Here is a 56928-nt window from a genome sequence, read left to right as displayed (position 1 = left end):
CACCGGATGAAGGACGGCGCCGGCCGGCGCCGGCGCTTCCCGACCGCCCCTGCGAAGCCGGCGGCGCAGAGCACGCTCCCCACCCTCTCCCCCATGCTCGCCGAGAACGGCACTCCGGCCCTCGCCCGAGGCCTCGGCACTCCGCCCTGGGTGGAGGTGAAATGGGACGGCATCCGCGCGCTCGGCACCTGGTCGGACGGACGGATGCTGCTGCACGCACGCAGCGGCACGGACATCACATCCCGCTATCCGGAGCTCACGGCGGACGGCGCCCCGCACCTGCCGGTGGCGGATGCCGTCGTCGACGGGGAGATCGTCGCCTTCGACGCCCAGGGGCGGCCGAGCTTCTCGCTGCTGCAGAACAGGATGCACCTCACCCGGCAGCGGGAGATCGAGCGCGAGGTGGTGCGCACCCCGATCGTGTACCTCGTCTTCGATCTGCTGCGCCTGGACGGGCACGACCTCACGTCGATGCCGCTGTCGCAGCGCCGCACGCTCCTGGAGGATGTGGTCTCCGACCTCGACGCGCCGATGCAGGTGCCGCCCGTCTTCGACGACGTCGACGCCGCCCTCGCCGCAAGCCGTGAGTTCGGGCTCGAGGGCGTCGTCGTGAAGGACGCCGGATCCCGGTACCGCCCCGGCCAGCGCTCCCCGTCGTGGCTGAAGCTCAAGAACACGCTCATGCAGGAGGTCGTGATCGTCGGCATCCGCCCCGGCAAGGGCGACCGCGACGGCACGATCGGCTCGCTGCTGCTCGCCGTGATGGACGGCGGCCGTCTCCGCTACGTCGGCAGGGTCGGCACAGGCTTCACCGACCGCACCCTGCGCGACCTGCTCGCGCGACTCGAGCCCCTGCGCATCGACCGGCCGCCGCTCGACGGCGTGCCGGCGCTCGACGCCTCCGATGCCCTGTGGGTGCGCGCGGAGCTCGTCGGCGAGGTCGAGTTCGGGAACTGGACGCCCGACGGCATCCTGCGTCACGCGCGCTGGCGCGGCCTTCGGCCCGACAAGCGGCCCGAAGAGGTCGTGCGCGAGAGCTGACGCTCAGGCGTGGTGCGGCTCGCAGTCGGACTGCTCCGCCGGCTCGATCTGGAACGTCGAGTGCTCGACGTCGAAGTGATCGGCGAGGCAGGTCTGCAGATCGCTGAGCAGCTTCGCCGACCGGCCGTCGGCGAGCAGAGCGGGGACGACGCTGACGTGGGCGGTGAACACCGGGGCGCCCCGGGTGAGCTGCCAGACGTGCACGTCGTGCACCCCGACGACACCCTCATAGTCCAGGAGATGCCGGCGGATCTCGCTGACCGCGGTGCCCTTCGGCGCGGATTCGGCGAGCACGGAGAACACCTCCCGCAGCAGCGAGATCGCCCGCGGGACGATCATGACCGCGATGAACAGCGAGGCGATGGCATCCGCCGGCATCCATCCCGTGGTGACGATGACCACGGCCGCGACGATCACCATCGCCGAGCCGATGAGGTCGCCCATGACCTCGAGATAGGCGCCGCGCACGTTGATGTTCGTGCGCTGCGCACGGCTCAGCAGCCACATCGAGATCGCGTTCGCGATGAGGCCGACGACGGCGACGACGAGCATCAGCCCTCCTGCGACCTCCACCTCGCCCGGGTCGATGAGCCGGCCGACCGCCTCCACGCCGACCCAGCCCGCCAGGACGATGAGGATGACGGCGTTGACGAGCGCCCCGAAGACCTCGGCCCGCTGGTACCCGAAGGTGCGGCGGTCGTCGGCGGGGCGCGCGGCCACCGCGGCCGCGATCAGCGCGATCACGAGCGCCGAGGCATCGGTGAACATGTGCGCGGCATCCGCCAGCAGCGCGAGGGAGCCGGTCAGCACGGCACCGACGACCTGCACGACCATGATCGTCGCGGTGAGGCTCAGCGAGATCGCCAGGAGGCGGCGATGACTCGCCGAGCGGATGCCGGCGGCGGGGGCGTGATCGTGCATGTCCCCAGGCTAGACCGGGATTCCGGGCCTCCGGGGCCATTCCGGCTAGTCGGGAATGATGCTGATTCTCACTTCCCCCCGAGGTCCGCCTTCGCGTAGCTGAGCACCGCGCAGCCGTTGTCGAAGGTCCGCACGTCCTCGAGGGCGAACCGCCGCGGCGAAAACCCGTGCGCCGTCATCGGGACGCCGCTCCCGGCGAGCACCGGGTACTTCTTCACGATGAGACGGTCGATCTCGTCGAAGAGCTCCCCCGCCAGCCCTGCACCGCCCGCGAGATAGATCCCGAGGCCCTCCTCGGCCTTGAGCTCGCGGATCCGCGCCACCGGGTCCGTGCCGACGATCTCCACGTTCGGCTCGCCTCGGTCCTCCAGCGTCGTGCTGAAGACCACGGTGCGCAGGTGCGCGTACGGGTCGGTGATGCCGTACTGCAGCGCCGGCTCGTAGGTGCGCCGGCCCATCACGACCGTGTCGAACCGCGTGAGCGGGGCCTCCGCGGCGCCCCGGGCGGCGCGGACGTGCGCCGGCTGGAGATCGGCCAGCTCGGTGCCCATGAAGTCCTCGAACTGCGGCGTCAGCGGATAGAAGTCGACCTCGTCCTCGGGGCCGGCGATGAAGCCGTCGAGGGTCACGCCGACGTAGTAGGTGAGTTCTCGCATGCACTCACTTAACCACTACTCCTGAAGTACGTCAAGAGTAGTGGTTGGGTCGCCCGCTCTCAGAGTCCCGCGAGCAGCGGCATCAGCTCCGCGAACGCACGGGCCCGATGCGACTGCACCTGCTTCTCCTCGTCGGTGAGCTCGCCCACCGTCCGCTCGGCCTCCGCCGGCTGTCCGTCGGGGATGAAGACGGGGTCGTAGCCGAAGCCTCCGTCGCCGGCCGGCGACGTGGCGAGACGGCCCGGCCAGATGCCGGTGACGACGTGCTCGTGCCCGTCGGGCGTCACCAGCGCGATGGTCGAGTTGAAGTGCGCGGTGCGGTGCGGGTCGGCGATGTCGCGCAGCTGATCGAGCAGCAGCTCGAGGTTCGCCGCGGCATCCTTCTTCTGCCCCGCCCAGTAGGCGGAGAACACGCCGGGAGATCCGCCGAGGACGTCGACGCAGATGCCGGAGTCGTCGGCGAGCGCGGGAAGCCCCGTGTGCGCGCATGCCGCGCGCGCCTTGATCAGCGCGTTCTGCGCGAACGTCACGCCGTCCTCGACCGGCTCCGGCCCGTCGTAGGCGACGACCTCGAGGTCCGGGCGCGTCTGTGCCACGATCTGCTGGAACTCCGCGACCTTGTGCGCGTTGTGGGTGGCGAGGACGACCTTCACGCCGGTGTCCCGGCGTCCGCCGCAGGCGCCAGCGCGCCCAGCTGGAGCACCTTGAGGTCGGCGCACCCGGCGACGCCGAGGTCGAGCAGGGCGTCCAGCTCTCGCTTGTCGAAGGGCGCGCCCTCGGCGGTGCCCTGCACCTCGACGAACAGGCCGCGGCCGGTGACGACGACGTTCATGTCGGTCTCCGCCCTGACATCCTCGACATATGCGAGATCGAGCATGGGCTCGCCGTCGATGATGCCGACGGAGACGGCGGCGACCGTGTCGAGCAGCGGCTTCGCGTTCCTGCCGATGAACTTCTTCTCCCGGCCCCACTCGATCGCGTCCGCGAGCGCGACGTAGGCGCCCGTGATCGCGGCCGTACGGGTGCCGCCGTCGGCCTGCAGCACGTCGCAGTCGATCACGATCGTGTTCTCGCCCAGCGCCTTGGTGTCGACGACGGCGCGCAGCGCGCGGCCGATGAGGCGGGAGATCTCGTGGGTGCGACCGCCGATGCGGCCCTTCACGCTCTCCCGGTCGTTGCGGCTGTTGGTGGCCCGCGGCAGCATCGCGTACTCGGCGGTGACCCACCCCTTGCCCTTCCCGGTGAGCCAGCGCGGCACGCCGTTGGTGAACGAGGCGGTGCAGAGCACCTTGGTGCCGCCGAAGCTGATCAGCGCGGACCCTTCGGCGTGCGCGCTCCAGCCGCGCTCGATCGTGATCTCGCGGAGCTGGTCGGGGGCGCGGCCGTCGGCGCGGACGATGCTGGACATGGACTTCCTTCGGTCGGGGATTTCGGGCCGGTCAGAGCGACGGGGAGACGGATGCCGGCAGGTCGATGACTCCGGTCTGCACGAGCTGCACATCGCGGACCTCGCGCCCCATCAGGCGGTTCGCGAGCGCCGTGAACTCGGCGGTGGAGGCGCCGGTCGCCTCGTAGACATAGGTGGCGTTGGCGTCCGGAGAGGCGAGGAGGTCGCCGCGGACGAGCTGGCGGTACACGTCCCCGGCAGTCTCGTCGTCACTGGAGACGAGCGTCACGCCCTCCCCCATCACGTAGCTGATCGCGCCGCGCAGGAACGGGTAGTGCGTGCAGCCGAGCACGAGCGTGTCCACATCGGCCTCGCGCAGCGGCGCGAGGTACTCCTCCGCCACCGCGAGGACCTCGGGGGTTCCGGTGATGCCGGCCTCGACGAACTCCACGAAACGCGGGCAGGCGGCCGTGAAGACCTCGAGCCGCTCGTCCACCTCGAGCATGTCCTGGTACGCCCGCGAGCCGATGGTGCCGACGGTGCCGATCACGCCGACGCGACCGTTCCGCGTGGTCGAGACGGCCCGGCGCACCGCGGGGCCGATCACCTCGACGACGGGGATGTCATAGCGCTCCCTGGCGTCCCTGAGCATGGCGGAGGATGCCGTGTTGCAGGCGATCACGAGCATCTTGACGCCCTGGTCGACGAGGGTGTCGAGGACCTCGAGGCCGTAGCGGCGCACGTCGGCGATGGGCTTCGGACCGTACGGGGAGTGCGCGGTGTCGCCGATGTACACGAACGATTCGCGGGGCAGCTGGGCGCGGATGGCCCTGGCCACCGTCAGCCCGCCGACACCGGAGTCGAAGATTCCGATCGGGGCGTCGTTCATGACTCCCCAGCCTACCCTTCGGCTGCGGGCGAGGTTCCGCCGCTCACTAAGCTGAGCGCATGACGACGTCCACGGCGCTTCTCACCGACCGCTACGAGCTGACGATGCTCGCCGCAGCCCTCCGCGACGGCACCGCGTCCCGCCCGAGCGTGTTCGAGCTCTTCTCCCGCCGGCTGTCCGGCGGGCGCCGGTTCGGCGTCGTCGCAGGCACCGGACGACTGCTCGCGCTGCTGCGCGAGTTCCGGTTCGGCGAGGACGAGCTGCGATTCCTGCGCGATGAGCGCGTGGTCGACGCGGCCTCGCTGAAGTACCTCGAGGACTACCGGTTCGCCGGCTCCATCCGCGGCTACCGCGAGGGCGAGCTCTATTTCCCCGGCTCACCGATCCTCACCGTCGAAGGCACGTTCGCCGACGCCGTCGTGCTGGAGACCCTCGCGCTGAGCGTGCTCAACCACGACTCGGCCGTCGCCACGGCGGCCTCGCGCATGAGCATCGCGGCCGGCGAGCGCCCGCTCGCCGAGATGGGCTCCCGTCGCGCAGCGGAGCAGTCGGCGGTGGCAGCCGCCCGGGCGGCGTACATCGCCGGTTTCGGGGCGACGAGCAACCTGGAGGCGGGGCGCACCTGGGGCATCCCCACGATGGGCACGGCCGCGCATTCATGGACCCTCCTGCACGACAGCGAGGAGGACGCCTTCCGCGCGCAGATCGAGAGCCTCGGGACGGACACCACGCTGCTCGTGGACACCTACGACATCCGCACCGGCGTGGAGACCGCGATCCGCGTGGCCGGCACCGGTCTCGGCGGGGTCCGCATCGACTCGGGTGACCTCCCGATCGTCGCCGCCGAGGTCAGGGCGCAGCTCGACGAGCTCGGCGCGACCGGCACGCGGATCACGGTGACCAGCGACCTCGACGAGTACGCCATCGCCGCCCTCGCCGCCTCCCCCGTCGACGCCTACGGCGTGGGCACATCCGTCGTCACCGGCTCCGGCTACCCCACGGCGAGCATGGTCTACAAGCTGGTCGCCAGGCAGGATGCCGACGGCGCCTGGATCGGCGTGGCGAAGGCCTCCACCGACAAGGCGTCGCACGGAGGCCGCAAGGCGGCGTTCCGCACCCTCCGCGACGGCGTCGCCGTCGCGGAGACCGTCGTCGTCTCCGACGGCTTCGAGGAACTGGACACCCCTGCAGAGCACGCCGACGGGCGCCCTCTGCAGGTCGCCTTCGTCGAGGCGGGCGACATCGACGCCTCCTACGAGGGTGCCGCGGGCACGGCATCCGCTCGCGCGCACCACCTGCGCGTGCGCGAGGAGCTGCCCGTGCGGGCGCTCGCGCTCAGCAAGTCCGACCCGGCGATCCCGACGGAGTTCGTGGAGGCGCAGTAGACCCCTCGGGCCCCTGAGCCGGCCGAGGGGTCAGCCCACCATGGATTCGTAGATCTCCTTGCACGTGGGGCAGATCGGGAACTTCTCCGGGTCACGGCCCGGGGTCCACTTCTTGCCGCACAGCGCGCGGACCGGCTTGCCGGTGATCGCCGACTCGAGGATCTTGTCCTTCTTCACGTAATGCGAGAAGCGCTCATGGTCGCCCGGTTCGAGGTTCTCCTCGCGGAGGAGCTCTTCCAGTTCGCGATCAAGCGTTGCCACGCCGCCCTGATCGGGGCTGTCCAGCGGAGTACTCATCCCGTGATTCTAGTCGCGTGAGACCCCTGCCGGGGCGGCGGTCACGCGGTCTCGACGAACTCCATCAGCCGCTCGCCGCCGCGTTCGAAGATGCGCCCGCCGATCGCGATCCCGAGGGCCGCGATGCCGAACCCGGTGGCGAGGCCCGCCCAGAGCGTGGCCGGAGCGTACTCCGAGCCCTCGAGGGCGGTCAGCACGAACAGCCAGACGGTCGGGATGCTGACGACGATCGCGCCGAGGAAGGCGGCAGCGGGGCCGTAGACGCCCCGCGCCGTCGGGCGCTGCGGCTGCTGGAACGGGCTGTCGCCCGGCCTCGACACGGCGTACGGGGCCACGACCGAGACGATGCTGGACAGTCCCAGCGCCGACAGCAGGAGGCTCGCGGCCACTCCCGTGAGAGGCAGGAGCAGCCGCCAGTCGTCGATCCACAGCAGCGTGAGCGGCACGGCGACGGCGAGCACCGGAACCGCCACGAGCACGACGGGGACGAGGCGACCGAGCCGATCCGGAACGCCGCGCACCCCGCTCGCGACGTGCGTCCAGAGCGCCGTCGAGTCGTAGGCGACGTCGTTGTGCGGGAGCCACCCGAAGAAGAGCGCCATCACCGGCACGGGGACGAGCGCGGCGATCTCCAGCGGGACGCCCGCGACGAGCAGCGGGAGCACCGTCAGGGCGCCGGCCACGGGGACGACGATGAGGTTCATGATGTAGCGGCGGTCGCGCAGCCAGTAGACCAGGCTGCGCGCGGCGATGGCCCCGAAGGCGCTGGACGGCATCAGTCCGAACCAGCCGAGGCCGGTGCGCTCGCGCGAGGCGACAGGGCGCTCTGTCGTGGTGAGCAGCCGCTGCACCAGCCAGCTCCACACCGCCCAGAGCGCGGCCGCGGTGAGCACGGCGATGATGCCGCTGATCCAGGCGCCGGCGACGTCGTCCGCAGCCAGCGAGAACAGGAAGCCAGGACCGGCCGCGAGCGGCGTGAACCCCACGGTCGCCGTGATCGAGGCGACGGCCGCCGGGACGTGCCCGTCCCACTTGAGCGAGGCGAGGAACACCGCGACGGGGAACGCGATGACGATCAGGGCCAGCGCGAACAGCGCGGTGAGCTCGCGGGAGCGGCGCTCGGGGAGCAGCAGCGCGTTGACGGCCATGCCGATGCGCGCCGTGAGGATCGTGCAGACGAGGGTGAGGAAGCTCATCGGCACGGCGAGCGGCCAGGGAGCCCCGAGCCGGATCGCCACGATGCACACGCTCGCGTTCATGGCGAGCAGCGCCAGGCTCGGCACGCTGACGAAGGCGGCGAGCGTGAGGATCCACGGCATCTGCCGTTCATCGACCCCGAAGACGGCGAACCGGCGCGGGTCGAGCTGGTCGACGGATCCGACGAGGATCGGACCGACGACGAAGCCGATCAGCACGGCGGCGCTGCCGAGGACCGTCACGGTGCGGGCGACGGCGACGGGAGCGTCGTCGAGGCTGAGGATGGCCGCGCAGACGACCCCGGTGAGCGCGACGACCACGCCGAGCAGGATGAGCGTGCGCACCCGTCGTTCGCCGCGCAGCGATCCGATCAGGAGCGCCGCCCTCAGTCGGAGAACGTGTGCAGCCACTCGAGCCCCTCCACCTCGCCGATGGATCCTGCGAGCTCCACGAAACGCGCCTCGAGGGTCTGGCCCGCCCGCACCTCGTCGATCGTGCCCTCGGCGAGGACCTCGCCGCCGACGATGATCGCCACGCGGGAGCACACTCGCTCGACGAGGTCCATGCCGTGGCTGGACAGGATGACGGTGCCGCCGTGCGCCACGTAGGCGCGGAGGATGTCGAGGATCACCGCCGAGGACACCGGGTCGACGGACTCGAACGGCTCGTCGAGGACCAGCACGCGCGGCGAGTGGATGAGCGCCCCGGCGAGCATGATCTTCTTCGTCATGCCGGCCGAGTAATCGGAGACCACGCGGCTCAGTGCGTCGCCGAGATCGAAGGCGCGCGCGAGGTCTCCGACGCGCTTCTCGATCACGTCGGAGGCGAGCCCGCGGAGCAGACCGTAGTAGAAGAGGAGCTGCCGGCCGGTGAGCCGGTCGAAGGTGCGCAGCCGGTCGGGCAGCACTCCCATCAGCCGCTTGGCCGACAGCGGCTTCGCCCGCTGATCCACTCCGCAGATCACGACGCTGCCGGCGTCGGCCCGCAGGAGACCCGCGACGATCGAGAGCGTCGTCGTCTTTCCTGCGCCGTTCGGCCCCACGATGCCGTAGAAGGAGCCAGCGGGCACCGAGAGGTCGATCCCGTTCACCGCCGCGTTGTCGCCGAACGACTTCACGAGCCCCCGGACGCGGATCGCCTCTGCGGCGGAGGCCGCCGGCACGTCCGCGACCACCTCCCCGGTCGCGGCGGCGTCGGTGGGCAGCACGATCGGCGCCTCCTCCGCAGCGGACGTCTCGGGGCTCGGCGCCTCGTCGACGTGCTCGGACGGAGCCTCGACGGCTGCCTCCTCAGGCACATCCTCGACGGGCGCATCAGAAGCCGGCGCATCCTCGACCGGAGCATCGGGAACCGGCGCATCCTCAGCCGGATCAGCAGCTGCAGTGGAGGGCTCCTCCGCGACGGCGGAGTCGGGCAGAGCGCCCGGGGCGACGAGCTCGAAGATCTCCTCGGATGCCGGCGCCTCGACCGCCTCCTCCTTCTCCGCCTTCGCACGCGCCTTCGCTGCCGCGGCCTTGGTCGCGGCAGCCTTGGCCGCAGCGGCCTTCGCCGAGTTCGAGCGGGCCGCCGCCGTGCGGGCCTGCGTCTTCGCCGCAGCGGACTTCTCGGCCGCCGCCTTCGCGGCCGTGGTCTTCGCCGCGGAGCTGCGTGCGCCGGTCGTCCGGCCGGTGCTCTTCGTCGCGGCTGTCCTCGCCGCGGAGTTCCGTGCCGCCGCCGTGCGTGCGGCGGTCGTGGTGCGCTTGGGCGCCGCGGCGGCATCCGCCTTCGACTGGGGCTCGGCGACCGTCTCGGCCGTCGCCGCCGCCTTCTCCGCAGCCGCCTTCGACGGCGTGCGCTTCGCCGCCGGCTTGGCCGCGGGGCTCTTCGCCGCCGGCTTGGCCGCGGGGCTCTTCGCCGCCGGCTTGGCCGCGGGGCTCTTCGCCACCGGCTTGGCCGCGGGGCTCTTGGCCGCCGGCTTCTCCGCGGCCGCCTGGGAAGGGGCCTTCCTGGCCGCAGGGGACTTGGCCGCCCCCGTCGTCGACGAGACCTTCTTGGCCGGGGTCCTCTTCGCCGGACGGTCCGCCGTCGGCGCCTTCGTCACCGGCGTCTTCCTCGCGGGCGCGATCGGGGCGTCAGCCGCCTCTTCGGTGCGGTCGTCGGGGGAAGCAGTCACCGTCCTAAGGTATCAACGGCCCCGACGAACACCGGCCCCATACCGATGTTTCGGACTATATTCATGACGAAGACGGGGGCGCCGGCGAATCTGAGTGTTCGGTGTGTACTCGATCACGAAATGACAACGGGCCCCGGAACCCCCGGGGGTTCCCAGACTCGATCGCTACCATGAATCTCGGCACGACGAAGTGTCTGGTTGGTGAACCGACCGTGAACACAACTTCCTTTAGGAGCTCTCGTGACTCTTCAGACCGTCATCCTCGCAGCCGGAATGGGCTCGCGCCTGGGCCGCGCCCTGCCGAAGCCCCTCACCGAGCTGAGCGACGGCCGCACCATCATGCAGCAGCAGCATGACAACATCCGCGCCGCCTTCGGCTCCGACGCCCGCATCACCACCGTGGTGGGCTACCGTGCGGAGACCATCATCGAGGCGTTCCCGAACGTCAACTACGTGCACAACGAGCGCTACGACGAGACCAACACGTCGAAGAGCCTGCTGCGCGCCCTCGGCGCGACCGGCAGGTCCGGCGTGCTGTGGATGAACGGCGACGTCGTCTTCGATCCGATGATCCTCGGCCGCGCGCTCGAGTACATCGAGCGCGACCAGTCGTTCGTCACCGTCAACACCTCCAAGGTCAGCGACGAAGAGGTGAAGTACACCGTCACCGCCGAGGGCTACATCAAGGAGCTGTCGAAGACGGTCAAGGGCGGTCTCGGAGAGGCCGTCGGCATCAACTACATCTCCTCCGCGAACAAGAAGGCGTTCATGCGCCAGCTGCAGCGCGTCGAGGACCAGGACTACTTCGAGCGCGGTCTCGAGCTCGCGATCGCCGAGGACGGCCTGCTGCTCGAGCCGATGGACGTCTCCGACCTCTACGCGGTCGAGATCGACTTCGCCGAGGACCTCGAGCGGGCGAACCAGTTCGTCTGATCGACCACCGGACTCGGAAGCCCGGCCTCCTCATCGAGGAGCCGGGCTTTCGGCGTTTTCGCGGCATCCGTTCCTAGGATCTGAGTCATGGGCCAGAAGGTGCACAAGATCCACTCCCTCCCGGACGACGCTCCGTGGGACAGGGGCGTGCCCCCGGTGGGTTCCGACGAGCATCCGATCGTCGTGAGGGGACTCGACCGGGTGCTGTCGATCCAGCGCCCGCTGGTGCTCGCGCACATCCGCAGCATCCGCCTCCGCAACCCGCAGGCGACCCCGGCGGAGATCATCCGCATCCTGGAGCGCCGCTATCTCGCCGCAGTGACCACCGGCGGGGCCGCCGTCGGCGCCACCGCGGTGGTCCCCGGCATCGGTACCGGCGTCACCCTGGCGCTGTCGGGGGTCGAGACGCTCGGGTTCGTGGAGTCCACCGCCCTGTTCGCCCAGTCGGTCGCCGAGGTGCACGGCATCGCCGTCGCCAATCCTGACCGGGCACGCGCACTGGTGATGACCCTCATGCTCGGCAAGGAGGGGGTCGACCTGGTCAGCCAGCTCGCCGGCCAGGTCACCGGCCGCGGCGGCAGCCGCTCCTCCTACTGGGGCGAGCTCGTCACGAAGTCGCTCCCGCGGGCCGCCGTCGGCCCGATGGTCGATCAGCTCAAGAGCATGTTCGTGAAGCAGTTCGCCGCGCGCGGCGGCGCATCCTTCCTCGGGAAGGCGCTGCCGTTCGGCGTCGGTGCCGCGATCGGCGGTGCGGGGAACCACATCCTCGGCCGCCGGGTGCTCACGACCTCGCATCGCGCCTTCGGCGCCGCCCCGATCGATCTGCCCCTCGAGCTGGAGCCCGTCGCGGGTGCCGAGAGGCTGGAGCGGCGGATGCTGCACGGCGCGCAGTTCCTCGGGGGCGCCGTCGCCGGTGCCGCCGGCACGGCCGCCCGCGGTGTCGGTTGGGCCGGTCGCCGCGTCGCATCGCTGGGTCGCCGGGGGAGGGAGGCTGCCGCACTCGAAGCCGCCGGCGGCCACGATCTCCCCGATGAGATCGGCTCGGACTCCTCCTCCACGCCCCCCCTCGGCTGAGGGGATCTCCCCAGCCGTCCGGGGAGCGGCACGGAACGGGTCCCCGGCGTCGGTCGCTGTTCCTAACGTGACCGGCATGCTCCGCCCCGTCGACCCCGCCGAGACCCCTCCGCCCCTCGCCTACCGCGTGCCCTGGCACGTGCTGCGCGACGACCCCGCCCACCCCGTGGTCATGAACCACGGCTCCGAGAGCGCCGACTTCGTCCGCGTGTTCCGCGAGGACGCCGATGGCCACGAGCGCACCCAGCTCTGGGGCCAGGTGCTCCCCGCCGAGCGGATCGAGCTCTGCCTGTGCTCAGCCGATCTCGACGAGGTGGTCGTGTCCATCGCCTGGTTCCGGCAGGCGGACGGGCTGGAGTACGTGTGGCGGTTCGTGGTGTGAGGCGGCGGCCCTGCACCTCCGGTTTTGTCAGCATCCTTCCCAGTTGACACGGATGAGCCGGCAGGGCCATTCTCGCCACACAGGCCACTTCAGGCACACCGGCCACAGGAAGGCAGCGCAAGGATGCACGCACTCACCGAGACACCGAGGCTGACGCGGCTCGCGCTGCTCGTCGGCGTCGCCGCCGCGACCGTCGGCGTCATCTACGGCTACGACTCGTCGAACATCGGCGGCGCCCTTCTCTACCTCCGCGAGGACTTCTCGCTCGATCCGGCGGCGGAGGGCTGGGTCACCAGCACCGTCGTCTTCGGCGAGATCGCCGGCGCCCTGTTCGGCGGGGCGCTCGCCAACCGCGTCGGCCGCAAGCCCACGATGGTGCTCGTCGCCGCCACCTTCACCCTGTTCTCCCTGCTCAGCGGCATCGCCCCGACCCTGATCATCCTCGTGATCGCGCGCATCCTGCTCGGCGTCACGATCGGCATCTCGGTGGTCGTCGTCCCCGTCTTCGTCGCCGAATCCGCGCCCGCGCGATCCCGCGGCGCCTTCCTCGTGCTGTACCAGGTGGCGACCGTGACGGGCATCATCCTCGGCTACCTCATCGCCATGGCGCTCGCGCCCACTCAGAGCTGGCGCTGGATGCTCGGTCTCGCCGCCATCCCCGGACTGATCATCACCCTCCTGCTCCTCCGGCTTCCCGACACCGCGCGCTGGTACATCAGCAAGGGCCGTCCTGCGGAGGCCAGGAAGACGCTGACCCTCATCGAGGGCGACGGCGTCGACATCGACAGGGAGATCGAGGTCATCACCGCGGGATTCGCCTCGGCGCACACGTCGAGCTGGCGCGACCTGCTGCGCAAGCCGTATCTGCGGGCGACGATCTTCGTCGTGGGACTCGGCTTCTTCGTGCAGATCACCGGCATCAACGCGATCGTGTACTACAGCCCGGCGATCTTCGAGTCGATGGGCTACACGGAGCCGGTCACCCTCCTCGGGCTCTCCGCGCTGGTGCAGGTGGCCGGCCTCGTGGCCGTGTTCATCTCGCTGATGGTGATCGACCGGATGGGACGGCGACCCGTGCTCCTCATCGGCATCGCCGTGATGATCGTCGCCAACGTCCTCCTGATCGCCGTGTTCGCGATCGGCGGCGGATCCTTCGACGGCGCTCTGACCGTGCTCGGCTTCATCGGGCTCGTGCTCTTCACCGCCGGATTCACGTTCGGCTTCGGCTCCCTGGTGTGGGTGTACGCCGGCGAGGCGATGCCCTCTCACCTGCGGGCGCTCGGCGCGACGGTGATGCTCACGTCGGACCTCGTCGCGAACGTCATCGTCGGCCTTGCCTTCCGTCCGATCCTGGAGGCCAGCGGCACGCTCGCCTTCACCATCCTCGGTGCGATGGCCGTGGCCGCGTTCCTCTTCGTCGCCCGGCTCGCACCCGAGACCAAGGGCCGGCCGCTCGAGGACATCGGCCAGTTCTGGGAGAACGGCGGCTCATGGACGCCTCGTCGATGAGCCCGCTCACCCGCGACAGCCGCCAAAGGATCCGGCGCCCCGTTGTGTCGAGCATCCAACGGACCGGGCCGACCCGGCGATAGGGTGGATTCCGTGACGGACAAGCCCGAACTCTCGACCACCGCCGGCAGAATCGCAGACCTCCGCGCTCGCTACAACGAAGCCGTTGTCGACGCTGAGAAGGTCGCGAAGGAGAAGCAGCACGCCAAGGGCAAGATGACCGCCCGCGAGCGCATCGAGCTGCTCGTGGATCCGGGCAGCTTCGTCGAGTTCGACGAGTACGTCCGGCATCGCACCACCGCGTTCGGCATGGACCGCAACCGTCCCTACGGCGACTCGGTCGTCACGGGCGTCGGCACCATCCACGGACGCACCGTCGCGGTGTACTCGCAGGACTTCACCACCTTCGGCGGGTCCCTCGGCGAGGTCTCCGGCGACAAGATCATCAAGATCATGGAGTTCGCGCTGACCAACGGCATGCCGATCATCGGCATCCTCGACTCCGGGGGCGCCCGCATCCAGGAGGGCGTTCTCGCCCTCAGCAAGTACGGCGAGATCTTCCGCCTGAACACGCGCTCCTCCGGCGTCATCCCGCAGATCTCGATCATCATGGGCCCGGCGGCCGGCGGCGCCGTCTACGGCCCCGCGCTGACCGACTTCGTGATCATGGTCGACAAGACCAGCCAGATGTTCGTCACCGGCCCCGACGTCATCAAGACCGTCACCGGCGAGGACGTCGGCATGGAGGAGCTCGGCGGCGCGCTCACGCACAACACCCGCTCCGGCGTCGCGCACTACCTGGCCGAGGACGAGGACGACGCGATCGACTACGCCCGCACCCTCCTCGGGTTCCTGCCGGACAACAACATGGCGGAGATCCCCGGCTACGAGACCCACTTCGAGTGGGAGACGACGGATGCCGACCGCACTCTGAACACGATCATCCCGGACTCGCCCAACCAGCCGTACGACATGCACACGATCATCCAGCACGTCGTCGACGAGGGCGACTTCATCGAGGTGCAGCCGCTGTTCGCCCCGAACATCGTGATCGGCTTCGGCCGGGTCGAGGGGCGCTCCGTGGGCATCATCGCCAACCAGCCGTCGCAGATGGCGGGCACGCTGAACATCGAGGCCGGCGAGAAGGCCAGCCGCTTCGTGCGATTCTGCGACGCGTTCTCCATCCCGATCGTGACCCTCGTCGACGTGCCCGGCTACCTCCCCGGCACGGACCAGGAGTGGACCGGCGTCATCCGACGCGGCGCGAAGCTCATCTACGCCTACGCCGAGGCCACCGTGCCGCTGGTCACCGTGATCCTGCGCAAGGCTTACGGCGGCGCGTACATCGTGATGGGCTCGAAGCAGCTCGGCGCGGACGTGAACCTCGCGTGGCCGACCGCTGAGATCGCCGTCATGGGCGGCCAGGGCGCCGTGAACATCCTCTACCGGGGCGAGATCAAGAAGGCCGAGGAAGCCGGCGAGGACGTCGCCGCAGTCCGCACCCGCCTCGCCAACGAGTACACCTACAGCGTCACATCCCCGTTCCTGGCGGCCGAGCGCGGCGAGATCGACGGCATCATCGAGCCGGCGAACACGCGGGTCTCCATCGCGAAGGCGCTGCGCGCCCTCCGTGGCAAGCGCGCCGAGCTGCCTCCGAAGAAGCACGGGAACATCCCGCTGTGAGCGAGCGGCACGAGGAGAACCCGCCGACGATCGAGATCATCCGCGGATCCGCGACCGAGGAGGAGCTGGCGGCGCTCATCGCCGTCGTCAGCGACGCCTACGTCCAGGAGTCGGCGGATGCCGTCGCCGAGGAGCCGCACGTCTCGGCGTGGACCCGCATGCAGCGCCCGCTGCGCCGGCCTCTGCGCCGCGACATCCCGTGGGGACGCTTCTCCGGCTGAGCATCCGCCGGCCATCAGGAGCCGTGCCGAGGGAGCCTTCGGCTCGACCTCGGTTGCGTCTGCGGGATCCGTGAGCCCCCCAGCTCACGGATCACGCAGACAACCTCCACCGAATGATGCGGGAACAGATCTCGCGCATCTCCCCAGATCGGCGTACGAGTAATAGTACATCGAATAGAGATATTGCTGTCAAGACTTTTCTCCGGATTCGACGTGGTCTTCCTCAGTCCTCGAGGTAGAGATCGGATGCGCGCGGGGTGAGGACCGAGTCCAGCACCACGCACGCCGCACCGACGGCGCCCACATCGTCGCCGACGACCGTGCCGTCGACGGGAAGCGTGTGCAGCGCTCGGGTGGCGCTGCGGGCGTCCAGGAGGCCAGGGATCTCCTGGAGGTAGATCACCTCGAGGCGCGACCAGAACGGACCGCCGAGGACGACGCGGTCCACGTCTGCGACGTTCGTCAGCGCGGCGATCAGGATCGTCAGGTTGGCGGCGGCTCGGCGCACGACGTCCACCGCCGGCGCCTCCCCCGCCGAGGCGCGCTCGCACAGCTGGGTGAACCGCTCCTCGACCGACTCGACGTCGCTCCCCTCGCGGTCATCCCGGAACACACCGGCCCGCTCCGCCTGCTCGACGATCGCCTGCGGCGTGCACACGACCTCGACGCAGCCTCGCGAGCCGCACAGGCATCGTGGCCCGTCGGCGTCGACGATGATGTGCCCGATCTCGCCGAAGTTGCGAGACCGGCCCCGCACCGGGTCGCCGTTGCGGACGAGCGCCGCGCCGATGCCCGTGCCGAGGTAGATGAACAGGAACGATTCGTCCGCGGGCCCCTGCCCCGTCCACAGCTCTCCCACGGCCGCCGCCGTGGTGTCCTTCTCGAGCGTGACATCGAAGCCCGTCGCCTCCGCGAGCGCCGAGCGCAGCGGCACGCGATGCCAGCCGTGCAGCTTGGGCGGATCGATGACGGTGCCCTTCTCGGCGTCCAGCGGGCCGGGAGCCGCGACCCCGACGCCCTCGATCAGCCGGCGGTCGACCCCGGCATCCTCGATCAGCTCGGCGATGGTCTGCGCCATCGTGTCGACGATGCGGTGCGGGTCGCTCGACGGCGTCCGGACGGCGCGTCGCCGCACCACGGTGCCTGCGAGATCGAGCAGGACGCACGTGATCACCGCGGGGTCGAGGTGCACCCCGATCGAGAAGCGGCTCTCCGCCACGAGGCGCAGGGTGATGCGCGGCTTTCCCGGCCCGTTGATGGTGCGCCCGGCTTCGGCGATGAAGCCGTCGTCGAGCAGGCGCCGCGTGATGTTGGTGACGGTCTGCGCCGAGAGCCCGGTGGTGTCGACGAGCTCGATCCGGCTGAGTCCCTCCCCCGAGCGGCGGATGGTCTCGAGGATCACCGACTGATTGAAGTCGCCCATGCGAGGAAGATTGGTGCCGCGACGCATTCCCATCGTCCCATCCTCTCCCATCGCGGGGACAAACCGTGTCCCCCAAAATACCTACAGACAATGTGTTCGCGAACGGTGAGACTGTAGAGGACGCTTCGCGTTCGGCTGGTCTCTCTGTCCCAGGGTAGACAGACGGTGATCGGCCACCAGCGGACAGTTTTCGGGTAACTGGGCCGCATGGCGAGGGGCGGGCGGCTTCGCCGCCCCTCGCCCACTCTCTTCCGCGATCAGTTCGCGGCTCCCGCGATCAGTTCGCGGCCGGCTCCCGCGGGATCTCGTGCCACAGCTCCACGTCGTCCTCGTCGCTCGACGCACCCGATCCGGCGCGCCCGACGACCGTCACTGCGATCCGCGGGTCCCGCGCCGCCCGGATGATCAGCCGTCCCGCCTGCGCGTCGCAGAGCACCGCGGCGAGCTCGTCCCTGATCTGCTCTCGCCTGGGCTCCTCGATGCCGTCGAGGCCGCCCTCGTCGAACACCGTCACGGCCACTCCGCGGCGGCGCGCGTCGGCGATCGCGTCGCGAACGGCGTCGTTGAGGAGGTCGGCGCCACGGAGCTCGTCACGGAGCCGCCCCTCAGCCAGGCGCGCCTCGAGTCGCTCGGCCTCGTCGAGAGCACCATGCGCGGCGACGGTGCGGCTGAGCACGGGTCCGGCCACCGAGAGGGCGAACTGGGTGCGCAGGCGCCGCTCGCGCTGACGCACCTGCTGGGTCGCGTGCCAGGCGGAGACGGCCTGCTGGATCCCGGCCAGGCGCTCGGTGTCCCGCACCGCACGATCCCAGAAGAAGACGAGGAGCCGTGCGACGGCGACCCACATGGCCGAGCCGACGAGACCCAGCGACAGCGCGGTGAGGAAGCCGAGACTGATCGAGGAGGCGATCACGAGGGCGATGAGGACCAGCCATGCCGCCAGGAAGCGGCGGCGGACCATGCACACGACGCCGAGCAGCCCGAGCGCGCCGATGTACCAGGTGGCGAACGGCGCGGTGAGTGAGGCCGGGTCGAGCGACAGGGTCACCTGGACGGGGATGACCGCTGCGGCGAAGACGGCGAGCGCCGCCGTCCAGTGCGGCATGCGCACCGATGCGGCGGAATCCCAGAGGATCGCCACGTTCACCACGATCAGGTAGAGCGCGATCGCGGCCACCATCAGCAGCGGCACGGAAGGCTGCTCGATCCACCAGATGCCGCGGGCGGCGAAGTACATCGCGAAGCCCACCGCGAGAGAGGTCGCGACGCCCCGCACCGACCGGTTCACGAGCGCCGCCAGCCGAGAGTGACCGTGGTGCCGTGCTCGCCGGAGTCGATGTCCGCGGTGCCTGCCACGCCCGCCATCCGCGCGAAGATCGAGGCGCGGATGCCGAGCCGGTCGGCGCCGATCCCGTCGATGTCGAAGCCGGGGCCGGTGTCGGAGACGGTGACGACGATTCCCTCGTCCCCCATCCCCTCCGCGACGACGTGCAGACCTCGTCCGCCCGCGTGCGTGACGGCGTTGCCCAGGGCCTGGCGCACCGCCAGGACGAGTGCCCTCGCCGCGCGGCCGGGGATCAGGCCGACGCCGCCGATCTCCTCGACGATCGCATCGGCGCCGAGCTCCGACAGGGCGCGCCGCAGCTCGACGACGATCTGCGCGGTGCTGACCGGTTCATCGCTGCCCTCCTGGGCGACGGCCGCCTCGGTGTTCGCGAGGCGGGTGAGGGCCTCCCGGGCCATCGCGACCGCGAGGTCCTGGGCCCGCTCCCCCTCCGCCCGCTCGGCCGCGATCAGGGCCGCGAGCACGCTGTCGTGCATGAGGGCGGACATCGCGACCCTCTCCTCCTCGGCCGCCGCGGCGGCGGCCGCCGCGGCATACGATGCGACCGCGTGCCCGCGGGCGTCGTCCACGCCGGCGGCGACGGAGCGGAACATCCAGCCGAGCGAGACGATCACGATGCCGAGGATGAGCGTGAAGGAGACGTCGAACGCGGTGGTGACCCAGAACTCGCCGGAGAACTCGCCCTGCACGAGGCGGACGTAGCCGTACACGAACGGCATCCCGAACGCCCAGGCGAACTGGAGCCACTGCGGGAAGGCGAGCATGGCGGCGACGACGCCGACGTTGACGAGGAAGAAGATCCAGGGCTGATCGGAGGCCTCCTTGCTCGTCGGGTCCACGACCAGGGGCCACGCGGCGAGCGCGACGACGTAGGCGACCGCGAACGCCCCCGATGCCGTGCGCACGCCCCGTCCGACGACGCAGGCGAGCAGCATCGCGGCGAGCGGGACGAACACGAACAGCAGCGTGCCGATGTGCGGGAGGTCGGCGCGCGACATCGTCGTCAGCGCCGCGATCAGCGCCTGCGCGCCGAGGACCGCCGAACCGATCGCGACCACGATCGCGAGGATGCGCTCCATGCGCTTGCCCGTGAAGCGCTCGAACTCGGTCTCCGCAGCGCCCGGAGAGGGGATCTGACTCCAGGCGTCGCGGATGCTGAGCGTCTCAGCGGCCACCCGGTGCCCCGTCCGCGGCCACGATGCCGTCCTCCATGGCCCGGCGGAGCAGATCCACCTTGGTCGGCGCGGGACGCCCCACGTCGACGTACTTCACGCGGATGCGGGTGATGTTCTCCTTCGCCGTGGAGTATGCGACGCCGAGCCGCTCGGCGACGGCCTTGAGAGGCAGGCCGGTCGCGTAGAGCCGGAGCACCTCGCGCTCGCGGGTGGACAGCTGAGCGTCGGCGAAGTCGCGATCGCCGTCCACGGCGCTCGCCCACTCGACGTTGTTCAGCGCTTCTCCCCTGGCCACCGTGCGGATCGCGTCGAGCACGTCGTCGAGGGCCGAGGACTTGCTGACCACGCCGGCCGCCCCGGCGGCGAGCGCCTCGCGCACCGCAGCGGGCCGGTCGGCCACGCTGTGGATGACGACGCTGGCGCCGTCGGCCACGAGCCCGGTCACGTTCTCGGTCACCGTGGTGCCGTCGCCGAGCGTGAGATCGAGGACGACGACGTCGGCAGAGGCGGCTCCGGTGGACGCGCGCCACTCCAGATAGGAGCCGACGGTGCTGCCGGAGAAGATCACCGTCTGCGCGCCGTCGCGTGCGCACGCGGCCTCCAGGCCGAGGCGGACGGACTCGTGATCATCGATGAGGGCGACCCTGCTCATCCGCCCAGCCTACTGAGTCCTGGTCGTCGTCCCGGCGCGCGCGGTCACCGGGTGAGCAGCGCGACCGTCTCGAAGTGATGCGAGTGCGGGAAGAGATCGAACGCGCGCATCCGTGACACCTGCCAGCCGTGACCGCGGAACGTGCCGAGATCCCTGGCGAGCGCGACCGGGTCGCAGGCCACGTAGGCGATCGCCTCCGGCGCGAGCGCGTGCAGGGCGTCGACCACGGCACGGCCGGCGCCGGCGCGCGGCGGGTCGAGGACCACGGTTCCGGCGCTCGCCCCGGCGGGAAGCCCGGCCAGGTAGCGGTCGACGCGCGCCGTGACCGCCGTGACGTCGAGCGGGGCGAGGTTGGCCCTGGCGTGCTCGGTCGCACGCCGGCTCGACTCCACCGTCACGATGTCCGTCGCCCCGAGGTCGGCGAGCGTGGCGGAGAACAGCCCGACGCCGCCGTAGAGGTCGTAGTGCGTGGCGTCCGCGTCGACGACGTCCTCGAGCAGGCCGTAGACGGCGGCGTCGAGGACGGAGGCCGCCCGCGGATGCACCTGCCAGAAGCCGCCGGCATCCACCTGGAAGCGGCGGTCCCCCACCTGCTCGTGCACGACCTCGGGTGCGGGCCGGCGGCCCTTCCCGCGCCCGCGGACGGCCTTCCTCTCGACGTCCTCGTGACGGACGATGCGGACCCGGCCGTCGGCGGGTTCGATGAGCTCTATGCGTCCCGGCTTCTCCCCGCGGAGAGCGAGCGCGGCCTCCGCGATCGCAGGACGGGCGAGGGGGTGAGCGCCGACCGGGATCACCCGATGGCTGCGGGCCGCGAAGGGGCCGGCCTCGCCGCGGTCGTCGACGTGGAGGGTCACGCGGGTGCGCCATCCGGTGCCGTCGGAGGAATCCACCGCCTCGACCTCGGGGGCGTCGAGGCCTTCCCCGGCGAAGCGGTCGAGCGCTTCGCCGAGCACGCGGCGCTTCAGCGCCCGCTGGTGGGCGAGGTCGATGTGCCCCAGATCGGCACCCCCGGGACGGTCGGCGGGATCGCGGGACACGTCCGCCTCCGCCCAGATGTGCGGACGCCGGTGCGGGGACGCCTCCAGGACCTCCACGGTCTCGGCACGCCAGAAGCTCCGGGAGTCGGCCCCGGTGCCGGTGGCAGGGTCGATGAGGCGCGCCCGCACCCGCTCCCCGGGGACGGCGTCGGAGACGAACACGACGCGCCCCTCGTGGCGGGCGATGAAGGTGCCGCCGTGCGCGATGCCGGTGATGTCCAGATCGAGCAGGGCCGGGGAGGAAGTCATCCTACGAGGATACGGTGGAGAGCATGCGCGTCTGCCTCGCCTCCACGTCCCCCGCCCGTCTGATGCTGCTGCGCCAGGCGGGGATCGAGCCGCTGACGATGTCGCCGGAGGTGGATGAGGATGCCCTGGCTGCCGCCGCGGCCGCCGAGCGGGGCGAGCAGCTGCCTCCGGCCGAGCTGGTGATGCTCCTCGCAAGAGCCAAGGCCGCAGATGTCGCGAGCCGGCTCGCGGCCGAGGGAGAGTTCGACGGACTCGTGATCGGCGGCGACTCCATGTTCGCCCTCGGCGGCCGCGTCTACGGCAAGCCCTACACGCCGGAGGAGGCGACGAGGCGCTGGCATGAGATGCGCGGCGCCACCGGCATCCTGCATTCGGGGCACTCCGTTCATCGTGTGCTCCCCGGGGCGGCGCCCGTGGAGGCCGCGGCGGTCGCCGAGGCCGCGGTGAGCTTCGCCGAGGACATCACGGATGCCGAGATCGCGGCGTACGTCGCCTCCGGCGAGCCGCTGCACGTGGCCGGCGCCTTCACCGTCGACAGCCTCGGCGGCGCCTTCATCACACGGGTCGACGGCGATCCGTCGACCGTCGTCGGCATGTCGCTGTCCACGGTCCGCCGGCTGGCCGCGGATCTCGGCGTGGCCTGGACCGACCTCTGGTCGTAGGGCACCCTCGACGTTTCCGCGGTTTTCTTGTGGAGAGTCGTCAAATGGAACGGGGGCCTTCTCGCTAGGCTGGCAAGCATGCCCCAGACTGTTCCGGCACCGCTCGCCAAGGTCCTCGTCGCCAACCGCGGCGAGATCGCCGTCCGCATCATCCGCGCAGCGCGCGACTCGGGGATCGCCTCGGTCGCCGTCTACGCCGACCAGGATCGTGACGCGATGCACGTGCGCCTCGCCGACGAGGCGTACGCCCTCAACGGCACCACCAGCGCCGAGACGTATCTGCTGATCGAGAAGATCCTCTCCGTGGCACGCCGCGCGGGCGCCGACTCCGTGCACCCCGGCTACGGCTTCCTGGCCGAGAACGCCGAGTTCGCACGCGCCGTCATCGCGGCGGGCATGACCTGGATCGGCCCGTCCCCCGAGGCCATCGAGGCGCTGGGCGACAAGGTCACCGCGCGCCACGTCGCCGAGAAGGTGGGCGCCCCGCTCGCCCCCGGCACTCCCGGCCCGGTGTCCGGTGCCGACGAGGTCGTCGCCTTCGCGAAGGAGCACGGCCTGCCGATCGCGATCAAGGCCGCCTACGGCGGCGGCGGACGCGGCCTGAAGGTCGCCCGCGAGCTGGACGAGGTCGCCGAGCTGTTCGAGTCCGCGACCCGCGAGGCGGTCACCGCCTTCGGCCGCGGTGAGTGCTTCGTCGAGAAGTACCTCGACAAGCCGCGCCACGTCGAGACCCAGTGCCTGGCGGATGCCGCGGGCAACGTCGTCGTCATCTCCACGCGCGACTGCTCCCTGCAGCGCCGCCACCAGAAGCTCGTCGAGGAGGCCCCGGCCCCGTTCCTCACGGACGAGCAGAACGCCCAGCTGTATTCGGCGTCCAAGGCCATCCTCAAGGAGGTCGGCTACGTCGGCGCTGGCACCTGCGAGTTCCTCATCGGCGCAGACGGCACGGTGTCGTTCCTCGAGGTGAACACCCGCCTGCAGGTCGAGCACCCCGTGTCCGAGGAGGTCACCGGCATCGACCTCGTCCGCGAGCAGTTCCGCATCGCGGCCGGCGGCACCATCGACTACGACGACCCGACTCCGCAGGGCCACTCGATCGAGTTCCGCATCAACGGCGAGGACCCCGGTCGCGGCTTCCTCCCCCAGCCGGGTCCGATCCACGTCTTCAAGACCTTCGGCGGCCCCGGCATCCGCCTCGACTCGGGTGTCACCGCCGGCGACTCGGTGTCGGGCGCCTTCGACTCCCTGCTGGCGAAGATCATCGTCACCGGCAAGGACCGCGCCGAGGCGCTGGAGCGCTCGCGCCGCGCCCTCGACGAGTTCGAGGTCGCGGGACTCCCGACCGTGCTGCCCTTCCACCGCAAGGTCGTGAACGACCCCGCCTTCACCGCGGAGGACGGCGAGTTCGGCATCTTCACGCGCTGGATCGAGACGGAGTTCGTCAACGACATCCCCGCGTGGGACGGAGAGCTGGAGTCCCCCGCGGCCGCGGAGAACCGCCACACCGTGGTCGTCGAGGTGGCCGGCAAGCGACTCGAGGTCAGCCTGCCCGACCGCGTCGCGGTCGCCCCCGGCGCCACCGGCCGCCCCGCCGCTGTTCCCCCGTCCCGCCGCAGCCACGCCACGACGGTCAACGCCGGCGCCTCCGGCGACGCGGTGAAGTCGCCCATGCAGGCCACCGTCGTCAAGGTCGCCGTCGAGGAGGGCCAGCAGGTCGTCAAGGGCGACCTCGTCGTCGTCCTCGAGGCCATGAAGATGGAGCAGCCGCTGCAGGCGCACAAGGACGGCGTCGTCGGCAACATCAACGCGGATGCCGGCTCCACGGTCTCCGCCGGGCACCAGCTCCTCACCATCAGCTGAGCCGCCCAGGACATGCGAAGGGCGCCCCGCCTCGGCGGGGCGCCCTTTCGCATGCCTCAGGAGATGTTCACCAGGTGCATCGCCCGGGAGGCGTCGGTGATGCTCGAGGACAACGACGGGTAGGCCGCGAAGACGCGCGAGACCTGATCGACGGTGAGGCGCCGCTCGACGGCGACCGCGATCGGATAGATGAGCTCTGACGCCTTCGGAGCGACGATCACTCCGCCGATCACCGTGCCGGAGCCCTTGCGGGCGATGAGCTTCACGAAGCCGTCCTTGATTCCCATCATCTTCGCGCGCGGGTTCGCGGCGAGAGGCAGCTTGTAGACGAGCCCGTCGGCGACGCCGTCCTCGACGTCCTTCTCCGAGTAGCCGACCGTCGCGATCTCCGGGGCGGTGAAGATGTTCGAGGTGATCTTGATCAGCTCGAGCGGGATGACGATGTCGCCGAGGGCATGGAACACGGCCGTGCGCCCCTGCATGGAGGCCACCGAGGCGAGCGGGAAGAAGTTCGTGCAGTCGCCGACGGCGTAGATGTTCGGGACCGAGGTGCGGGCCACGCGGTTCACGCGGACGTGTCCGGACTCGGTCAGCTCGACGCCGGCGCTCTCGAGTCCGATGTCCGCGGTGTTCGGGATCGAGCCGACCGCCATCAGGCAGTGGCTGCCGTCGACGGTGCGCCCGTCGGAGAGGGTGACTGTCACACCGTCCTTCGTGACCTCCACCTTGTCCGCGCGGGACTTCGACAGCACCTGCATGCCGCCGCGCTTGAAGACCTTCTCCAGCACGCGGGCGGCGTCCTGGTCCTCCCCGGGCAGCACCTGGTCCCGGCTGGAGATCAGCGTGACCTTGGCGCCCAGGTTCATGTACGCGGAGGCGAACTCGGCGCCGGTGACGCCGGATCCGACGACGATGAGGTGCTCGGGGAGCTCCTTCATGTCGTACAGCTGCGTCCACGTGAGGATGCGCTTGCCGTCGGGCTTGGCCGAGTCGAGCTCGCGCGGGGAGGCGCCGACCGCGACGACGATGGTGTCGGCCTCGATCCGGTCGAAGTCGGTGCCGCCCTGACCGGTGGACACGACGATCGCGTTCGGCCCCTCGAGCCGGCCGTGGCCGGACAGGATGCGCACGCCCGCCTCGAGCAGCGTCGAGCGCATGTCCTCGGACTGCTGACCGGCGAGGGCGATGAGCCGCTTGTTCACGGCGGCGAGGTTGATGGCGATCTCCGGCTTCAGCGGCTTGCCGTTCTCGCCCTTCGCGTAGAACTGCACACCGAGATCGCTCGCCTCGGCGATCGCGACCGCCGCATCCGCCGTGGCGATGAGGCTCTTCGACGGGACGACGTCGGTCAGCACGGCGGAGCCGCCCACGCCGACACGCTCCACCAGGGTCACCTCGGCTCCGAGCTGTGCGGCCGCGAGAGCCGCCTCGTAACCGCCGGGACCGCCGCCGAGGACGGCGACGCGCTGAGTGCGCTCGAAAGTGGTGGAAGACATGGAATCCATTCTTCCGCAATCCTGGCGGGCGGCCTTCCACCTTCCTAAAGTGGATCCATGCCCGAGACTCACAGCAATCCCCTCGATGACCCGACCGCGAATCCGTTCGAGGTCGCACAGGCCGCGGCGGCGGACATCGCCCGCCTGACCGGCGTCGAGAACCACGACATCGCCCTCACCCTCGGCAGCGGCTGGGGCAAGGCCGCCGACCTGCTCGGCGAGACCGTCGCCACCGTCCCCGCGACCGAGGTCACCGGATTCTCCAAGCCGGCGCTCGAGGGCCATGTCGGCACCCTGCGCAGCATCCGCACCCCCGGCGGCAAGAACGTCCTCGTGATCGGCGCACGCACCCACTACTACGAGAACCACGGCGTCCGCCGGGTCGTGCACTCCGTCCGCACCGCCGCCGCGACCGGGGCGAAGATCATGGTCCTCACCAACGGCGCCGGCGGCATCCGCGAGACCTGGAAGCCCGGACAGCCCGTCCTCATCAGCGACCACATCAACCTCACCGCCGACTCCCCCCTCGAAGGCGCCACCTTCATCGACCTCACCGACCTGTACGCGAAGCGACTGCGCGACATCGCCCGCACCGTCGACCCCACCCTCGACGAAGGCGTCTACACCCAGTTCCGCGGACCCCACTACGAGACCCCGGCCGAGGTCCAGATGGCAAAGCACATCGGCGGCCACATCGTCGGCATGTCCACCGCCCTCGAAGCCATCGCCGCCCGCGAAGCCGGCATGGAGATCCTCGGCTTCTCCCTCATCACCAACCTCGCCGCCGGCATCCAGACCACCCCCCTCAGCCACGCCGAAGTCATCGACGCAGGACGCGAAGCCGAACCGGTGATCTCCGCACTCCTCGCCCGCGTCGTCGAGGCGCTGTGAACGAGGCGCGGCTGGCCCAGGCCCGCGCCTGGATGCGGCAGGACCCCGATCACGAGACCCGCGATGAGCTCGCCGGCCTCATCACGCGCGCCGCGAGCGGCGAAGAGCAGGCCGTCGCCGAGCTCGACGACCGCTTCGGCTCCCGGCTCGCGTTCGGCACCGCGGGCCTGCGCGGAGAGCTGGGTGCGGGAAGCAACCGCATGAACCGGGTCCTCGTCGCTCAGGCGGCGGCCGGATTCGCGTCCTACCTGCGGGAGAAGGCGCACGGCGGCACGCCGACGGTGGTCATCGGCTACGACGGCCGCCGCAACTCCCGCGTGTTCGCCACGGACTCCGCCGAGCTCTTCGCCGGTGCCGGCCTCCGCGCGATCCTCCTGCCCCGCCTGCTGCCGACCCCGGTTCTCGCCTTCGCGGTGCGCCACCTGGGCGCGGATGCCGGCGTGATGGTGACCGCGAGCCACAACCCGCCGAACGACAACGGCTACAAGGTGTATCTCGGCGGCGCCGACCACGGCTCGCAGATCGTCGCCCCGGCGGACGCCGAGATCGCCGCGCTCATCGAGCGCGTCGCCGAGGCCGGCGACATCTCGGCCCTGCCGCGATCGACGGACTACGAGACCGCGGGAGAGGACGTCGTCGACGCGTACGTCGCGGCGACCGCGCAGGTGGCCCCGGCCCCCGACGCGGCATCCGGCCTGCGCTGGGTCTACACGGCGATGCACGGCGTCGGCTGGGAGACGCTCTCCCGCATCCTGAAGGCCGCGGGCTACCCTCAGCCGGCCGTGGTCGACGAGCAGCTCTCCCCCGATGCGACCTTCCGCACGGTGGCCTTCCCGAACCCCGAGGAGCCGGGCGCGATGGACCTGTCCTTCGCGCGTGCCCGCCGGGCGAGGGCCGATTTCATCCTCGCGAACGACCCGGATGCCGATCGCCTCGCCGTGGCCATCCCCGACGAGGCTGCGGAGGGCGGCTGGCGCCGGCTCACCGGCAACGAGGTCGGCCTGCTCCTGGGCGCCCGCGCCGCCCGAGCCGCGGAGGGCACCCCCGGCGCCTCACTGGCGTGCTCTCTGGTCTCCTCGCCCGGTCTCGCCGCCGTCGCGGCACACCACGGTCTCGACTTCCACGAGACCCTCACGGGCTTCAAGTGGATCTCCCGCGCCCCCGGCATCGTGTTCGGCTTCGAGGAGGCCCTCGGTTACCTCGTGAACCCGGGCACGGTGCGCGACAAGGACGGCATCTCAGCGGCCGTCGCGATCCTCGGCCTCGCCGCCGAGGCCCGCGAGCGCGGCGTCACCCTCGCGGATCTTCTGACGGAGCTCGGCGACACCTACGGACATTTCGCCAGCGGCCAGGTGTCGGTGCGCGTGCAGGACCTGTCTGTGATCGGCAACGTGATGCTGTCCCTGCGCTCGCTCCCGCCCGCGCAGTTCGGCCGGCACGCGATCGCCTCGGCGGAGGATCTCCTCCAGGCCGCACCCGGACAGCCTTCCGGCGATGTGCTCAGATACCGGCTGGTCGACGGCTCCCGCGTCATCGTGCGCCCGAGCGGCACCGAGCCGAAGCTCAAGGTCTACCTGGATGCGAAAGCCGATTCGGCCGAGGGGGCGCGCGCGACGATCGCGGAGCTCGAGGCCGGCGTGCGGGCGCTCCTCGAGGAGCGCTCCTGAGGCGGCTCAGCCGTCGATGACCGCGACGAGTTCGTCGAGGAACGCCTCGAAGGTCGTTCCTCGACGGACGATGCGCTGCACGCTGTCACGCTCGCTGAACACCTCCACGAGCTGCTCGAAGACGGTCTGGAAGGCGGCACGGTCGCCTTCGCTGAAGGCGGCGAGCGCGACGACCTGGACGCGCCCCTCCCCCCACGCCGCGGAGCCCTCCGCGACGCCGACGGCGATGGCGGTGCGGGTCGCGGTCATCTGCAGCGAGTGCGGCACGGCGAGGGCGTCGGTGAACGCCGTGGATGACATCCGCTCCCGGGCGATCGTGTTGTCGATGTAGTCCTCGTCGATGAGGCCCGCGTGCACGAGGAGCCCGCCGAGGCGCCGGATGATCGACTCCTCTCCCTCGTCGGGGAGGGGGCGGACGAAGGCGTCGGCGACGAAGTAGCGCGCCAGCTCCGCACGCAGGCGGGTGAGACGCCGGCTGCGTCGAAGACGCGCGGCGGCCTGCTGGATGCGGTCGATGTCGGCGTCGGACAGGAAGGGCTGGATCCGGACGAAGCGGTCCCCTCCGGCACCGGGCTCGATCGTGGTGAGCACGAGGTCGGTGTCGAACGACGACCAGTCCGGGTCGACATTCGTCACCACGCTGGTGACCTCGATCGCCCCCAGCGAGCGATCGACGCTGGAGCGCAGCAGCTCGTGCAGCTCCGAATAGCCGGGGCAGACGATGGTCGCGGTCAGGATCGACTCGGCCTTGCGGCTGCGCTCGAGCCGGCCGCCGACGTGCAGCGCGATGTAGGCGATCTCGTCGTCGTGGATCGGCGTGCCGATGCGGTCGTGCAGCCCGCTGGCGATCGACACCGCGACCTCGAAGATCATCGGATAGGAGGATTTCAGAGAGCGGGTGAGCGGGTTGCGGGTCAGTGCGCTCTCCTCAGCACGGCGCAGGAGGTTCTGCACGTGCAGCGCGAGGCGCAGCACGAACGTCTCGTCGACGAGGTCGACCTGGAAGTCGTCCGCGGCGCGCGCGATCTCCGCACGGACGGCGCTCTCGACCTCCGGGTCCACGCCGGTGCGAGCCACCTCGCGGGTCGCGTCGCGATCCGGGGCGACGATGCGGGTCAGCACGAGGGAGGCGAGGTGACCGCTGTCTCCCTCCCCGAGGGCGACGCCGAAGTGCTCGGCCGCCAGCCCCGCGATCACCGCACCGAGCCGGGGGATCTCCTCGCGCGCGCCGGCCGGACGGGCCTCGAGGGCGTGCCCGGCCGCCACCCGGTCGGCCGCGATGGCGACGTGCAGGAGGACGTCGGCGATCGCGAGCTCGTTGACGTAGTAGCCCAGGGCGCCGAGCTCCCGTACCAGGGCGGACTTGAACGGCCCGACGGCATCCGCGGTGATGGCGTTGCCTGCGAGGGCGCGGCGCAACGTCTCGGGGTGGAAGGATGCGGCATCCATCTCGTCGTGCGCCAGACGGCTGAGCAGACGCCGTCGCGCGGTCTCGGTGCCGCGCAGGCGCATGATCTCCCGGTCGCGTTCCAATGACAGACCGGTGCCCTCGAGGAGCGCCCGGACCCGCGCGAAATCGGCCTCGACGGTGGCCTCGCTGACGTGCAGCTCCTCCGCGGTCTCGAACACGTCGATGCCCGCGGGCTCGTGGAGCAGCGCGCGGACGAGGGTGTGCATGCGCTCCCTCGGCGCCGAGTCCCCCGGCTGCCGGGTATGCAGCGCGTCGCGCGCGCCCGCCCCGGCTCGATAGCCCGCCGGTCCCGATTCGATGGCGTCGCCGGTGCCGGCGCGGGCGTTGAGGGCCACGACATAGGAGCGGATGCTGCGAGGCGTGACGCCCAGCTGGTCGGCGAGACTCGCCGCCGTCGCCCATCCCTCCTGGCGCAGCAGAACTGAGAGGAGCTGGTCCTGACGCTGGCGCGACATGATCCCTCCGACTCCTCCACGTGGTGACTGCACCGTCCGACGTCACTCCATGATGTCAGGAACGCGGTGGCCGCGCCTCGGAGACCGGGTTCCGCAGGGGCGGAAAGGAACGTGTTGGCGGCGACGGCCTCCGCTTCCGGAGACTGGTGTCGGAAGGACGGAATCGATGAGGATCCTCGTGGTGTGCGGCGCCGGCGCGTCCAGCACGTTCGTCGCGCAGCGGCTCCGGCGTGCCGCAGCCGAAACCGGCCTGGACTGGCAGACGTCAGCGGGCATGGAGCATTCCATCGCGGAGTTCGCCCCCGACATCGTCCTCATCGGCCCTCATCTCGCCGACCGGGCCGCAGCCATCCGCGCCCGGATCGACGTCCCGGTGGCGGTGCTGCCCGACGACGTCTTCGCCGACCGCGACGGCGCGCGAACGCTGGCCCTCGTGCACTCGATCATCGCCGACGTCAGGAACACCCCGAAAGGAACATCATGACCGTCTCACGCACCGTCCGGATCGGCTCCTCCCACGGACTGCATGCCCGCCCCGCGAAGCTCTTCGCCCAGGCGGCGAAGGAGGCGGGCATCCCCGTCACGATCGCGAAGGACGCCGGCAAGCCGGTCAACGCCGCCAGCATCCTCGGCGTGATCGCCCTCGCCATCGAGCACGGCGACTACGTCACGCTCACGGCCGAAGGCGACACCGCCGAGAGCGTGCTCGACGCGCTCACCGAGCTGCTGACCACCGACCACGACCAGGATGCCGGCGCATGAGCGAGCTCCGAGGAGTGGGGATCGGGCTCGGCGTGGCGCAGGGCGTCGTAGTGCGGATGACCGAGGCGCTGCCGGCTCCCGAGAACTCCCCGAGCACGGTCGGCGCGGACGCCGAGCGGATCAGGGTGCGCGACGCCGTGTCCGCCGTGGCCGCGGAGCTCACCGCGCGCGGTGAGGCGGCCGGCGGATCGGCGCAGGACGTGCTCGAGGCGCAGGCGATGATCGCCGAGGACCCGACGCTGCAGGCCGAGATCGACGCGCGGATCGACGCCGGTTCCACAGCGGAGTGGGCCGTGCACGACGCCTTCGCCGGCTTCAAGGCGACCCTGGAGGCCGTCGGCGGGTACCTGGGCGAGCGCGCCGCGGATCTCGATGACATCGCGCAGCGGGTGCTGGCTCGGCTGCAGGGCGTCGACGCCCCCGGTGTGCCCGACCCCGGGCATCCGTTCGTCCTCGTCGCACGCGATCTGGCCCCCGCTGACACCGCCCTGCTGGATCTCGGCCAGGTGCTGGCGCTCGTGACCTTCGACGGCGGGCCGACCTCGCACACCGCGATCCTCGCCAGGGAGAAGGGCATCGTCGCGATCGTCGGCGCCGCCGAGGCCGCGTCCCTCGCCACCGGACAGCACGTCATCGTCGATGCCGCCGCCGGCGTCGTGACCGCCGACCCCACGGACGACGAGAAGGAGCGCGCGGCGCAGCGGGCCGCCGCCCGGGAGTCCGCCGTCACGCTGCCGCCGACCGCCGGCGCCCTCGCCGACGGCACGCCGATCGCCCTGCTGGCGAACCTGGGCAAGCCCGCGGACGCCGCCGACGCCGTGGCCCGAGGCGCAGAGGGCGTCGGCCTCTTCCGCACCGAGTTCCTGTTCCTCTCCTCGGCGCAGGCCCCGACGGTCGCGCAGCAGCGCGAGTCGTACCGGGAGCTGCTGGCCGCCTTCCCCGGGAAGAAGGTCGTGGTCCGGATGCTGGACGCCGGAGCGGACAAGCCGCTCGCCTTCCTCAACGACGCGCACGAGGAGAACCCGGCGCTCGGACTGCGGGGCCTGCGCGCCCTGCGCGCCAGCGAGGACATCCTGCGCGAGCAGCTCACGGCGCTGGCCGAGGCGGATGCCGAGACGGACGCCGACCTGTGGGTGATGGCGCCGATGGTCGCCACCGTCGAGGAGACCGAGTACTTCACGGCGCTCGCGCGGGAGTACGGGCTGAAGACCGCCGGCGTGATGGTGGAGGTCCCGGCCAGCGCCCTGCTCGCCGATCGCGTGCTCGCACACGCGGACTTCGCGTCGATCGGCACGAACGACCTCACCCAGTACACGATGGCCGCCGACCGGCTCCTCGGATCGGTCGCCTCGTTCCAGGACCCGTGGCACCCCGCGGTGCTCCGCCTCGTCCGCGAGGTCGGGGCCGCGGGCGCCCGCCTGGGCAAGCCGGTCGGCATCTGCGGCGAGGCCGCCGCCGACCCGCTGCTGGCGATCGTGCTCGTCGGCCTCGGCGCCACGAGTCTCTCGATGGCTCCGTCGGCTCTGGCCGACGTACGCCACTCCCTCTCCGAACGCACCCTCGACGAGGCCAGAGCTCTCGCCGAGGCGGCGCTGGCCGCGGACGACGCCGCCGGCGCCCGCCTGGCGGTCCTCGAGGCCGCAGCATCCCTCCCCTCACACAAGAAAGAGACGACATCATGACGACGACGTCATCACCCGCCCCCAGCACGGGCGGTATCCGCGTGGGCGTTCAGCGATTCGGGACGTTCCTCTCCGGCATGGTCATGCCGAACATCGCCGCATTCATCGCCTGGGGCTTCATCACCGCCCTGTTCATCCCCGACGGGTGGCTCGGCAGCAACAGCCCGGTGGAGGCGTGGCAGTGGGCCGACTCCGCGATCCTCGGCGGAGGCGAGGTCGACGGCGTCACCTACCCCGGCCTCGTCGGCCCGATCATCACCTACCTGCTCCCCACGCTCATCGCCTTCACCGGCGGCCGCATGGTGCACGGCCACCGCGGCGGCGTCGTGGGCGCCGTCGCCGCGTTCGGCGTGATCAGCGGCGCATCCGGCACGGTCATGTTCCTCGGCGCCATGATCGCCGGCCCGCTCACCGCGCTCATCCTGAAGCAGGTGGAGAAGCCGTGGCAGGGCAGGATCAAGCCGGGCTTCGAGATGCTGGTGGACAACTTCTCCGCCGGCTTCGTCGCGTTCTTCATGGCACTGGCCTCGTTCTTCTGGCTCGCGCCGATCATGCGCTGGCTGACCGACCTGCTCGGCGGCGCCGTCGGATGGCTCGTCGAGACCGGCCTCCTGCCGCTGGCCAGCATCATCGTCGAACCGGCGAAGGTGCTGTTCCTCAACAACGCGATCAACCACGGCGTGTTCACCCCGCTCGGCACCGAGCAGGTGCAGGATGTCGGACGCAGCCTGCTGTTCCTCGTCGAGGCGAACCCCGGCCCCGGAGCCGGCATGCTGCTCGCGATCACGCTGTTCGGCGTGGGGGTCGCACGGGCCACCGCGCCCGGAGCGTTCATCATCCAGTTCCTCGGGGGCATCCACAAGGTGTACTTCCCGTACGTCCTCGCCAAGCCGCTCCTCATCGTCGGCCTCATCGCGGGTGGCGCGACAGGCGTCCTCACCAACATGATCTTCCAGTCCGGCCTCGTCGCACCGGCGGCCCCCGGATCGATCTTCGCGGTGCTGATCCAGACGGCTCCGGGCAGCCACCTCGGCGTGATCTGCTCCGTGGTGTTCTCCGCTGCCGTCAGCTTCGCGATCTCCGCACCCATCCTGCTCGCGTCGCGCAAGCGGGACATCGCGGCCGAGGCTGCCAGCGGCGACCCGCTCGCCGCCGCCATCGCGAAGACCGCGGCGAACAAGGGCAAGTCGTCCAGCACGCTGTCGAACCTGGCCGCTTCAGCCGCGGCGACGGGCACGGCAGTGGCCACGACCCCGATCCGCAGCATCGTGTTCGCCTGCGACGCCGGCATGGGCTCGTCCGCGATGGGCGCCAGCGTGCTGCGGAACAGGTTCAAGAAGGCGGGCATCGAGGATGTCACGGTCGTCAACCAGGCGATCGCGAACCTCGACGGCACCGCCGACCTCGTGATCACCCAGCAGCAGCTGACGGATCGCGCGAGGGCGCAGTCGCCCAAGTCGATCCACGTCTCGGTCGACAACTTCATGAACGCGCCGCAGTACGACGAGGTCGTCGAGATGGTGCGCGAGCAGCGAGAGGAAGCATGATGGACGTTCTCAGCATCGGTCAGGTCCGCATCCATTCCGGCGGCGCGTCGCAGGAGGCCGCCCTCCAGGAGGCCGCCGACATCCTCGTCTCCGCGGGCGCGGTCACCCCCGCCTATGTCGACGCGATGCGCCAGCGCGAGGAGACCGTGTCGACGTACATGGGCAACGGCCTCGCGATCCCGCACGGCACGAACGAGACGAAGGACGCGATCGTCGCCTCCGCCCTCTCGGTCGTGCGCTACGACGGCGGCGTCGACTGGGCGGGCGAGCCGGTGACGTTCGTCGTGGGCATCGCCGGCCGCGGCGACGAGCACCTCGAGATCCTCTCGCAGATCGCGATCCTGTTCTCCGATGAGGACGAGGTCGCGAAGCTCACGGCCGCGCAGACGCCCGACGAGCTGTTCGCCCTGCTCTCGGCGGTGAACGACTGATGAAGGCGGTCCACTTCGGGGCCGGCAACATCGGGCGCGGATTCGTCGGGCTGCTGCTGCACCAGGGCGGATACGAGGTGGTGTTCTCGGATGTCGCGGATGCTCTCGTCGACGCCCTCCGAGCGGCCGACGCGTACACCGTGCACGAGGCCGGCCCCGGAGGGACCGACCACCTCGTGACCGGGTTCCGCGCGGTCAACAGCCGGACCGACCCGGATGCCGCGGCCGAGGAGGTGGGCACCGCCGACGTCGTCACGACGGCGGTCGGCCCCACCGTGCTGCGGTTCGTCGCGCCGACCATCGTCGCGGGACTCGCCCGGCGCTCGCCGGATGCCCGCCCGCTCCAGGTGATGGCGTGCGAGAACGCCATCGGGGCGACGGACCTCCTCCGCGAGGAGATCCGGGCAGCGGCCGGTGCGGACGCCGACGAGCTGCTGTCGCGTGCCGTCTTCGCCAACACCGCCGTCGACCGCATCGTCCCCGCGCAGCCGGACGGGAGCGGAGTGGACGTCACGGTCGAGCCGTACTTCGAGTGGGCGATCGAAGCGGGCCCGTTCGGCGCCGAGCCGCCGCGCATCCCGGGGGCGCATTTCGTCGGCGACCTCGCCCCGTACATCGAGCGGAAGCTGTTCACCGTGAACACCGGCCACGCGGCCACCGCGTACTTCGGCGCCAGGGCCGGCATCGAGCGGATCTCCGACGCACTCGCCGATCCGGACATCGCCGCACGCGTGTCGGCGGCTCTCGAGGAGACCTCAGCCGTCCTCGTCGCCGAACACGGCCTGGATCCGGAAGAGCTCGCGGCCTACCGTGCGACGATCCTCGACCGGTTCCGCAACCCCGCTCTGGTGGACACCGTGCAGCGCGTCGGCCGGCAGCCGCTGCGCAAGATCTCCCGGCACGAGCGGTTCATCGGCCCTGCGGCGATGGCCGCCGAACGCGGACTGCCGACACGGGCGCTCGTGGATGCCGTCGCCGCGGCGCTGGAGTTCGACGATCCCGCCGATGAGCAGTCGACGCAGATGCAGACCCTGCTGCGCGCCGAGAGCGCCGAGGTCTTCACCTCGCGCGCGACCGGGCTCGATCCCGAGCATCCGCTCTTCCCGGCGATCCGCGAAGCGGTCGCTGCCCGGCAGGCGGCGCTGGACCAGGTCTGACCGCCTTCCGCTCGCCGCCCCGGGGGTCAGCCCAGGACGGAGTCCAGCAGCGGGTGCAGATGCCTGGTACCGAGCACGCCGGACGCGGAGCGTGCTCCGGCCTGCAGCGCCTCCGGGACGGACGCGCCAGACAGCGTGGCGTCGAGCACTCCCGCGAGGAATGCGTCCCCGGCGCCGTTCGTGTCGACGACCTCCACCGGCACGGCGGCCACGCGATGCTCGGCGCCGTCGGCGTCCACGGCCACCGCACCGTCTGCGCCCAGCGTGCACACCGCGAGCGACGCCCCGCCCTCGATGCAGGCGTGGAGGAAGGTCACCGGGTCCTCCAGGCGGTCGGCGTTGCAGAAGACGGCATCGGCGACGTCGAGGAACGGGCGGTGGAACTCGGCCTCGCCGTCGTAGTCGTGCACGTCGACCCAGATCGGGCGCCCGCTGGCCGCGGCGATCGGCAGCAGCCGCAGCGGCTCCGCGGCGAGGTCCATCACGATCGCGCCGGCCGCGGCCATCGCCTCACGCAGCCCGTCGTCGTCCTCACCGGCGGTGGCCGACGGCGAGGACAGGTACAGCGACACCCTGTCGCCCGCCCTGGTCATCAGGTTGAGGTGCCGTTCTGTGACACCGGCGCCCCAGTGGGTCGGCACGCCCGCCGCCCGCAGCGCCGCGCGTACGCGCTCGCCCTGCTCGTCCTCCGCGCTGAGGGCGTGGAGCAGGACCGGCCGACCGAGGGCGGTCAGGCTCAGCGCCTTCCCCGCGCTCGTGCCCCCGACGGTGTCCCAGGCCTCCTCGGCGAACTGCATGTGCGGTACGGGCTCGGGAAGCCGGTCGAGGACCACGATCGAGTTCCACGAGGCCGGACCGGCGATGAACACGGAAGCTGCGGGCATACGCCCATCCTCCCCTGCTGCGTCCGCTCAGCCGATTCGCGTGATCAGCGCGTCGAGCCCCATCCCGTAGTCGATGCGGACCACGGGGAGCGCGTACTTGTCCGTGCCGATCGCCACGTAGCCCGGTTCGATGGTCCTGGCCATCTCGAACCCGGCCTGCGCGACGCCCTGCTTCGCGGTGTCGTTGTAGTGGCCGAACGGATAGGCGATCACCTCGCGCACGCCGAGCACATCGGCGGACGCGCTCAGGTCCGCGGCGATCTCGTCAGCGGTCCAGTTCACCATGCGGCCCTCGCCGCTCGCTCCGGCCTGATGCATGTCGTGGGTGTGCGAGCGCCGCAGCACGTACATCGACGGCGGCGGGTCCTGCCGGTACGCGGTGATCATGAACGACGTCGCCAGCAGGCGGTTCCTCTCGATCACCGGCACCGCGAGATCGAACCAGGTCTGGTCGGCGTCGTCGTCGGTGATGATCACCGAGTGCGCGGGAAGGTAGAGCCGTCCGTCGATGAACGCGCTGAGCTCGTCCCACGTGGGCAGATAGAAGCCGGTCGTCGCGATGTGGTCCATCTGCGCCTCGAAGTCGCCGATGTACGCGTAGTTCCCGCGAAGCCACCCCGACTCGCCCTCGGGCTTCGCCGTGAACTGGTGGTACATGAGGATCGGGATCTGCGCGTCCTCCGCGATGTTCTCCTCGGGCGTCTTCCACGCGGCGAAGAGCTCGATCCGCTGAGCGGTGCACACCACCGGGTCCGCGCCGTTCACCCGGCCCGCGATGCTGAACGCCGCCGCATCGGCCTCTGAGCCGTACCAGCCGGCGAACACCCGTCCGTCGGCGGCGGGGATCGGCAGGGCCTGGTACAGCCCGTTCTGCCACTGGAGCATCGGCTCCGCCGGTGCTCCCTCGCCCACGAAGGTCACGGCGCAGGCGAGCGGATCGCCGGCCTCCGCCACGAGCTGCTCGGCGGGCGAGAGCGGATGCTCGATCGACGCCGCCACCTCCCTCGGCGCCTGCGCCTCGGGTGCACGAGTGAACCAGGCGTACGCTCCGGCCGCTCCCCCTCCCAGGAGGACGACCGCACTGATGATGACGGCGACGGCCCTGCGTCGCCTGCTCCCCCCGGATGTCACCTGCGGTCAGATGTCGAAGCCGTCGGCGATCATCTCGACGAGTTCTTCGCGCTCCTCGACGGGCAGGAACGCGGCGGCGGCCGCGTTGAACTGGAACGTCTCGAGGTCGTCGAGGTCGTACTCGAAGGTCTCGACCAGCAGCGCCAGCTCCCGCGTCAGCGAGGTGGCGCTCATGGTGCGGTTGTCGACGTTCACGGTGACGGCGAACCCGAGCTGGTAGAGCAGGTCGAACGGGTGGTCGGCGAGCGTGTTCCCCCACGCGGCGATCGCCCCGGTCTGCAGGTTCGACGACGGCGACAGCTCCAGCGGGATCTCCCGGTCCCGCACCCACCGGGCCAGGTCGCCGAACTGCACCTGCACCTCGTCGCCCTCCTGGGTGACGACCTGCAGGTCCTCCGCGATCCGCACCCCGTGCCCCAGGCGCAGCGCCCGCCCGTCGATCAGCGCCGACCGGATCGAGGCGAGGCCCGCGGCCTCACCGGCGTGCACTGTCACGGGGAAGAACTGCTCGGCGAGGTAGTCGAACGCCGCACGGTGGTTCGACGGCGGGAACCCGTCCTCCGGGCCCGCGATGTCGAACCCGACCGCACCACGGCCACGGAAGTCCACCGCCAGCTCCGCGATCTCCCGCGCACGATCGGTGTGACGCATCGCCGTGATCAGCTGTCCGACGCGGATGCTGCTGCCGGCGCGGTCAGCGGCGTCCTCGCCCTCCTCGATGCCCTGCTGCACCGCCTCGACGGCCTGCTCCAGGCTGAGACCGCGGCTGAGGTGCTGCTCGGGCGCCCAGCGCACCTCGCCGTAGATGACGCCGTCCGCGGCCAGATCCTGGACGAACTCCCGGGCGACGCGGGTGAGCCCTTCCTCGGTCTGCATGACGGCGGTGGTGAGATCGAAGGTCTTCAGGTACTCGACCAGCGAGCCCGAGTCGCTCTGCGTCGCGAACCACTTCCCCAGCGCGGCGGGCTTCGACTCCGGAACCTCGAGGCCGATGGCATCCGCGAGCTCGATGATGGTCGCCGGGCGCAGAGCGCCGTCGAGGTGGTCGTGCAGCGACACCTTCGGCAGTCTGCGCAGGGACGCGCCCTGGATGGTGACGTCGCCGTTCGCGTCGATCGACATGGGATTCCTCTCGGTCGCGGGGTTCGCTCAGTTCAGGCTAGTGGTCGCGGTCACGCCGTGATGCGCTCGCGCACGATCGGGCCGGCCGCAGGAGCCTCGTCGCCGATGGCCCACGAACCCTCCAGCGCTTCGAGGGCACGGGGGAACCGCGCCTCCTCGGCGGCGGACAGCGTGAACAGCGGCTGGCCGGCGACCACCCGGTCACCGGGCTTGGCGTGCAGGTCGATGCCGGCCTCGAAGATCACCGGGTCCTCGGCGCGGGCGCGGCCGGCGCCGAGGCGCCAGGCGGCGATGCCGAACGGCAGGGCCTCCATGCGGGACACGACGCCGTCCGCGGGGGCGGTGACGACGTGCGTCTCGCGGGCGGTGGGAAGCGGAGCATCCGGGTCGCCGTCCTGCGCGCGGATCATGGCCTTCCAGCTGTCCATCGCCCTGCCGTCGTCGAGGGCCGCCTCGACGTCGGCATCCGGCTGACCTGCCAGGGCGAGCATCTCCCTGGCGAGGGCGACGGTGAGCTCGCGGACGTCGGCGGGGCCGCCGCCTGCGAGGATCTCGACCGACTCGCGGACCTCGTTGGCGTTGCCGATGGCGAGGCCGAGCGGCACGTTCATGTCTGTGAGCAGCGCCGTCGTCGCGACGCCGGAGTCCGTGCCGAGCGCGACCATCGTGCGGGCGAGCTCGCGAGCGCGGTCGATGTCCTGCATGAAGGCGCCGGAGCCGAACTTCACGTCCAGCACCAGCGCGTCGGTGCCCTCGGCGATCTTCTTCGACATGATGCTCGAGGCGATCAGCGGGATCGCCTCGACGGTGCCGGTGACGTCGCGCAGCGCGTACAGCTTCTTGTCCGCGGGGGCGAGACCGGAGCCCGCCGCGCAGATCACGGCGCCGACATCCGACTGCATCTGCGCGAACATCTCCTCGTTGCTGAGCGCCGCGCGCCAGCCGGGGATCGACTCGAGCTTGTCGAGGGTGCCGCCGGTGTGGCCGAGACCGCGACCGGACAGCTGCGGCACCGCGACGCCGAAGACGGCGACCAGCGGTGCGAGCGGCAGCGTGATCTTGTCGCCGACGCCGCCGGTGGAGTGCTTGTCGACGGTCTTCTTGCCGAGGGTCGCGAAGCTCATCCGCTCCCCCGAGGCGATCATCGCGTCGGTCAGCACACGGATCTCGTCGCGCTCCATGCCGCGCTGGAACACGGCCATCGCGAACGACGCCATCTGCGCGTCGGAGACGTAGCCGCGGGTGTACGCGTCGACCATCCAGCGCAGCGCCGGCTCCGGCACCGCGCCGCCGTCGCGCTTCGCGCGGATCACGTCGACGGCGTCGTAGGGCTCAACAGACATCAGCGAACGTCCTCCAGGTCTCGGGGGCCGAACGCGTCCGGCAGCACCTCATCGATCGTGCGGATGCCGGAGACGGTCTCCAGCAGCATCCCGGGCATGGCGTGCTCGAACAGCAGCTGACGGCAGCGGCCGCACGGCATGATCGTCTGCCCCTCGTTGTTCACGCACACGAAGGCGACGAGCTTGCCGCCGCCGGACATGTGCAGGTCTCCGACCAGCGCGCACTCGGCGCACAGCGTCACCCCGTACGAGGCGTTCTCCACGTTGCACCCGGCGACGATCCGTCCGTCGCCGACGAGAGCGGCGGCGCCCACGCGGTAGCGCGAGTAGGGCGCGTACGCCTTCGTCATGGCATCTGCGGCGACCTGGCGCAGCTCGTCCCAGTCGATGTCGGTCATCGTCACCCCTTGATGTACGGCTTGCCGTCGGCCGCGGGCGCCTTGATCTGGCCGGCGAAACCGGCCACCGCGAGCAGGGTGACCACGTAGGGCAGCATGAGCATGAACTCGCCAGGGATCGGCGTCTTGAGGATCGTCAGCAGGTTCTGCAGGTTCGTCGCGAAGCCGAAGAGCAGCGCGGCGAGCGTCGCCCTGATCGGGTCCCAGCGGCCGAAGATGACCGCGGCGAGGGCGATGAAGCCGAGACCGGCAGTCATGTCCTTGCCGAACTGCGGCACCGAGACGAGCGTGAAGTACGCGCCGCCGATGCCGGCGATGGCGCCGGCCAGCAGGACGTTCCAGAACCGGGTCGCGTTCACCTTGATGCCCACGGTGTCCGCCGCCTTCGGATGCTCGCCCACGGCGCGGACCCGCAGACCCCACTTCGTGCGGTACAGGCCCCACGCCACGAGTGCGACGGTCACGAACATGAGGTACACGATGATGGTCTGGTTGAACAGCACGGGGCCGATGATCGGGATGTCGCTGAGCAGCGGGATCTCCAGACGGTCGAAGCGCACCGGCGTGTTCAGCCTCTCCTCGTTCGGAGCGAGGAGCGCGCCGTACAGGAAGCCGGTGAGTCCGGTGACGAGGACGTTCAGCACCACGCCGACGATCACCTGCTCGACGAGGTACTTGATCGCGAAGGCCGCGAGCACGCTCGCCACCAGGACGCCGCCGATCATCGCGCCGATGAGGCCGACGAACGGGTTGCCGGTGATGCTGGAGAGGAGCGCGGCGGCGAATGCGCCGAGGAGCAGCTGCCCCTCGATGGCGACGTTGACGACGCCGGCGCGCTCGCCGATCACGCCGCCGAGGGCGCCGAACACCAGCGGCACCGAGAGCGAGACGGCACCCACCAGGAGGCTGGTGACCGGCACCAGCCCGCCCGCCGACGCCCACACGAGGAAGGCGAAGACGGCGAGCACGCCGAACACGATCACGATCCACAGCGCCGGCGTCCGGTAGCTCCACGCCTGCAGGAAGGCAGCCACGACGAGCACCACGAGGACGCCGATCAGCACCCAGCTGGTCGGGCCCGTCGGCAGCGGAACATCGGGCAGCGCGAAGGCCGAGGAGGCGTCGCCGAGCCGGAAGATGCTGGTGCCGGTGCGGGGCACCAGCACGAACAGCAGGGCGAGCAGGGCCGTGGCCACGGCCAGGGAGACCGGGGTCTTCAGCTTGCGCTCGCGAACCGTCGCGAGCTGGACGGTGCCGTCTGCGGCCTCTGTCTGCACGAGCGACATCATGCGGTCACCGCCTTCTTCGCAGCCTTGGCTCTGGCCTTGACGGCCTTCTCCACATCGGACTTGGGGAGGAAGAACACCGTGCGCAGCAGCGGCGGCGCGGCGATGAACAGCACGACGAGCGACTGGACGACGAGCACGATGTCGACCGGGATGTCCTGGGCCTGCATCGAGAAGGAGCCGGCCTTGAGCGCGCCGAAGAGAATGCCGGCGGCGAAGGTGCCCCACGCGCGGCTGCGGCCGAGCAGCGCCACGGTGATGGCGTCGAATCCGATGCCCGCGTCGATCGTCTCGGTGATGCCGGAGGTGACCGCGCCCTGGAGCTGGTTCATGCCCGCGAGGCCCGCCAGGGCACCGGCGAGCAGCATGGCGTAGACGTAGATGCGCTGCACGCTGATGCCCGCGGCCCTCGCCGCGTTCGGGTTCTCCCCCACGGCGCGCATGCGCAGGCCGAGCGCCGAGCGCTCGATCAGCCACCACACGAACAGCGTGGCGATGACGACCAGGACGAATCCGAGGTCCAGCAGCGGGAACTTGTCTCCGAGCAGCTCGGGGAACTGCGCGGACTCCGGCGTCGCGAAGCCGAGCGCCTGGTTCGTGCCCGGCTTCTGCAGGAGCCCCGGCGTGCGGATCATCCACAGCAGCAGGTAGTACGCGACGTAGTTGAGCATGATCGTGAGGATCACCTCGTGCGCGCCGGTGCGCGCCTTGAGGAGACCGGCGATCGCGCCCCACAGCGCGCCGCCGGCGATGCCGGCGATCAGGGTGACCGGGATGTGCAGCCACATCGGCAGGTCGAGGGAGAACGTCATGAGGCCTGCGACCGCGACGCCGATGAGCATCTGCCCGCGGGCGCCGATGTTGAACAGGCCGACCCGGAATGCGAGGGCCACGCCGAGACCCGCGGCGATCAGCGGGGCCGCGAATCCGAGGGTGTTCGTGAGCGGGCGGATCTGCGCGGCGAAGTCCGCGCCGCGGGCGTTGAAGATCGCGCCGCGGAACAGCGCCTCGTAGCCGTTGTACACCGCGTTCCAGGCTGCGGCGATCGTGTCACCCGGGCGGGCGAAGAAGTAGCCGGATGCCGCCTGGACGTCGGAGTTGGTGAAGGCGATGAGCACGCCGCCGACGAGCATCGCCAGGACGATCGCGAGGATCGTGGTGACGGTGCTCCCGCGGAGCATCTCCTTGATGACGACGTTGGCGCGCGGAGGGGGCGGCACTTCGCCGGGCTCGGATCGGAAGGGGGCCGTGGGCGGAGGAACCTCGCCCGCCGCGGCGCTCGTACCGGGGGTCGCGTCGCTCATGCGGCCACCTCTCCCTCTGCTGCTCCGGCCATCATGAGGCCGAGGGTCTCTCGTGGGGTGTCGCCGGGGACGATCCCGACGATGGTGCCGCGGTACATCACGGCGATCCGGTCGGCGAGGGCTGCCACCTCGTCGAGCTCGGTGGACACGACGACCACGGGGATTCCGGCGTCGCGCGTCTCGATGATGCGCTTGTGGATGAACTCGATCGAGCCGACGTCGACGCCGCGCGTCGGCTGCGCGGCGACGAACAGCCGGAGCTCCCTGCTCATCTCGCGGGCGATGACGACCTTCTGCTGGTTGCCGCCGGACAGGGTGCCGGCGAACGTCTGCGGCCCCTGCGCCCGGATGTCGTACTCGCTGATGCGCGCGCGGGCGAACTCGTCGAGCGCGGCCCGGCGGATGGTGCCCGCTGTGCTGAAGGCGGGATCGGACGTGCGGTCGAGGATGAGGTTCTCGGCCACCGAGAACGTGCCGACCAGGCCGTCCTCGTTCCTGTCCTCCGGCACGAACCCGACGCCGGCGTCGAGGATCCCCCGCACGCTCCTGCCGACCAGCTCCGTCCCGTCGAGGGAGATCGAGCCCTCCACGCGCGCGGCGAGACCGACGATGGCCTCGACCAGCTCGGTCTGGCCGTTGCCCTGGACTCCTGCGATCGCGAGGACCTCCCCGGGGCGCACCGCGAAGTCGATGCCGTCGACGACGATGGCGCCGGTCGGGGTCAGCACCCGGAGGCCCTTGACCTCGAGCCCGCCGGTGCCGGGACGCGGCGGCTCCTTGTGCACCGTGAGCTCGACCGCGCGGCCGACCATGAGCGACGCGAGCTCGGCGTTCGTCGCGGTCGGCGACGCCTCGCCGACGATGCGGCCGAGACGGACGATGGTGATCCTGTCGGCGACCTCGCGCACCTCCCGCAGCTTGTGGGTGATGAACACGATCGCGGTGCCCTCCTCGCGCAGCTGCCGCATGATGCCCATCAGCTCATCGGTCTCCTGCGGGGTGAGGACGGCGGTCGGCTCGTCGAACACGAGAACCTTCGCGTCGCGCGACAGCGCCTTGATGATCTCGACCCGCTGCTGGACGCCCACGGGCAGGTCGCCGACGATCGCATCCGGATCGATGTCGAAGCCGAACCGCTCGGCGACGGCGCGCACGTGTGCGCGCGCCTTCGCGATGTCGAGGGTGCCCAGCCCCTTGGTCTGCTCGTGTCCGAGCATCACGTTCTCGGCGACGGTGAACACCGGCACGAGCATGAAGTGCTGGTGCACCATGCCGATGCCCGCCGCCATCGCATCGCCCGGCCCGCGGAAGTGCTGCACGACGTCGTCGAGCAGGATCTCGCCCTCATCCGCCTGATACAGACCGTAGAGGACGTTCATGAGCGTGGACTTGCCCGCGCCGTTCTCGCCGAGCAGCGCGTGGATCTGACCCGGCTCGACGACGAGGTCGATGTGGTCGTTCGCCACGAGGCTGCCGAATCGCTTTGTGATGCCGCGAAGTTCGAGCTTCATATCTGCACCTTATCCAGAAGAATCCATGGAATCGCACCCTTTTCTCCGGGGCATCCGGAGGGAGTGCGGACAATCGTCGTCGCCCGTCCACGGAGCGGGGCGAGTGACCTTCACGGCCACTCGCCCCGCCCCTGGAACCTGGGATCAGATCACGGGGAGTTCGGGGACTCCACCGTGATGTCGCCGGCGATGATCGCCTCCTGCAGCGCCGCGATCTCGTCGAGCAGGCCGTCGGGCAGCTCGCCCTCGAAGTCGCCGAATCCGGAGAGCTTGACGCCCTCGTTCTCGAGCGTGCCGACGTAGGGCTCCGGGTCGAACTCGCCGGCCGCGGCGGCGGTGGTCGCATCCTTCACGGCCACATTGATCGCCTTCATGATCGAGAACATCGTCACGTCCGCCACGCTCGGATCGGCGACCGCGAGGTCGCTGTCGACACCGACCATCAGCGTGTCCTTGCCGCTGTCGGCGATGGCTGCCGCAGCGCTCTGGTAGATCGGTCCGCCGACGGGGAGGATCACGTCGACGCCCTGGTCGAGCACGCCCTGAGCGGTCTGCTTGGCGGTGTCGTTCGCATCGAAGCCGCCGGTGAACGAGCCCTTCTGCGTCGCGACGTCCCAGCCGAAGACCTCGACGGCTGCCGACTTGTCCTCGTTGTACTTCTCGACGCCGAGCGCGAAGCCGTCCATGAACACGGCGACGGACGGGATCTGCATGCCGCCGAACGTGCCGACCTTGTTCACGCCGCTCTGTGCGGACCAACCGGCCGCGGCGTATCCGCCGAGGTAGGCGGCCTGAGCGGTGTCGAAGACGAGCGGCTTGATGTTCGGAGCATCCGTGGTGCCGTCGAAGTCGGTGTCGGCGTAGTCGTCGATGATCGCGTAGTCGATCTCGGGGTTCGCGAGTGCAGACTCGACCGTCGCGGCCGCGAGCTTGAAGCCGACCGAGACGATGAGCGAGCAGCCCTCGGACACGGCGGTCTCGAGGTTGGGCGCGTAGTCGTTGTCGTTGGCCGACTCGAACTCGAGCGGCTTGATGCCGAGCTCGTCGGCAGCGGCGTCCATGCCCTCCTTGGCCGACTGGTTGAACGACTTGTCGTTCCAGCCGCCCGCGTCGGAGATGAGGCAGGGGAGGAAGTCGGAATCGACCGGCTCCTCCGCGCCGCCCGGAGTCTCGGTGGGCGCCTGACCGCAGCCGGCGAGAGCGAAGACGACGCCGGCGGCGATCGTCGCGCCGAGAAGCTTCTTGGTGGTGGAGATGGTCAACTGATGCCTCCTCAACGAACCCGCGGCCATCGCGGATCGCTCAAAGTTACCTACTGTTGCGACATTTGTGCATACCTCGGCGGCTGACGCTAGCGAAAGGTTACAAACCTGAAATCAATACCGCGGATGAGCATGTGGGAGTGCTCATCAGAGCACGTCGCCGCGCCCGGTGAGCTTGAGGGACTCCACCACTCCCTTGACGCGCTGCGCGTGCTCGACGGTGGTGACGAGAAGGGCGTCGGGGGTGTCGACGACGACGATGTCCTGGACGCCGACGAGGCTGATCACGCGTGAGGTCTGGCTCACGAGGATGCCGCTCGCGGCGTCCGACAGCACTCGCGCGTGCGGGCCGAGCACCGCGAGGTCGTTCTTGCGCCCGTTGAGGACGAGCTTGGCGAGAGAGGCGAAGTCGCCGACGTCGTCCCAGTCGAAATGGCCGGGCACGACCGCCAGGCGACCGCGCTTCGCCGCGGGCTCGGCGACCGCGTAGTCGATGGCGATCTTCTTGAGCCGCGGCCAGATGCGGTCTACCGCCGGCCCCCGGCGCTCGCGGTCGTCCCATGCCTCCGCGAGCTCGATCAGCCCGGCGTGCAGCTCCGGCTCGTTCGCCGCCAGCTCGTCGAGGAGCACGCTCGCCTTCGCGATGAACATGCCGGCGTTCCAGAGGTAGCCGCGGTCGGCGATGTACGCCTTCGCCGTCTCGAGGTCGGGCTTCTCGACGAAGCTCTCCACGAGTGCGGCCTCCCGCGCGCGGTCGACGACGAGCTCGGGACCCTTCTTGATGTAGCCGAAGCCGACCGCCGGCTCCGTCGGGGCGATGCCGATCGTGCAGATGTAGCCCTCGCGGGCGACCTCGACGGCGTCGCGCACCGCGAACTCGAACACCCGGGTACCGCGGATGACGTGATCGGCACTGAAGGAGCCGATGATGACGTCCGGATCGCGCCGGTGCAGGATCGCCGCCGCGAGACCGATGGCCGCCGCCGACTCGCGGGGCTCCGACTCGAGGAAGACGTTGAGGTCGGGGATGCCGGGGAGCTGCTCCTCGACCGCGGCGCGGTGCGCGCGACCGGTGACCACGGCGATCCGGTCCGGACCGGCGAGCGGCGACAGCCGGTCCCAGGTGTCCCGCAGCAGGGAGTGACCGGAGCCGGTGAGGTCGTGCAGGAACTTCGGCGCATCCGCACGGGACAGCGGCCAGAGCCTGCTGCCGATGCCTCCGGCCGGGATCACCGCGTAGAAGTCCTTGATCGGTTCGCTCACCTCGCCAGGGTACCCGCCGCCCATCATGTCGAGAGGCTCTGGACACGATGCAGAAAGACTCTCGACATCGAGAGACTTAGGCTCCCCTTCGTCGCTCCCAGCCACTTGACAGGAATAGGATGGACTCCGATCGGCCGTGCCTGCTGCTTCACCAGGCTCACACTTGGACCACCGCAGTGCACGCGACCGAGTCGTTTCGATCCAGGGAGGACGACCGTGTCCGCAGGCGCTCGCTTGACACCGTCGATTTCGGAGACCACTTCCAAGAGCCCCCGCGGAACCCTCTACCGGGGTCGCGAAGGCATGTGGTCGTGGGTGCTTCACCGCATCACCGGAGTCGCGATCTTCTTCTTCCTGTTGGTGCACGTGCTCGACACGGCGCTGATCAGGGTGTCGCCGGAGGCGTACAACGCCGTCATCGGCACCTACAAGAACCCGATCATGGCCCTCGGCGAGGTCGTGCTGGTCGCCGGCATCGTGTTCCACGCGATGAACGGCCTCCGCATCATCGCCGTCGACTTCTGGTCGAAGGGCGCGAAGTACCAGCGTCAGCTCTTCTGGGGCGTGCTGCTGGTGTGGGGCGTCATCATGGCCGGCTTCGTGCCCCGCCATCTGATGCTCGCGTTCGCCGGATTCGGAGGGGGTCACTGATGACCGCGCAGACCGTCGCCGCACCCGCCCGCCGTCAGCGCGGGGTCAACCTCGAGAAGTGGGGCTGGGTGTTCATGCGCGCCTCGGGCATCGTGCTCGTCGTGCTGATCTTCGGCCATCTGTTCGTCAACCTCATGGTCGGCGACGGCATCCACGCCCTGGACTTCGCGTTCATCGCCGGCAAGTTCGCCTCGCCGTTCTGGCAGTGGTGGGACGTGCTGATGCTGTGGCTCGCGCTGATCCACGGCGCGAACGGGATGCGCACGATCGTGAATGACTACGTCACGACGGAGAAGGTGCGCAAGGCGCTCGTCGGCGCGCTGGTCCTCGCCGCGGGCCTCCTCATCATCCTCGGCACTCTGGTCGTCTTCACCTTCGACCCGTGCCTGGGCGTGACCGAGTCGAGCAGCCTGTGGGACACCTGCCAGGCCGTGGCGAACTGACAAAGAGAAGGCATACGAAAAAGTGACTACTGAGGCCCAGGATTCCGTCGTCCGCGACGGCGTGCACTACCACCAGTTCGACATCGTCATCGTGGGCGCCGGCGGCGCCGGCATGCGCGCCGCGATCGAGGCGGGTCCCGGTGCGCGCACCGCCGTGATCACCAAGCTGTACCCGACGCGCTCCCACACCGGCGCCGCGCAGGGCGGCATGGCCGCCGCGCTCGCGAACGTCGAGGAGGACAGCTGGGAATGGCACACCTTCGACACCGTCAAGGGCGGCGACTACCTCGTCGACCAGGACGCGGCGGAGATCCTCGCCAAGGAGGCCATCGACGCGGTCATCGACCTGGAGAACATGGGCCTGCCGTTCAACCGCACCCCCGAGGGCAAGATCGACCAGCGCCGCTTCGGCGGCCACACGGCCGAGCACGGCAAGACCCCGGTCCGCCGCGCCTGCTACGCGGCCGACCGCACCGGCCACATGATCCTGCAGACGCTGTTCCAGAACTGCGTCAAGCTCGGCATCAACTTCTTCAACGAGTTCTACGTGCTCGACCTCATCACGGTGAAGGATGCCGACGGCAAGACCCAGGTCGCGGGCGTCGTCGCCTACGACCTCTCCACCGGCGAACTGCACGTCTTCCACTCGAAGGCCGTGATCTTCGCCACCGGCGGCTTCGGCAAGATCTTCAAGACGACCTCGAACGCGCACACCCTCACCGGTGACGGCGTCGGGATCGTCTGGCGCAAGGGCCTCCCCCTCGAGGACCTCGAGTTCTTCCAGTTCCATCCGACCGGTCTCGCCGGCCTCGGCATCCTCCTCACCGAGGGAGCCCGCGGTGAGGGCGCGATCCTGCGCAACGCCTCGGGTGAGCGCTTCATGGAGCGCTACGCGCCCACCATCAAGGACCTCGCTCCGCGTGACATCGTCGCGCGCTGCATGGTCCAGGAGGTCCTCGACGGCCGCGGCGCCGGCCCTCACAAGGACTACGTGCTGCTGGACTGCACGCACCTCGGCGCCGAGGTCCTGGAGACCAAGCTCCCCGACATCACCGAGTTCGCGCGCACCTACCTCGGTGTCGATCCCGTCGTCGAGCCGGTGCCCGTGATGCCCACGGCGCACTACGCGATGGGCGGCATCCCGACCAACAACAACGGCGAGGTGCTGGCAGACAACGACACCGTCGTCCCCGGGCTCTACGCCGCGGGCGAGTGCGCCTGCGTCTCGGTGCACGGAGCCAACCGCCTGGGCACCAACTCGCTGCTGGACATCAACGTGTTCGGCAAGCGCAGCGGCCGCAACGCGGTCGAGTACGTCAAGACGGCCGACTTCGTGCCGCTGCCGGAGAAACCGGCGGCGTTCGTGTCCGGCATGCTCGAGGGCCTGCGGAACAACCAGGGCACCGAGCGCATCGCCGTGCTCCGCAAGACGCTGCAGGACGAGATGGACAAGGGCGCCCAGGTGTTCCGCACCCACGAGTCCCTCCAGCACGTGCTGGGCGTCATCGCGGACCTCCGCGAGCGCTACAAGAACGTGCACGTCGACGACAAGGGCCACCGCTTCAACACCGACCTCCTCGAGGCCGTCGAGCTCGGCTTCCTCCTCGACATCGCAGAGGTCGTCGTCTACGCCGCGCAGAACCGCGAGGAGAGCCGCGGCGGTCATATGCGAGACGACTTCCCGGACCGCAACGACGAGAAGTACATGAAGCACACCATGGCCTACCTCACCGGCGATCCGCACTCGTCCGACCCGAGCGATCACATCAAGCTCGACTGGAAGCCGGTCGTGTTCACGAAGAACGAGCAGGGCGAGTTGAACTACCCGCCGATGGAGAGGAAGTACTGAGATGTCGAATGCCGTCGCCGAGGCTCCGACGAACGACAGCGGAGTCCAGTCCTTCCTCGTCACCTTCAACATCCGCCGCTTCGACCCGGAGGTCGACGCGGAGCCGCACTGGGTCGACTACGACGTGGAGCTGTACTCCACCGACCGCGTGCTCGACGCCCTGCACAAGATCAAGTGGGAGGTCGACGGCTCGCTGACCTTCCGCCGCTCCTGCGCGCACGGCATCTGCGGCTCGGACGCGATGCGCATCAACGGCCGCAACCGCCTCGCGTGCAAGACGCTGATCAAGGACCTCGACATCTCGAAGCCGATCTACGTCGAGGCGATCAAGGGCCTGCCGCTGGAGAAGGACCTCGTGGTCGACATGGAGCCGTTCTTCGCCTCCTACCGCGAGGTGCAGCCGTTCCTCGTCGCGAACTCCGTGCCGGAGAAGGGCAAGGAGCGCATCCAGACGATCGCCGACCGTGAGATCTTCGACGACACCACGAAGTGCATCCTCTGCGCCGCGTGCACGTCGTCGTGCCCGGTGTTCTGGACCGACGGGCAGTACTTCGGCCCCGCCGCGATCGTGAACGCGCACCGGTTCATCTTCGACTCGCGCGACGACAACGCCGCCGTGCGCCTGGACATCCTCAACGACAAGGAGGGCGTCTGGCGCTGCCGCACGACCTTCAACTGCTCCGAGGCGTGCCCCCGCGGCATCGAGGTCACCAAGGCCATCGCCGAGGTCAAGCAGGCGGTGCTGCGCGGTCGCCCCTGACCGGCATCCTGATCCGGCGAACGGGCGGGTTCCCTCGGGAGCCCGCCCGTTCCCGCGTCCCGGCCCGTCGCGCCGATAGGGTGAGGGCGTGTCCGAGCCGCTCCCGCTTCGCGCCGTCGAGCGCGTCACGCAGCTGAAGGACCGCACGCTCGCGGCCTTCCCCGTCCGGGTGTGGCGCAACTTCTCGTTCAAGAACGGCTTCCTGCTCTCCGCCGGGATGAGCTACTACGTGCTGTTCGCGCTCTTCGCTCTCCTGTACGTGGCGTTCGCCGGCGCGGGACTCTGGCTCGGCGCCAGCAGCGCCGCGATCGACGCCCTCGTGCGGGTGATGAACACGTACATCCCGGGCCTGATCGGCGACGACGGCGTGTTCACCGTGTCCGACGTCACCGGGATCGCCCGCTCCTCCGGGGGCGTGCTCGGGGTGACCGGCGCCTTCGCGCTCGGGGTCGCGCTGTGGACCGCGGTGGGTGCGGTGACGTTCACCCGGCGCGCCGTGCGCGACCTGTTCGGCCTGCCGTTCGACACGAGGGCGTACTGGCTGCTGAAAGCACGGGACTTCTTCGCCGCGACGGTGTTCGGCGGAGCGATGCTCGTCGGCGCCGTGCTGAGCTGGGCGGGCGTCTGGGCGCTCGAGCAGATGTATCACCTGCTGGGATGGAGCACCGGCTCCTGGCTCTTCGACGCCAGCGTGCGCATCTTCTCCATCGGCGTGGCCTTCGTGCTCGACGCCGGCGCTCTCGCCCTGCTCGTGCGCTTCCTCGCCGGCACCACGCTGCGCTGGCGCTACGTCGGGCCGGGAGCCGCGCTCGGCGGGGGCGCGATGGTGGTGCTGCAGCTCGGCGCCGGCCTGCTGCTGTCCCGGGTGCCGAGCAATCCTCTGCTCGCCTCGTTCGCGGTGATCGTCGGCCTCCTGCTCTGGTGCCGGTGGCTCGCGATCGTGCAGCTTCTGGCCGTCTCGTGGATCGCCGTGACCGCCGAGGACAACGATCAGCCGCTGGAGCGCGAGGACGAGACCGCCGCCCGCCTGGCCGAGGAGGAGGCGCTCGTGCTGGCTGCCAGGGTGCGGCTGCGCCGAGCCGTCGAAGAGGCCCGCGATGCGCCCTGGTATCGCCGCGCCGGTGCCCGCCGTGCGGTCGCCCGCGCCCAGGAGTCGCTGGCGGATGCCGAGAGCGAGGCCGAATCGGGGAATGTCGGACCCCGCCCCTAGGCTGGAAGCATGCCTCATCTGCGTATCGCCACGGTCAATGTCAACGGGATCCGAGCGGCGGCTCGCAACGGGATGGGCGCCTGGCTGGATGCCGCGGACATCGACATCCTGACCCTGCAGGAGGTCCGCGGGCAGGACGAGCACCTCGAGGCGGCCCTCCCCGGCTGGACCTTCGTCCACGACGAGGCGACCGCAAAGGGTCGCGCGGGCGTGGCCATCGCCAGCCGCACCCCGGCGATCTCGTCGCGCACCGACTTCGGAGACGCCGACTTCGACTCGAAGGGCCGCTGGATCGAGGCCGACTTCCTCATCGGCGACCGTCCGCTCACGGTCGTCAGCGCCTATGTGCACACCGGCGAGGCGGACACCCCGAAGCAGGACGAGAAGTGGAAGTTCCTCGATGCGATGAGTGCGCGCATGGCGGAGCTCGGTGCGGACGGGGCCCTCGCACTCGTCACCGGTGATCTCAACGTCGGACACCGGCCCCTCGACATCCTCAACTGGAAGGGCAACGTCAAGAAGGCAGGGTTCCTCGCACGCGAGCGCGCGTACTTCGACCGCTTCCTCGGCGCCGCGGGTGACCCCGTGACCGGGCAGGAGGGCATCGGCCGCGGGATGGTCGGACAGCTCAGCGACACCAGACCGTTCGCATCCGAGGGCGGCGGCGTCGGCCTCGGCTGGGTCGACATCGGCCGGATGATCCACGGCGAGGTCGACGGCCCGTACACGTGGTGGTCGATGCGCGGAAAGGCGTTCGACAACGACTCCGGGTGGCGGATCGACTACCACCTCGCGACCCCGGCTCTCGCCCAGCGCGCGACGGCCTACCACGTGGCCCGTGCCGCCGCCTATGACCAGCGATGGAGTGATCACGCCCCCGTGGTCGTCGACTACTCCTACTGAGTCCGCGGTCGCTCAGGCGGTGAGCAGCGCCGTGACCAGCCCTGCCGCCACCGCGAGGTAGCCGATCAGACTGCCGAGGAACGCCGTCGCGCGGAGCCGCGGCGTGAAGATCAGCGGGATGCCGAGCGCCGTGACGAGTCCGGCGCCGAGAGCGAAGAACGTGCCGAAGATCAGCGCATAGCCGTGCGGATCGTCCCCTCCCCCGCCGAAGCGGCTGCTCAGCGCCATCGACGCGAACACCGCGAACGCGCTCCCGAACAGGATCACCAGCAGGATGCCGAACGCCGGGACGACCCCGTCCGAGCCTCTCCCGTTCCGCGACACAGGCCGAGTCTGCCAGCCCGGCAGAAGGCGCACCAGCATCCCCATAGGATTGATACCGTGACGAAACCTCGCCTTTACTCGGGAATGCAGCCCTCCGCCGACTCGCTCCAGATCGGCAACTACATCGGCGCGCTCCTGCAGTGGCGGGATCTGCAGAGCTCCTACGACGCGTATTTCTCCGTCGTCGACCTGCACGCGCTCACCGTCGCGCAGGATCCTGCGGTGCTGCGCGAGAAGACGCGCCGCACCGCCGCTCAGTACATCGCAGCCGGCATCGAGCCCTCGCAGTCGACGCTGTACGTGCAGTCGCACGTGCGGGCGCACGCCGAGCTCGCCTGGATCCTCTCCACGATCACGGGCTTCGGCGAGGCCGGCCGCATGACCCAGTTCAAGGACAAGTCCGCCCGCTACGGCGCCGACGCCACCAGCGTGGGCCTGTTCACCTACCCGGTGCTGATGGCCGCCGACATCCTGCTGTACCAGACCGATGTGGTGCCGGTCGGCGACGACCAGAAGCAGCACGTCGAGCTCACCCGCGATCTCGCGGAGCGCTTCAACTCGCGCTTCGGCGAGACGTTCGTCGTGCCGCGCCCGGTGATCCAGAAGGACACCGCGCGGATCTACGACCTGCAGAGCCCGACCTCGAAGATGTCGAAGTCCGCGGAGAGCGACGCCGGGGTGATCTGGATGCTCGACGACCCGGCGAAGACGGCGAAGAAGATCATGCGCGCGGTCACCGACAACGAGGGCTCCGTGCGCTTCGACAGGGAGAACAAGCCGGGCGTCTCGAACCTCCTGACGATCTACGCGGCGCTCACCGGCCGCCAGGTCGCCGCCATCGAGGACGAGTACGCGGGTCGTGGCTACGGCGACTTCAAGAAGGGGCTCGCGGAGGTCGTCGTCGGCGAGTTCGAGCCGGTCCGTGCGCGGGCCCTGGAGCTTCTGGACGACCCTGCCGAGCTCGACCGGATCCTTGCGGAGAACGCCGCCAGGGCGGATGCCGTGGCGGACGAGACCCTCGGCGCCGTCTACGACCGGGTCGGTCTGCTGCGCCGGGTCTGACCGCCCTCGCCCCTAGGATGGGGGCGTGATCGATCCGCAGCTGCCCCCGCCCGGCGCCGTTCCTCCCGTACCGCCCGCACCCACGGGCGAACCGCAGCCTGCGACCCCCTTCCCGACGCCGCCTCCGCCCTACACCGCGCCCGCACATGCCTATCCCCCGGTCCCGCCTGCCGTGTATCCGGCAGCTCCTCCGTCCGCGCCCGCGCAGGTCCAGCCGGCCCCTCTTGGGGCCTACCAGGTGCCGGTCGGCGGCTACGCCGCCCCCGCCGGCGCCTACGCCGTCCCGGCGACACCGCAGCGGCAGTCCGGGTCCCTCGGGATTCTGGCGCTGATCCTCGCCCTGGTGGCCGCCGTCGTCGCGCCCATCATCGCCGGCGCGGCCGGTTTCGAGATCGGCGCCCGCATCCCCGCCGGTCTCACCGACGCCGATCCGAACGACCCCGACTTCCTCGCGCTGCTCTCCCCCGCGCGTGATCAGGTGCTCTGGGCCGAGATCGCGTTCTGGGCCGGAACCCTCGCAGGCATCGCCGCGATCGTCGTCGGCATCCTCGCGATCCGGAAGCGGCAGCGACGAGGACTCGGGATCGCGGCACTGGTGCTCGCCGCGCTCGGTCCGATCCTCTACACGGTCGTGCTCACGGTGACCTTCGGCGCGGGGACGGCAGCCGGCTTCCTGCCCTGACGCGCCGGCTCAGCGCGGGGCGTGGTGCTTCTGCTGCGCGGCGAGCAGCCCGTCGGCGACGAGAAGCTCCACGGCGTCCGCCGCATCCGAGACGAGGATGGGCAGGTTGGTCCGCTCGTCCTTGCCGAACGGCGAGAGAACCCAGTCGGCGGGATCCTGACGGCCCGGAGGGCGCCCGATGCCGACGCGCACACGCGGGAAGTCCGCCGTCGTGAGCGCCTTGGCGACGTCGCGGACGCCGTTGTGACCGCCGGGGCCACCGCCCACCTTCAGCTTGACCGTGTCGAACGGGATGTCGAGCTCGTCGTGCACGACGACGACCCGCTCCGGCGGAACCGAGTAGAACCGGGCGAGAGCGGCGACCGGCGTGCCGGAGACGTTCATGAAGGTGTTCGGCTTGGCGAGCACGAGCTTGTCGGCTCCGGGGCGCAGCCAGGTCTCCACGACCCTGGCGCCGCCCTTGTGCTCGCGGAAGCTCTCGCCGCGGCGCGCGGCGAGCTCGTCGACCACCATCTGGCCGACGTTGTGCCTGGTCGTCTCGTAGCGCGGGCCCGGGTTGCCGAGTCCCACCACCAGCCAGGTGGATGCCATGTCCTCGTCCTTTCACGCCGGGTCCGCGACCCGGTCAGGATACGACAGAGGGGGCGCGATGTCCTCGCGCCCCCTCTGCGATGAAGCTGTCAGGCGATGAAGCCCGCGGAGGTCACTCCGCGGCGGCCTCCTCGGCCGGAGCCTCCTCGGCGGAAGCCTCCGCCGCCTCGTCCTCGGCGGCAGCCGCCGGGACGGAGACCGCGACCACGAGGACCTCGGGGTCGGAGAGGAGCGTCGAGCCCTTGGGGAGCGCGACGTCGGCGGCCGTGATGTGCGCGCCCTCCTCGAGGCCCTCGACGGAGACCTCGATGTGCTCGGGGATGTGCGTCGCCTCGGCCTCGATGGAGAGGGTGGTGGCGTCCAGGTTCACGATGGTGCCGGCAGCCGACTCGCCCGTCACGACGACGGGGATGTCGATGGCGACCTTCTCGCCCTTCTTCACCACGAGCAGGTCGATGTGCTCGATGATCTGGTGCACCGGGTCCTTCTGCACGTCCTTGACGAGGGTCAGCTGGTCGCCCTTGCCGTCGATCTCGAGCTCGAGCACGGCGTTGGCACGACGGACGATGAGCGAGACCTGGTGGCCGGGCAGAGCGACGTGCACCGGCTCGGTGCCGTGGCCGTAGATGACGGCGGGGATCTTGCCTGCGGCGCGGAGGCGACGGGCGAAGCCCTTGCCGAAGCTCTCGCGGAGCTCGGCGTGGACCTTGGTGTCTTCAGACATGAGGTTCTCCTTCGGGGCACGCAGCGAATCGGCCGCGCGGTGGTCTTGGAATCATGATCTCGTGCGCAGACGCGTGAGGAAAGCCACCGGGCTTGCTTCGCCGCGTCGATAACGGACGTCCGCGCACGCGCGAAAGCGTCCCTCGCCGAGGTACTCCCCCAATGGTACCGGATGACCCGGTAGGCTGAGGACACTCGATCTCTTCCACGCAGAACACGGAGCATCACATGTTCGACGGCGCCTTCTTCTCGCACGCACTCGCCTGGCTCATCGGCGCGATGACCGTGTGCGCCGCCGGCCTGACCTTCGCCGCCCTGTTCTCGCTGGGCCGCTCCGGCTACCGCAAGGACTGAGCCGGCTCCGGTACGCGCCCCGCTCCCCGGGCGCGCGTGAGGACGGGATGCCAGAAGGACGACACACGGGCGGACGCCGTGCTCTCGTCGCGATACCCTGAAGCCATCCCCCTACTTCACGATCGAGGAGCATTCTGTGCCCGAAGCATCAGCGAACATCGGAGTCGTCGGACTCGCCGT

55 protein-coding genes (1 of these 55 only partly in view) are annotated in these 56928 nt (G+C 70.3%); 27 read left to right on the top strand and 28 right to left on the bottom strand.

Annotated elements, in window-relative coordinates; translation table 11 throughout:
• Nucleotides 1–1041, top strand: partial view of an ATP-dependent DNA ligase gene (locus G6G98_RS16625; RefSeq protein WP_164234869.1) — the end only. It extends 1353 nt beyond the left edge of the window; the window shows 1041 of its 2394 coding nt (coding positions 1354–2394); the start codon falls outside the window, past its left edge; it ends in the stop codon at nt 1039–1041.
• 3 nt (nt 1042–1044) lie between these two features.
• On the opposite strand, the gene G6G98_RS16620 is transcribed toward G6G98_RS16625, so the two are convergent.
• The 5 genes from G6G98_RS16620 to murI form a co-directional block, all read right to left on the bottom strand.
• Nucleotides 1045–1962 carry a cation diffusion facilitator family transporter gene (locus G6G98_RS16620; RefSeq protein ID WP_164234870.1) on the bottom strand — a complete coding sequence of 306 codons (918 nt, stop codon included), beginning with the start codon at nt 1960–1962 and terminating at the stop codon, nt 1045–1047.
• A 68-nt stretch (nt 1963–2030) separates the two neighbouring features.
• Nucleotides 2031–2618 carry a dihydrofolate reductase family protein gene (locus G6G98_RS16615; RefSeq protein ID WP_164234871.1) on the bottom strand — a complete coding sequence of 196 codons (588 nt, stop codon included), beginning with the start codon at nt 2616–2618 and terminating at the stop codon, nt 2031–2033.
• A gap of 59 nt (nt 2619–2677) precedes the next feature.
• Nucleotides 2678–3271, bottom strand: a complete 594-nt coding sequence (rdgB, locus tag G6G98_RS16610) for an RdgB/HAM1 family non-canonical purine NTP pyrophosphatase (RefSeq protein ID WP_164234872.1) — start codon at nt 3269–3271, stop codon at nt 2678–2680.
• Nucleotides 3268–4026 carry a ribonuclease PH gene (gene rph / locus G6G98_RS16605; RefSeq protein WP_067357654.1) on the bottom strand — a complete coding sequence of 253 codons (759 nt, stop codon included), beginning with the start codon at nt 4024–4026 and terminating at the stop codon, nt 3268–3270. Before rph ends, rdgB begins: the two co-directional genes overlap by 4 nt.
• Nucleotides 4027–4057: 31 nt before the next feature.
• The gene (murI, locus tag G6G98_RS16600) at nt 4058–4894 is read right to left on the bottom strand and encodes a glutamate racemase (RefSeq protein ID WP_067357658.1); all 837 of its coding nucleotides are present in this window, start codon (nt 4892–4894) and stop codon (nt 4058–4060) included.
• A gap of 59 nt (nt 4895–4953) precedes the next feature.
• Here murI and G6G98_RS16595 point away from each other — a divergent pair, with 59 nt between their 5' ends.
• Nucleotides 4954–6279, top strand: coding sequence for a nicotinate phosphoribosyltransferase (locus tag G6G98_RS16595; protein ID WP_067357661.1), 1326 nt, complete (start codon nt 4954–4956; stop codon nt 6277–6279).
• Nucleotides 6280–6309: 30 nt separating this feature from the next.
• Here the strand turns inward: G6G98_RS16595 and G6G98_RS16590 are convergent, their stop codons facing one another.
• The 3 genes from G6G98_RS16590 to G6G98_RS17255 are packed head-to-tail and all read right to left on the bottom strand — an operon-like array spanning nt 6310 to nt 9925.
• The gene (locus tag G6G98_RS16590) at nt 6310–6576 is read right to left on the bottom strand and encodes a DUF3039 domain-containing protein (RefSeq protein ID WP_028503536.1); all 267 of its coding nucleotides are present in this window, start codon (nt 6574–6576) and stop codon (nt 6310–6312) included.
• A gap of 41 nt (nt 6577–6617) precedes the next feature.
• Entirely contained in the window at nt 6618–8183 is a 1566-nt protein-coding gene (locus G6G98_RS16585; protein ID WP_067357664.1) for a hypothetical protein, read from the bottom strand.
• Nucleotides 8159–9925, bottom strand: a complete 1767-nt coding sequence (locus tag G6G98_RS17255) for an ABC transporter ATP-binding protein (RefSeq protein WP_279587598.1) — start codon at nt 9923–9925, stop codon at nt 8159–8161. The genes G6G98_RS16585 and G6G98_RS17255 overlap by 25 nt, the downstream gene beginning before the upstream one ends.
• 240 nt (nt 9926–10165) lie before the next feature.
• Between G6G98_RS17255 and G6G98_RS16575 the strand changes: the two genes are divergently transcribed.
• The 6 genes from G6G98_RS16575 to G6G98_RS16550 all read left to right on the top strand — a co-directional run bounded on the left by G6G98_RS16575 (nt 10166) and on the right by G6G98_RS16550 (nt 15727).
• Nucleotides 10166–10858 (top strand): NTP transferase domain-containing protein, encoded by a 693-nt coding sequence (locus G6G98_RS16575; protein WP_067357667.1) that lies wholly within the window; start codon nt 10166–10168, stop codon nt 10856–10858.
• A gap of 87 nt (nt 10859–10945) precedes the next feature.
• Nucleotides 10946–11932: a hypothetical protein gene (locus tag G6G98_RS16570; RefSeq protein ID WP_243842177.1), complete on the top strand. Its 987-nt coding sequence runs from the start codon at nt 10946–10948 to the stop codon at nt 11930–11932.
• Nucleotides 11933–12008: 76 nt separating this feature from the next.
• A complete protein-coding gene (locus tag G6G98_RS16565) occupies nt 12009–12314 on the top strand; it encodes a hypothetical protein (protein ID WP_067357805.1) in 306 nt (101 codons plus the stop codon).
• A gap of 123 nt (nt 12315–12437) precedes the next feature.
• A complete protein-coding gene (locus G6G98_RS16560; RefSeq protein ID WP_067357671.1) occupies nt 12438–13823 on the top strand; it encodes a sugar porter family MFS transporter in 1386 nt (461 codons plus the stop codon).
• Nucleotides 13824–13916: 93 nt separating this feature from the next.
• Nucleotides 13917–15506 carry an acyl-CoA carboxylase subunit beta gene (locus G6G98_RS16555; protein WP_243842175.1) on the top strand — a complete coding sequence of 530 codons (1590 nt, stop codon included), beginning with the start codon at nt 13917–13919 and terminating at the stop codon, nt 15504–15506.
• Nucleotides 15503–15727 carry an acyl-CoA carboxylase subunit epsilon gene (locus tag G6G98_RS16550; RefSeq protein ID WP_067357678.1) on the top strand — a complete coding sequence of 75 codons (225 nt, stop codon included), beginning with the start codon at nt 15503–15505 and terminating at the stop codon, nt 15725–15727. The genes G6G98_RS16555 and G6G98_RS16550 overlap by 4 nt, the downstream gene beginning before the upstream one ends.
• Before the next feature lie 223 nt (nt 15728–15950).
• Here the strand turns inward: G6G98_RS16550 and G6G98_RS16545 are convergent, their stop codons facing one another.
• From G6G98_RS16545 to G6G98_RS16525, 5 genes are all read right to left on the bottom strand, one after another.
• The gene (locus tag G6G98_RS16545) at nt 15951–17150 is read right to left on the bottom strand and encodes an ROK family transcriptional regulator (RefSeq protein ID WP_164234874.1); all 1200 of its coding nucleotides are present in this window, start codon (nt 17148–17150) and stop codon (nt 15951–15953) included.
• Between the two features lie 277 nt (nt 17151–17427).
• Entirely contained in the window at nt 17428–18438 is a 1011-nt protein-coding gene (locus G6G98_RS16540) for a hypothetical protein (RefSeq protein ID WP_084788482.1), read from the bottom strand.
• Nucleotides 18435–19670 (bottom strand): sensor histidine kinase, encoded by a 1236-nt coding sequence (locus tag G6G98_RS16535; protein WP_164234875.1) that lies wholly within the window; start codon nt 19668–19670, stop codon nt 18435–18437. Before G6G98_RS16535 ends, G6G98_RS16540 begins: the two co-directional genes overlap by 4 nt.
• Nucleotides 19660–20322 carry a response regulator transcription factor gene (locus tag G6G98_RS16530; RefSeq protein WP_067357685.1) on the bottom strand — a complete coding sequence of 221 codons (663 nt, stop codon included), beginning with the start codon at nt 20320–20322 and terminating at the stop codon, nt 19660–19662. The genes G6G98_RS16535 and G6G98_RS16530 overlap by 11 nt, the downstream gene beginning before the upstream one ends.
• A 44-nt stretch (nt 20323–20366) precedes the next feature.
• Complete coding sequence (locus G6G98_RS16525) at nt 20367–21611, bottom strand: class I SAM-dependent RNA methyltransferase (protein WP_164234876.1); 1245 nt, start codon at nt 21609–21611, stop codon at nt 20367–20369.
• Between the two features lie 23 nt (nt 21612–21634).
• Between G6G98_RS16525 and G6G98_RS16520 the strand changes: the two genes are divergently transcribed.
• Together G6G98_RS16520 and G6G98_RS16515 are read left to right on the top strand one after the other, a co-directional pair.
• Entirely contained in the window at nt 21635–22273 is a 639-nt protein-coding gene (locus G6G98_RS16520; protein WP_164234892.1) for a Maf family protein, read from the top strand.
• Nucleotides 22274–22351: 78 nt separating this feature from the next.
• Nucleotides 22352–24133 carry an acetyl/propionyl/methylcrotonyl-CoA carboxylase subunit alpha gene (locus G6G98_RS16515; RefSeq protein WP_067357693.1) on the top strand — a complete coding sequence of 594 codons (1782 nt, stop codon included), beginning with the start codon at nt 22352–22354 and terminating at the stop codon, nt 24131–24133.
• Between the two features lie 56 nt (nt 24134–24189).
• Here G6G98_RS16515 and G6G98_RS16510 read toward each other — a convergent pair whose 3' ends face one another.
• Nucleotides 24190–25638 (bottom strand): NAD(P)H-quinone dehydrogenase, encoded by a 1449-nt coding sequence (locus G6G98_RS16510; RefSeq protein ID WP_067357696.1) that lies wholly within the window; start codon nt 25636–25638, stop codon nt 24190–24192.
• Between the two features lie 48 nt (nt 25639–25686).
• Between G6G98_RS16510 and G6G98_RS16505 the strand changes: the two genes are divergently transcribed.
• On the top strand, nt 25687–26520 hold the full coding sequence (locus G6G98_RS16505; protein ID WP_067357699.1) for a purine-nucleoside phosphorylase: 834 nt from the start codon (nt 25687–25689) through the stop codon (nt 26518–26520).
• Nucleotides 26517–28187, top strand: coding sequence for a phospho-sugar mutase (locus G6G98_RS16500; RefSeq protein WP_164234878.1), 1671 nt, complete (start codon nt 26517–26519; stop codon nt 28185–28187). Before G6G98_RS16505 ends, G6G98_RS16500 begins: the two co-directional genes overlap by 4 nt.
• 6 nt (nt 28188–28193) lie before the next feature.
• Here G6G98_RS16500 and G6G98_RS16495 read toward each other — a convergent pair whose 3' ends face one another.
• Nucleotides 28194–30113, bottom strand: coding sequence for a BglG family transcription antiterminator (locus tag G6G98_RS16495; RefSeq protein ID WP_164234879.1), 1920 nt, complete (start codon nt 30111–30113; stop codon nt 28194–28196).
• Nucleotides 30114–30279: 166 nt separating this feature from the next.
• Here G6G98_RS16495 and G6G98_RS16490 point away from each other — a divergent pair, with 166 nt between their 5' ends.
• Genes G6G98_RS16490 through G6G98_RS16465 form a run of 6 tightly spaced genes read left to right on the top strand, consistent with a single transcriptional unit; the run spans nt 30280 to nt 35692 of the window.
• Nucleotides 30280–30597 (top strand): PTS sugar transporter subunit IIB, encoded by a 318-nt coding sequence (locus G6G98_RS16490; protein ID WP_164234880.1) that lies wholly within the window; start codon nt 30280–30282, stop codon nt 30595–30597.
• Complete coding sequence (locus G6G98_RS16485; RefSeq protein ID WP_067357713.1) at nt 30594–30875, top strand: HPr family phosphocarrier protein; 282 nt, start codon at nt 30594–30596, stop codon at nt 30873–30875. The genes G6G98_RS16490 and G6G98_RS16485 overlap by 4 nt, the downstream gene beginning before the upstream one ends.
• The gene (gene ptsP / locus G6G98_RS16480; protein WP_164234881.1) at nt 30872–32557 is read left to right on the top strand and encodes a phosphoenolpyruvate--protein phosphotransferase; all 1686 of its coding nucleotides are present in this window, start codon (nt 30872–30874) and stop codon (nt 32555–32557) included. The genes G6G98_RS16485 and ptsP overlap by 4 nt, the downstream gene beginning before the upstream one ends.
• Nucleotides 32554–34104, top strand: a complete 1551-nt coding sequence (locus tag G6G98_RS16475) for a PTS mannitol transporter subunit IICB (protein WP_166706143.1) — start codon at nt 32554–32556, stop codon at nt 34102–34104. The genes ptsP and G6G98_RS16475 overlap by 4 nt, the downstream gene beginning before the upstream one ends.
• Complete coding sequence (locus G6G98_RS16470; protein ID WP_164234883.1) at nt 34104–34535, top strand: PTS sugar transporter subunit IIA; 432 nt, start codon at nt 34104–34106, stop codon at nt 34533–34535. Before G6G98_RS16475 ends, G6G98_RS16470 begins: the two co-directional genes overlap by 1 nt.
• Nucleotides 34535–35692 carry a mannitol-1-phosphate 5-dehydrogenase gene (locus G6G98_RS16465; RefSeq protein ID WP_164234884.1) on the top strand — a complete coding sequence of 386 codons (1158 nt, stop codon included), beginning with the start codon at nt 34535–34537 and terminating at the stop codon, nt 35690–35692. The genes G6G98_RS16470 and G6G98_RS16465 overlap by 1 nt, the downstream gene beginning before the upstream one ends.
• Nucleotides 35693–35718: 26 nt before the next feature.
• Here the strand turns inward: G6G98_RS16465 and G6G98_RS16460 are convergent, their stop codons facing one another.
• The 10 genes from G6G98_RS16460 to G6G98_RS16415 all read right to left on the bottom strand — a co-directional run bounded on the left by G6G98_RS16460 (nt 35719) and on the right by G6G98_RS16415 (nt 47196).
• A complete protein-coding gene (locus tag G6G98_RS16460; protein WP_067357729.1) occupies nt 35719–36576 on the bottom strand; it encodes a carbohydrate kinase family protein in 858 nt (285 codons plus the stop codon).
• Nucleotides 36577–36603: 27 nt separating this feature from the next.
• Nucleotides 36604–37707: a polysaccharide deacetylase family protein gene (locus G6G98_RS16455; protein WP_164234885.1), complete on the bottom strand. Its 1104-nt coding sequence runs from the start codon at nt 37705–37707 to the stop codon at nt 36604–36606.
• A gap of 6 nt (nt 37708–37713) precedes the next feature.
• Nucleotides 37714–38829, bottom strand: coding sequence for an adenosine deaminase (locus G6G98_RS16450; protein ID WP_067357735.1), 1116 nt, complete (start codon nt 38827–38829; stop codon nt 37714–37716).
• A 50-nt stretch (nt 38830–38879) separates the two neighbouring features.
• A complete protein-coding gene (locus tag G6G98_RS16445; RefSeq protein WP_208321528.1) occupies nt 38880–40172 on the bottom strand; it encodes a thymidine phosphorylase in 1293 nt (430 codons plus the stop codon).
• The gene (locus tag G6G98_RS16440; protein WP_067357742.1) at nt 40172–40570 is read right to left on the bottom strand and encodes a cytidine deaminase; all 399 of its coding nucleotides are present in this window, start codon (nt 40568–40570) and stop codon (nt 40172–40174) included. Before G6G98_RS16440 ends, G6G98_RS16445 begins: the two co-directional genes overlap by 1 nt.
• Before the next feature lie 2 nt (nt 40571–40572).
• Nucleotides 40573–41856, bottom strand: coding sequence for an ABC transporter permease (locus G6G98_RS16435; protein WP_432207080.1), 1284 nt, complete (start codon nt 41854–41856; stop codon nt 40573–40575).
• A complete protein-coding gene (locus G6G98_RS16430; RefSeq protein WP_067357749.1) occupies nt 41856–43160 on the bottom strand; it encodes an ABC transporter permease in 1305 nt (434 codons plus the stop codon). Before G6G98_RS16430 ends, G6G98_RS16435 begins: the two co-directional genes overlap by 1 nt.
• Nucleotides 43157–44671, bottom strand: coding sequence for an ABC transporter ATP-binding protein (locus G6G98_RS16425; protein ID WP_164234886.1), 1515 nt, complete (start codon nt 44669–44671; stop codon nt 43157–43159). Before G6G98_RS16425 ends, G6G98_RS16430 begins: the two co-directional genes overlap by 4 nt.
• 149 nt (nt 44672–44820) lie before the next feature.
• Nucleotides 44821–45933: a BMP family lipoprotein gene (locus tag G6G98_RS16420; RefSeq protein WP_067357753.1), complete on the bottom strand. Its 1113-nt coding sequence runs from the start codon at nt 45931–45933 to the stop codon at nt 44821–44823.
• Nucleotides 45934–46080: 147 nt separating this feature from the next.
• Nucleotides 46081–47196 (bottom strand): mannose-1-phosphate guanylyltransferase, encoded by a 1116-nt coding sequence (locus G6G98_RS16415; protein ID WP_067357819.1) that lies wholly within the window; start codon nt 47194–47196, stop codon nt 46081–46083.
• 216 nt (nt 47197–47412) lie between these two features.
• On the opposite strand from G6G98_RS16415, the gene sdhC reads away from it, so the two are divergent.
• From sdhC to G6G98_RS16385, 6 genes are all read left to right on the top strand, one after another.
• A complete protein-coding gene (sdhC, locus tag G6G98_RS16410; RefSeq protein WP_208321527.1) occupies nt 47413–47847 on the top strand; it encodes a succinate dehydrogenase, cytochrome b556 subunit in 435 nt (144 codons plus the stop codon).
• Nucleotides 47847–48290, top strand: coding sequence for a succinate dehydrogenase hydrophobic membrane anchor subunit (locus G6G98_RS16405; RefSeq protein WP_067357760.1), 444 nt, complete (start codon nt 47847–47849; stop codon nt 48288–48290). Before sdhC ends, G6G98_RS16405 begins: the two co-directional genes overlap by 1 nt.
• A gap of 22 nt (nt 48291–48312) precedes the next feature.
• Complete coding sequence (gene sdhA / locus G6G98_RS16400) at nt 48313–50139, top strand: succinate dehydrogenase flavoprotein subunit (protein WP_164234887.1); 1827 nt, start codon at nt 48313–48315, stop codon at nt 50137–50139.
• A 1-nt stretch (nt 50140) separates the two neighbouring features.
• Entirely contained in the window at nt 50141–50899 is a 759-nt protein-coding gene (locus tag G6G98_RS16395; protein ID WP_067357766.1) for a succinate dehydrogenase iron-sulfur subunit, read from the top strand.
• A gap of 88 nt (nt 50900–50987) precedes the next feature.
• A complete protein-coding gene (locus tag G6G98_RS16390) occupies nt 50988–52109 on the top strand; it encodes a YihY/virulence factor BrkB family protein (protein WP_067357769.1) in 1122 nt (373 codons plus the stop codon).
• A 9-nt stretch (nt 52110–52118) separates the two neighbouring features.
• On the top strand, nt 52119–53012 hold the full coding sequence (locus G6G98_RS16385) for an exodeoxyribonuclease III (RefSeq protein ID WP_067357772.1): 894 nt from the start codon (nt 52119–52121) through the stop codon (nt 53010–53012).
• A gap of 12 nt (nt 53013–53024) precedes the next feature.
• On the opposite strand, the gene G6G98_RS16380 is transcribed toward G6G98_RS16385, so the two are convergent.
• Entirely contained in the window at nt 53025–53336 is a 312-nt protein-coding gene (locus G6G98_RS16380; protein WP_164234888.1) for a hypothetical protein, read from the bottom strand.
• Between the two features lie 57 nt (nt 53337–53393).
• Between G6G98_RS16380 and trpS the strand changes: the two genes are divergently transcribed.
• Entirely contained in the window at nt 53394–54398 is a 1005-nt protein-coding gene (trpS, locus tag G6G98_RS16375) for a tryptophan--tRNA ligase (protein ID WP_084788486.1), read from the top strand.
• 238 nt (nt 54399–54636) lie between these two features.
• Nucleotides 54637–55080: a hypothetical protein gene (locus G6G98_RS16370; protein WP_067357822.1), complete on the top strand. Its 444-nt coding sequence runs from the start codon at nt 54637–54639 to the stop codon at nt 55078–55080.
• Between the two features lie 9 nt (nt 55081–55089).
• Here G6G98_RS16370 and pth read toward each other — a convergent pair whose 3' ends face one another.
• Both pth and G6G98_RS16360 read right to left on the bottom strand, forming a co-directional pair.
• On the bottom strand, nt 55090–55671 hold the full coding sequence (gene pth, locus G6G98_RS16365; RefSeq protein ID WP_067357781.1) for an aminoacyl-tRNA hydrolase: 582 nt from the start codon (nt 55669–55671) through the stop codon (nt 55090–55092).
• Nucleotides 55672–55783: 112 nt separating this feature from the next.
• Nucleotides 55784–56395, bottom strand: coding sequence for a 50S ribosomal protein L25/general stress protein Ctc (locus G6G98_RS16360; RefSeq protein WP_067357784.1), 612 nt, complete (start codon nt 56393–56395; stop codon nt 55784–55786).
• Nucleotides 56396–56622: 227 nt separating this feature from the next.
• Here G6G98_RS16360 and G6G98_RS17250 point away from each other — a divergent pair, with 227 nt between their 5' ends.
• The gene (locus G6G98_RS17250) at nt 56623–56748 is read left to right on the top strand and encodes a hypothetical protein (protein WP_279587597.1); all 126 of its coding nucleotides are present in this window, start codon (nt 56623–56625) and stop codon (nt 56746–56748) included.
• Nucleotides 56749–56928 lie beyond the last annotated feature (180 nt).

The organism is Microbacterium hydrocarbonoxydans (assembly GCF_011752045.1).
Lineage (GTDB): Bacteria > Actinomycetota > Actinomycetes > Actinomycetales > Microbacteriaceae > Microbacterium.
Note: the sequence above shows the minus strand (reverse complement) of the source record. Positions and strands in the feature narration are given on the sequence as shown.

Bases quoted from the DNA above. Each gene is read 5' to 3' on its own strand.
- G6G98_RS16525 (WP_164234876.1), bottom strand. From the start codon at position 21,611: ATGACTTCCTCCCCGGCCCTGCTCGATCTGGACATCACCGGCATCGCG.
- G6G98_RS16395 (WP_067357766.1), top strand. From the start codon at position 50,141: ATGTCGAATGCCGTCGCCGAGGCTCCGACGAACGACAGCGGAGTCCAG.
- G6G98_RS16560 (WP_067357671.1), top strand. From the start codon at position 12,438: ATGCACGCACTCACCGAGACACCGAGGCTGACGCGGCTCGCGCTGCTC.
- G6G98_RS16475 (WP_166706143.1), top strand. From the start codon at position 32,554: ATGACGACGACGTCATCACCCGCCCCCAGCACGGGCGGTATCCGCGTG.
- G6G98_RS16590 (WP_028503536.1), bottom strand. From the start codon at position 6,576: ATGAGTACTCCGCTGGACAGCCCCGATCAGGGCGGCGTGGCAACGCTT.
- G6G98_RS16490 (WP_164234880.1), top strand. From the start codon at position 30,280: ATGAGGATCCTCGTGGTGTGCGGCGCCGGCGCGTCCAGCACGTTCGTC.
- ptsP (WP_164234881.1), top strand. From the start codon at position 30,872: ATGAGCGAGCTCCGAGGAGTGGGGATCGGGCTCGGCGTGGCGCAGGGC.
- G6G98_RS16445 (WP_208321528.1), bottom strand. From the start codon at position 40,172: ATGTCTGTTGAGCCCTACGACGCCGTCGACGTGATCCGCGCGAAGCGC.
- G6G98_RS16385 (WP_067357772.1), top strand. From the start codon at position 52,119: ATGCCTCATCTGCGTATCGCCACGGTCAATGTCAACGGGATCCGAGCG.
- G6G98_RS16485 (WP_067357713.1), top strand. From the start codon at position 30,594: ATGACCGTCTCACGCACCGTCCGGATCGGCTCCTCCCACGGACTGCAT.
- G6G98_RS16435 (WP_432207080.1), bottom strand. From the start codon at position 41,856: ATGTCGCTCGTGCAGACAGAGGCCGCAGACGGCACCGTCCAGCTCGCG.
- G6G98_RS16360 (WP_067357784.1), bottom strand. From the start codon at position 56,395: ATGTCTGAAGACACCAAGGTCCACGCCGAGCTCCGCGAGAGCTTCGGC.
- rph (WP_067357654.1), bottom strand. From the start codon at position 4,026: ATGTCCAGCATCGTCCGCGCCGACGGCCGCGCCCCCGACCAGCTCCGC.
- G6G98_RS16405 (WP_067357760.1), top strand. From the start codon at position 47,847: ATGACCGCGCAGACCGTCGCCGCACCCGCCCGCCGTCAGCGCGGGGTC.
- murI (WP_067357658.1), bottom strand. From the start codon at position 4,894: ATGAACGACGCCCCGATCGGAATCTTCGACTCCGGTGTCGGCGGGCTG.
- G6G98_RS16470 (WP_164234883.1), top strand. From the start codon at position 34,104: ATGGACGTTCTCAGCATCGGTCAGGTCCGCATCCATTCCGGCGGCGCG.
- G6G98_RS16615 (WP_164234871.1), bottom strand. From the start codon at position 2,618: ATGCGAGAACTCACCTACTACGTCGGCGTGACCCTCGACGGCTTCATC.
- G6G98_RS16495 (WP_164234879.1), bottom strand. From the start codon at position 30,113: ATGTCGCGCCAGCGTCAGGACCAGCTCCTCTCAGTTCTGCTGCGCCAG.
- G6G98_RS16460 (WP_067357729.1), bottom strand. From the start codon at position 36,576: ATGCCCGCAGCTTCCGTGTTCATCGCCGGTCCGGCCTCGTGGAACTCG.
- G6G98_RS16450 (WP_067357735.1), bottom strand. From the start codon at position 38,829: ATGTCGATCGACGCGAACGGCGACGTCACCATCCAGGGCGCGTCCCTG.
- G6G98_RS16505 (WP_067357699.1), top strand. From the start codon at position 25,687: ATGCCCGAGACTCACAGCAATCCCCTCGATGACCCGACCGCGAATCCG.
- pth (WP_067357781.1), bottom strand. From the start codon at position 55,671: ATGGCATCCACCTGGCTGGTGGTGGGACTCGGCAACCCGGGCCCGCGC.
- G6G98_RS16430 (WP_067357749.1), bottom strand. From the start codon at position 43,160: ATGAGCGACGCGACCCCCGGTACGAGCGCCGCGGCGGGCGAGGTTCCT.
- G6G98_RS16570 (WP_243842177.1), top strand. From the start codon at position 10,946: ATGGGCCAGAAGGTGCACAAGATCCACTCCCTCCCGGACGACGCTCCG.
- G6G98_RS16620 (WP_164234870.1), bottom strand. From the start codon at position 1,962: ATGCACGATCACGCCCCCGCCGCCGGCATCCGCTCGGCGAGTCATCGC.
- G6G98_RS17250 (WP_279587597.1), top strand. From the start codon at position 56,623: ATGTTCGACGGCGCCTTCTTCTCGCACGCACTCGCCTGGCTCATCGGC.
- G6G98_RS16465 (WP_164234884.1), top strand. From the start codon at position 34,535: ATGAAGGCGGTCCACTTCGGGGCCGGCAACATCGGGCGCGGATTCGTC.
- G6G98_RS16530 (WP_067357685.1), bottom strand. From the start codon at position 20,322: ATGAGCAGGGTCGCCCTCATCGATGATCACGAGTCCGTCCGCCTCGGC.
- G6G98_RS16515 (WP_067357693.1), top strand. From the start codon at position 22,352: ATGCCCCAGACTGTTCCGGCACCGCTCGCCAAGGTCCTCGTCGCCAAC.
- G6G98_RS16595 (WP_067357661.1), top strand. From the start codon at position 4,954: ATGACGACGTCCACGGCGCTTCTCACCGACCGCTACGAGCTGACGATG.
- G6G98_RS16425 (WP_164234886.1), bottom strand. From the start codon at position 44,671: ATGAAGCTCGAACTTCGCGGCATCACAAAGCGATTCGGCAGCCTCGTG.
- G6G98_RS16520 (WP_164234892.1), top strand. From the start codon at position 21,635: ATGCGCGTCTGCCTCGCCTCCACGTCCCCCGCCCGTCTGATGCTGCTG.
- G6G98_RS16510 (WP_067357696.1), bottom strand. From the start codon at position 25,638: ATGGATTCCATGTCTTCCACCACTTTCGAGCGCACTCAGCGCGTCGCC.
- G6G98_RS16440 (WP_067357742.1), bottom strand. From the start codon at position 40,570: ATGACCGACATCGACTGGGACGAGCTGCGCCAGGTCGCCGCAGATGCC.
- G6G98_RS16565 (WP_067357805.1), top strand. From the start codon at position 12,009: ATGCTCCGCCCCGTCGACCCCGCCGAGACCCCTCCGCCCCTCGCCTAC.
- G6G98_RS16545 (WP_164234874.1), bottom strand. From the start codon at position 17,150: ATGGGCGACTTCAATCAGTCGGTGATCCTCGAGACCATCCGCCGCTCG.